This is a genomic window from Simkaniaceae bacterium (genome assembly GCA_021734805.1).
Taxonomy (GTDB): domain Bacteria; phylum Chlamydiota; class Chlamydiia; order Chlamydiales; family JACRBE01; genus Amphritriteisimkania.
The window spans coordinates 1-57,671 of record JAIPIG010000002.1 but is presented as its reverse complement, the minus strand read 5'-3'; the positions used below and the strand labels follow the sequence as shown (position 1 = coordinate 57,671).

The window sequence follows — 57,671 nt, the reverse complement described above, 5'->3', positions numbered from 1 at the left end:
AAAGAGGCTTTAGGCGTTTCATGATAATCTTTAGAAATAATGTGGTATTTGGGAAACAATGTTTTAGAGAAGATTTTAGCTAGAATGATGACAACGGCACATGCCAAAATAAATGATAACATGAGCCAACTCAAGCGATAAAAAAGAACTTCTTTTTCAAAGGGATTAAGACGAAATGTCACGAGATCAATCGCATCGATATAGGGAACAAAAAGTAAAAAAAGAGAAGCTATAACAAGCAAAATTCCCAAAATCCCCATAAACCCAAATGTCGGAATAAAAAAGAGTTCAATCAGGATCAAAACACTTCCGACACCGAGCAAAATCCACTCGAGATAATTGGCCGTATAAAGGGTAAATTGCGTGAGTAAAATGAGCCCTAAAGCAGAAAGTGCAATAATTCCGGGCCACCCAAATCCCGGCGTACTCATCTCGATATAAAAACCAACGATGAGGGCAAACATTAAGATTGAAGCGATCACGGGATGTGTGAGAAAAGCAAAAAACCCAACCTTCCAATGGTCAAATTCAAGCGTTTCAATCCCGTCTATACTTTTAAAAAAGGGCAAATCAAGCACGCTACTTGCTTGATTGCTTGGCAAAAAGTAATTTGCAATATGGTAAGATTCTAATTCGGAAGCACGTAGGGTAAGCAGCTTTTTCTCAGGGAAAACCACCTCATCTTCCGGCTTGACTCCACTTTGATCGCGAAGACCGATAATCTCATCTCCCCTCTTGACTAAGATAAGATCTTTGTCAACCATAGCCTCTGCAATCGCCGGATTTCTTTGATAGAGCTGAGCCGTTGAAGCAAACTCGGCGCGCAAAGCCGACACCGTTTTTTCACCGGCCGGTTTAGATTCGCCGTTTCCCATAAGGACCGGTTCCGCAGCTCCCATAATACTCGATTGGTTGATCACAATAATGGGACATGAATACGCCAGTAGAGCTCCTGCCGAAATGGCCCAATCGTCGATATAGGCAATAACGGGCATATCCTCAATCACGCTATACGTATGAAATAGCGAGGCTATTTTCATTGCCGAGAAGACCTCCCCTCCCGGTGTGTCGAGATTTAAAATAACACAAGCAGCCCCTTTCTCTTTAAAGTGCCTCAGAGCGAGCTGCACATATAACAAAGTTGATTGATCAATCGGATGGTCTTTTGAAATATGAAGAAGACCCACGCGATGAGGAGCGCCTTCTTTAAAATGAACCCAATTCTCCAATGTTTGCGGCGAACTTGTCGCAAACAGAACGATCGAGCTAAAAAAGATATAACAACTAAAAAGCCACTTCGTCATCTATTGAGGTAACAATCCCTGCAAAAATTTTAGAATTTCATCGCGCGTTTTCTCTAAATGGGCCATTTCATGGGCTATTGAAACAAAACTCGCCTCCATTTGCGATGGAGGGAAATAAATTCCCTTCACAAATAAGTATTGGAAAAAGCGCTTAAACGTTTCGGCATCGAGTTGGTTCAAATCCTCTGAGGTCTTGATCGACTTTGCTCCAAAGAAAAGTGTAAACATCGACCCTACTTGTTGTACACATGCATTTATTTTATTTTTCGTAATAAATTCGTGTACGGGTTTTGTAATAACATCTGCTTTTTGTTTGAGTTTTTCATAAAATTTCGGCGCGCTTACACATTGAAGTGTTGCAAGGCCTGCTCTCATGGCAACAGGACATCCCGATAAAGTTCCCGCTTGAAAGACATCCCCCTTGGGAGCTAAAAAATCCATAATTTCTCTTGAACCCCCAATTGCCGCTGCGGGAAGCCCCCCACCGATAATTTTACCAAAACAAGTCAGATCAGGCTCAATACCGTAAAGTCCTTGCGCACCGTCAAGACCTACGCGAAAACCGGTAATTACCTCATCGAAAATAAGAAGCGCCCCTTTTTCAATGGTGAGCTGTCTAAGCGTCCCTAAAAATTCACCCGATGCAGGAACTACCCCCATATTCCCCGCAATGGGCTCGACAATCACTGCGGCAATTTCATCGCCATGCTTTGAAAAATAGTCTTTGAATACCATCGGATCATTGTATGGTAGCGTCACTGTCGATTGAATATATTCGCTTGGAATTCCACTTGAGGAAGCCTCAGGAATGTGATTGCGCAAATAAGATCCCGCTCTAATCAATAATGAATCGACAGAACCGTGATAGTTTCCGTCAAATTTGACGATTTTGCTCCGTTTTGTAAAGGCGCGGGCTAAACGAATCGCCGTTCCGGTTGCCTCCGTTCCGGTTGAAACAAAACGAACTTTTTCAATTGATGCGACATGATCAATAACCCACTGACCCAAAAGGAGCTCTTCCTCTGTCGCAATCCCAAAAGTCGTCCCATTTTCAATCTGTTCTTGAATTGCTTTGATCACTACAGGATGGCTATGACCTAAAATTAAAGGCCCCCAACTCATGCAAAAATCAATATATTTATACCCATCCAAATCGGTAATCATATCGCCTTTTCCCGACTTGATCACAAGAGGCGATATCCCGAGTCCGGGAAAGGATCGAACGGGAGAATTAACCCCACCGGGAAAGACTTGCTGAGATTTTTCAAAAATTTTCTTTGATATGCTTCTTTCCATAGATCACCTCCATCTGAGTTGTGAAGATCTGTATACACTTTTTGTGTATAAAACCATAAGAAAAATTTACACTTCCTTAATCACTCATCTTACACAAAAATGAGGGTTCAGAGAGCGGCTGCGGCTTTCCAAAGCCGAGTTCAAGATAATCGATTCTCTATTTGTATATAATTTGGGGGTCATTTATAATTCCTTCAGCAGAAAGTGCATTTTTAAAAAAATTCAAGGAAAGTATTTATGGCTGAACCCATTGAAGGCATCACTGAAATTTCTAGAAGAAAATCTCTTTACTCAGCGACTGAATATGCCGTTCATAGCATGGATGATTTTACTCTGTCTAAACTCCAAGGACAATCAATAGAGCGCCGTGAAACCCATATTGATAACAGAAAGCTCCTTAATATGATTTCCAGCCTCAATCAAAGCCTAGAGAAAATTAAAGACGGCACCATAGATAAGGACGCGTTTTACACTCAATATCGAGAAGGCATTGAAGAGATCACAGCCATTTGGGAGAAATACCGCGAAGAGTTTGGTTATATTCTTAAGAACTCAGATGACCTTTTTATTCCTCTTTCAAGTGATCATTCAACGATTATCCCCCAAGCTGTTGAGCAAACCATTGCAAACTGCAACGCCCTATCCCGTTCCCTAGAATCTGTTAAACTTCCCGAACTCGATGTTTTATTAACTCAGACACTGGAAATGAACACTCTTTTACTCAAAGCAATGGGTGAGATTGTCAAACAGGCAGGACGCACCTTCGATCGAATGGTTGCAAACCAAATCCCTCGTGGGTAAACGCAGATGACTCAAAATAAACAGGTGATCCTCCAAGCTGCCTTAGAAAAAATTGGCAAATCGGTCAAAGAGACCGGATCTATGGATCCTCAAGATCTCTCAGCTGAAGATGCTTCTTTACTCTATACCATTGGGCACAATTTATACGGAGTGGGAGACTATGAAAGAGCCAAACCTCTTTTCCATAAGCTCGTCATTGCAAGACCTTTAGAAGGGCGCAACTGGTTTGGCCTTGCCGCAACACTTCAACAAATGAGAGAATATGAAAATGCGCTCGTTGCGTGGTATATGACAATCATGTTCCAAGAAAATGATCCACTTCCCCACTTGCATGCTGCAGAGTGTTTGCTTTCCCTGCGCAAAAATCAGGAGGCAGAAGAGGCTCTTATGCTGGCCCTTGAATTGGCAAAAGATCGAACCGATCTTGCCGAGCACATTGCCTCAGTTAAGTCAACCCTTGCATTAACCAAGGACAAGAAATGAATTCTCTCAGGCGATTAGATCTCACCCTCCCCTCGACTAATATTACCCCTCCATCCGGATCAACGCCGATCACAAAGCTCCAAAAAAGACACCCCAAGGACGATGCTCAATTTGCGGCGGCTCCGGGAGCTCCCGCTCATTCTCCTTTTAATCGCCCAATGCTCCCCTCACCTGACCCCATCCATGCCGTTACCCATCCCCAAAAACTTCAACCAACCACACATGCCGATCGCCTCACTCGCATTCTCAATGCCAAAGAAGCGCAAAATCAACCGGCCACTACAGAGACTCAACCAAAGACAATCGAAGGATTGCTTTTTGATATTTTGAACTCCTCCGAAGAGCACAAAAAATTTGCCCTTCAAAATACGGCTCAAATGCGCTCAATCTTTTCTGAACATTTATCTAAAGCTGAAAGCGAACATTTCAAAACAATCAAAGCAATCGACGAAAAAAAGACCCATCTTCAAACGAATGATTTTTGGCAAGATATGACCATCTGCCTCTTGTCTTCAGTCCAAATCGTAGGTGGGGGGTTGATGATTGCAAGCCCTACCGAATCGGCACGCAATCTCGGTTATACACTCCTCTTTACCGGATCGGCAACACTTGCGGCTCAAGCCCTTAAATCCCTTGGATATTCGGAGACCTTAACCGGCGCTATCGCTTTAATCGCCTCTTCCATTGGACTCATTGCAGGCGGGCTTGGCTTCCAATCGACTGACCGCACACACCTTGCCAATAAGATCTTTGATATCGCTTCGCTCACGCAGACCCTTATGAGTAGTGTCATGCAGATGAATACCGCAAGCATTCAATATGATATTGACGAGCTCCGAGCCAAAAGAGAATTACATGAAGGTGACAAAGTCATCCTTTCTCAAAAGATAGAAGACAATTTAAATCGCTTTAAAGCGACAGCTAATCTCGATAAACAAATCAACCAAGCCTCTTCCGATTTTTTACGCAATCGAGCCGATATTCATCGAGGAATTCTTGCTGCCGGTTTAGGAGCTTAAAAACACTATATAAGGAGATCCATTATGTCAGGCATTCAACAAGTCAACCTCTCACTTCCAAGTGGACAAGTCACTGATATCCAACCTTTACCTGAGCAACATAATACGGGTTTAATTACGCTCATCACACAACTGTTTATTGAGGCTCTTAGGGATTCGGGAAAACTCCTTTCTCAAAAACAACGCGAAATTGCAGAAGCCGAACTCACCTCCCTTGCTGCTTATGGCAAACAATCACATACACATCAAGAACATGGTAAGTATGATTTTGCCGGAAAGTTTTGTAAAGCTGTTGCTTTAGGATCAGCTTCAGTTCTTGCCGGTGGAGAAACAAATGAGGGATGGAAAAAAGCCTATGAAACGGCGGGTCATGTCGGTGGATCTATTGCAGAGGCCTTCGGTTCTCTTGGATCCAGTCATGAGCAGGCACAAATTGCCGGAAAAAACCAATATGGCATTGAATCTGCACGCGAGAAGCTCAATGAACATAACAGTTCTAAACAAATGACGGATCGCCGCCTCTCGGAGTTGCATGACACTGCGCTTCAAGCAATTCGACAAGCTATTGCCGGAATGTCTTCTGTCATTGCAGGAGCATAACTATACTGATTCCGGTATAAGATTTTAAACGTCGAAGAGGGTGCCCTTTGATTGAAGTGGCACCCTCTTTCTTTTTTTGATTTAAAAATAAGATGCCATTGGGTAAATACCCAATTTATGGAGCATCTCAGAAAGCGTTTAAAGTTCTTAACGTCAATAGGTGAGTATATTGTCCTCATCATAGAGGTCATTACTGCCACGCTTCGCCGTCCCCCGCCGTGGTCTTCTATTCGAGAACAACTATATGAAATCGGCGTGATGTCACTGCCCGTTGTGGCGATGACCGGATGCTCAACAGGTCTCGTCCTTGCAGCCCAATCCTTTTATCAACTTGCAGATAAAGGACTTGCGGGTGCAACGGGGATTATGGTCGGAAAAGCGATGATCACGGAACTAGGTCCGGTACTCACAGCCTTTATGATTACCGGCCGCGTTGGCGCAGCCATGTGCGCCGAGCTCGGCACAATGAACGTCACGGAACAGATCGATGCGCTCCAGTCGATGTCTGTTAATCCCCACCGCTATCTCATTGCGCCTCGGTTTATTGCGGGAACAATCATGCTTCCCCTACTCACCGTTTTTAGCGTCATCATGGGAATTTTCGGCGGTTACTTACTTGCCGTCTATTTTTTTAAAATGCCGCCCGTTAACTATTTTGATCCAATGCAACATTATATGACACCATTTGACTGCTTTGTTGGACTTGTAAAATCCGTGGTCTTTGGAACTCTCATTGTGACCATCTGTTGTTATAAAGGGATTAAAACTCAAGGTGGCGCTGCAGGTGTAGGCCGGGCGACAACAACCTGCGTGGTGATTTGCTATACATGTATTCTCTTATTTAACTTCTTTATTACTATGGGCCTCAACATTGTTAAAGCTGAAATTAATAGGTGGCTCTCATGATTGAAGTGAAGGATTTATATAAAGAATTTGGTCTCCTTCAAGTGATGAAAGGGCTCAATTTAAAAGTCAAACAGGGGGAAACACTTGTCGTCCTCGGAAAATCAGGCGTCGGTAAAAGTGTTCTTCTCAAGCACATTCTCGGACTCACAAAACCCGACTCGGGCTATGTCTTAGTCGATGGAATAAATATTACAAATATCCGAGGACCCAAACTCTATAAGGCCATTAGTCATATGGGGATGCTCTTTCAAGGGGCTGCCCTTTTCGACTCAATGAATATCGAAGAAAATACGGCCTTTCATCTGAAGTCCCATGGTAATCCTGAAACGGGAAAGCGCTACTCTCGTTATGAAATTAAAGAGAGAGTCGCAGAAGCCCTTGCTATGGTTGGTCTTGGTGGCACCCAAGATAAAATGCCTTCCGATCTTTCAGGCGGTATGAAAAAAAGAGCCGGCCTTGCCCGTTTAATTGTCTATCGCCCTAAATATCTCTTATATGATGAACCAACGACCGGCCTTGATCCCGTAACAGCCATGCAAATCAATGAGTTAATTGTTAAAACACAAAAAGAATTAAAGGCAACGAGCATTGTCGTAACCCACGATATTGTTTCAGCTCTCGTTGTTGGGGATCGCTTAGCACTCGTCGAAGATGGTAAAGTTGTGCATATTGATGTACCGGAAGTCTTTATAGAAATTGATCATCCAACTATTAAGGCATTAAAGCAAATTGTTAGCGGAGACCCTTCCGAATTTAGGAGAAAAAAATATGAATGAGCAGGTAAAAAATATGCTGATTGGCCTTTTTGTGGTAATCGCCTGCTCTCTTATTGTAGGGATTATCCTTTTTATTGAGCCATCTGTTGGTGATGGGAAGCAAACGCTGATTGTCCGGTTTTCCAATATTAATGGAATTTCTGTCGGAACTCGGGTTGTTTTTGCCGGCAAGCCAATTGGTGAAGTGGTTCAGATTGAAACTATTCCCGACGCCCGAGAGCAACCTATTGATCAATGGGGGAATGTTTATTACTACCAACTCATTCTTCACGTGGACTCACACATCCACATCTTCACAACAGATGAATTCACTGTTCAAACATCAGGTCTGCTCGGTGATAAATCGATTGCCATTATTCCAAGGGCTCCCACCAAACATATGCCCCCTAAACTCGTAACGGATAACACTCCTATTTATGCCCAGTCGACCGATCCTCTAGAAGGGGCCTTTAATGAAATGAAAGATCTTGCCGAAAAAATTGGAATCGCCGTTGATAAAATTGTCTCTTGGTTTGATCAAAATGAAGATTCTCTCAGCTCCGCCGTTCAATCATTTGATCATGCTATGAGCGGGATTGCAACAACCGTTAATCGGGTCAATCAACTCGATCTCGTTTCTGATCTCAAACACGCCGTTGATGCCTTTTCCGATACAATGGATCTAACTAAAACCGCCCTCACCACTTTAGAAAATGAGAACTCATTTGAAAATGCGGGCGTTATGATCAGAAACTTCAAAGACGCCAGTGAATCCATTAGTGAAATCTCAAAAGAAGTGGCTTGCGGCCGAGGAACCATTGGCAAACTCTTTATGGATGATCTCGCATATCTTCAAATCAATGCCGTTCTCAGCAAAGCCAATACTTTAATGAATGATGTCAATCAATATGGGCTTCTCTTTAATCTCAACAAACAGTGGCAAAGAACCCGCACGAAATATGCCTCTTTCCTCGATTCAGTTGAAACGCCTGCTCAATTTGAAAACTATTTTGAGAATCAAGTCGACATGATCAATGCGGCAATGGACCGCATTTCAATGCTGATTGAAAAAGCGGAAGGCTCTCTAAATTCCGACCGCATTTTACGCACGCCATCCTTTCAAAAGGATTTTTCAGAACTCATGCGGCGCGTCGATGCCCTCTATAATAATCTTAAATTGTATAATCAAGATCTGATGGATGCCATCAATCAACAAAATGGTGAGTGTAATCAATGATGAATGAGGAGAGTTTTAATCATCTGCAAAAAGGACTGTTTTTAATTGCAAGTCCGGAAATCGATCACCCCTTCTATCGAAGGAGTGTTCTTTTACTCTGTGATCACACTCCGGCAGGATCTTTCGGCCTTGCAGTCAATAAGCCATTTGAGGTTGACACGCTTGACCCCCTATTAATCGAATCGGAACTCCCCTCTCTTGAGAACATCACGACACGCTCCGGAGGGCTCATGCAACCAATGCAAATGATGCTCCTTCACACTTCAAAAGATATCCCCGATCAAACGCTCCAAGTCAGTGAGGATATCTATCTTGGAGGAGATCTTGAGTTTTTAGAAAAGACAATTGCCGAGCAATCGCAGCAACTTCTCCTCTGTTTTGGTTATTCGGGATGGAACCCGGGACAGCTCGAACGAGAATTTATGGAGGGAAGCTGGTATACTTATCCGGCAACGAAAGAATATCTCTTTCAGGTCCCTTTAGAAAACTTATGGCGCACCCTTCTTCAAGACATGGGAGGCAAGTTCAAGTCCCTTTCCATGATCCCGGAAGACCTCAGCCAAAACTAAAGGTGAGTTAATAATTAGCGCCATAGAGCTCTATATTCGTCACCCCCTCATTGTGAAAGAGCGACTTTGTCAAATCGGCAAAGGCTTTTTTATGAACGTCTTTTTCCGAATTGATTAGGGCTAAAATACTAATAATACGACTGAGGCGCCGAATTTCAACATTACGCTCACGGACCAAAAGCGCCGGAGCAAAAATCAACTTAAGCGCTAAGTCCTTTTCTTCTTCGCTCCAAGAGAGCTCAGGAAGTAATAGCTTTAAAAACCCATAGAGGCCAAAACTTGCGCAAGCACCCGTATCAATTGCATCTTTACATGAAAAACTGATGAGAGCCGGCTTTAGAGTAAAAATGAAATATAGCTCTATGAAGTGGTAGAGGATTTCGATGAAATCAAGGCGATTTTTACGGGTAAGAATGTTTTTTTCATCAAAAAAAACCTTATGAATCGCTTCAACGGCTTTTTCAACAAAAGAGTGCATTTTGTTTTGATTCATCGTTTTGGGAAAATAAAAACCACAAGCTTCGCCCTTTTTTAATTGACTCAGCATTTGTTCTTTAAAGGCACCTGCTTCATTGAGGTCTACATACTCATTTGCTTGAAAATAAAAGTCTGTGTCTTTTGGAATTGAGATGACAACTAAGTGCGCTGCCAATTCCGGATCTTCCTGCAGTTTTTCTAACGACTCCGCTCGAGCATGCTCTTGCCAAGATGTTCTATCTTGAAGATTGAAAATGAGCAGCTTCTGATGATCTTTCGTTTCTGAAAAAAACCGAATGAATCCTTTAAACTCATCAACAATTTTTGCCTTGTTAATCACTTTTTGAGAAGTTGGAGAGGGAAGTCTAATACAGATCGCCTGATGTCCGGCCGATTTAAATTTAAAAAGCTCGCAAGGAAAATTATCTTGATCAATCGGTGTATAGCCCTGTTTATACCCTTCTTCTCTGAAAGCATCCAAGGACTTCATCAAAGGGCCATTGGGATAATGACTGAGAAGATGTTGTACTGAATCATAACAATCAAGAATCCAACTCCACATTGAAAATCGATGCGATGTCGGCTTCTTTAATTGCCCCCTTTTAATCATTTGCTTGATAAACTCAACACTTTCCGTCTGATCCCCGGCATGGAGAAAGAAATGCCCACATAATTGATGAATCAAATGCACTGCCAATTTATCAAAGGGATCTTTAAGAGTATGGCCTTCAGCAAGCCGGATATACTCCTCATTATTTAAAGCCTCTCTCAAATAGTAATGGAAGTCTCTAAAGTAGGCTAAACAGCTCTTTTGGCGTTTACTGCGGATCATGTTTTCTTTATTTGCAGCGGCTAAAAGCGCAATAATCGCTTTATATACGGATTGAGCAAGACTATTTTCGGGATGAATTCTCGCCTCTTTGACAAATTTGTTGAGCTCACTCTTTACAGAATGGACAATTTCATTGGCTGTCACTATAGCATCTCGATCCCTAATAATATTGACATAGATCAAAGGATCATCCCCAACTATATCAATGATCATCTCATCAAACTCAGTAATAAGCTTCATATTCTTAAGAAGTTGGGAGCTTATAAATGGCTTGCCGTTTTCCTTTTTGATATAGAGGAGCTCATATCCGCTATCTTTTTTTACCTCATCGATATCTTTAATTTTACGCGCAAAAATCTCATGAGATGTTCGGTCGGCTTGAGCAAATTCATTAAACCACTCATCAGACTCCAGAACTTGCTCAAATTTCTTGATCACCTGCTTTTGATAGAAATTTTCTAGTGACTGATATTCACTAAAATCGACAATTCTAGATGACTTCTTTTTAGGCTCGATAATTTGATAAAAGGCATCAATTCTCTCTGCCGCTGCACGGGCAAGACCCATAATTCCTTGTATACCCTTTTGAACGTCAATATCTTGCAAAACTTTAGGATCTTTTTGCACAATATGTTTCATATAATCATGGACAACAGAAAAGGTCTTTTTAATCTTCCGCTCCATATTGGTTTTATTCTCGATATCGAGCCATTGAGCCTTTTCCTTAAGCTTTTCAAGGGCAATTTTTCTCTGTGATTTTAATTCATCGAGATCAACATCAGCCATGCTCGTTAAATTATCCACAGCTTCCAATATAGTAAGCGTTTCTTTATGAGAAGCTTGAGCCATATTCTTACCTTCTTATATTAGAGCCTTCTTAATTCAGTTTTAAATCAAAATAAACTGAATAACAAGACAAATTATTATTATTAATTTTTATTACATAAGTATTGAAATAATATTAATTAAAACATAATATCCGGAATAGATGGGAGAATGAAGGGAGGGTATATGCAGTGCTTAATGATATGCAAACTCAAAGATGCCACGCATTTTTGGGAGCATATGAATAAAGCTCTACCTAGAGTTCCCGGTGGATGCTCTTTACTTGTGTCCTGCCAAGAAAAAACCGGGAAACAGTTATGGTGGATTTGGGAGTGCGATTCGATTTCTGAGATCAAACACTATTTTGATCACTTTATCGCCCCTTTTTCGACAATTGAATACCATGAACTTGACGAAAAGCACTCGAAAATGGAAAAGCACCACTATAAAAAAGCGAGTTAATCACTCACCTTGCCGCAAAAAGATTTTGCTTGTTCACCATCAGGTTTGCGGGAGGTGAGTTGCTCACTCATACTCCGCTTCTAACAGTTTTTTAGAGGGTCGGCGATGTATTTCGTCTATACCATTTATGTGGGCCTTGCCAGTTTATATTTAGACTGATCAAGTGCCTGATTCGTAGATGGTATACCCTCTTCTTTTTATTTCATTTTGATATTAATCGTGCGCTCAACTAAATTAAAGTCACCCGGAACTCTTTCATTATTAGGCCCTAAAAGCTCTAGTTTTATTTTATGAGATCCGGCTTTAAGACCATAAATCAGATAGGGGCTCCATTGATAGAGTTTTCCCATCTCCTCATCATCGATATGTAAAAGGACTTTATACCCTTCTCTTGCAAGCGAACAATTGCAAATATAAAAATCGAGCAGAATCGGTTCATTTGAATTTTTCAAAACAAAATCCCCTTGAGGATCATTATAAGTCAAATAGGGTTTTGTCAAGTCTTGTTGAATCGTTGGCGATCTTGTCATTTTATAAAACATTGCCGCGTCAAAATTATTCTTTTTTTTAAGACTTTCACCATAGGAAAGAACCGGAAAGACCCGCATAATATGCTGACCGTTTGCCAATGTTTTTGGAAGAGTAAAGCTCAAAGTCTTTCGATAAACGTCTAAATTGGCATCTGCAGAATCCTCTGCATCCAAATTAACAATAAAATAAGGCTCATTATCGATAATGACTCTCATATTTTGGCCATAACGGCTTTCTCTTAGCTTGGGAGCTGATGAATTATATGTTTTGATTCCGAGAGGAAACCCAATTAGACGAATTTGAGAACGGATCGTTTGAGATTTCTCAAAACTTCCGGGCTGAGGAAAAACGAGTCTCACCTCAACTGAATTAGGCGAGGGCGATTGCTCCATGGGAACGACCTGCAAGGGAAGCATTTCTTGAGACCCAATCAATAAAACGCGGTCTTTCACATCAAAGTTTTGAACTATAGTCGATGTCGATATATCAATCATCGGTTGATATTGATCAAAAGGGGAAAACGTCACTTCAATATCTTGTTCTTCATAAGAAATGGGAACAGCCCTTGCGTGCGCTTGAAGCTCTTGAATATTAAAAGCCCCGTTTAAAGATTGACCTACTCTGAGTAAAAAAGAAGTAAGTATTATGTATTTAAATAAATTCTTCATTGACTTCCCCGGTAAATAGACCACAACTTGGTCTCGATTAAAAACTCACCTATGAATAGAGGAGATTTTTTGATGGTTAAGGAATATTAGCTATTAATGGTTGGGCCGCCTCACCTCCGCTTAGAGCGGGGAGATTGCAGCTTGGCCTCCGTTCAAATCGGTTTAACTATTTTCTCTATAGTCTTTCAAATAAACTAAAGTCAATAAAAGAGCACATATGACGATAAAGCCGTTAAAAATATTAATGGCTGAGAACCCCGCAAAAGATGCCCCATTGACCGCCACCTTTAAGGTGGCAAGCGCTGTAGGATCAATTGTTTCCGGATGGTGTTGAATCAATGTATAAGCATGTTTAAAACTCATTGGCGGCAATTGAGATGCATTCTGCTCAATCGTTCTTAAATAATTGCTAATTCTGCAGTGGTATCCAATATACCCAATCACTGCGACCCCAAAAGAAGAACCTAAAAACCGCATCGTATTATAGATTCCCGAAGCAAGCCCCCTTTTATGAGGGGCAATTTTTGATAAACACAAATTGCTAATAGGAGTCAAAATCAGAGATGTTCCAATTCCAAAACAACAAAACGCCACAACAAGGCATAAAATAGAATAATAGAGAGTGAATAGAATCAAAACAAAGACTGAAATCAAAATACTCATGAACCCCAATAATATAGGAGTTTGCGCGCCCATTTTATCATACATCAACCCTGAAGCCGGTGCAAACAGCATCACAGGAAGGGTGGATATGACCATATATGAAGCCGTTTCTACCGGAGTGTAATGGAGGGACTTTTGTAAAAAAATTGACCAGAAAATGGGATTTGTCATCAATACCCATGTCAAAAATGAGACAAAAAGACCGATGGAGAAATAACGATTTTTAAAGAGAGAAAAGTCGATAAACGGATCATCCTGCTTTCGATTTCTCCGATAAAGAGCAATAGTGAAAAATAAACCAACCCCAATCAGTGCTTTAAAATTAGCCCCCCCCTTCCACACTTTAAACTGCATTAGGGCAATGACAATAGCGGAAATACCTAAAACAATATAGACGAATGAAAGAAAATCGATTTTTTCAAACTTCTTCTTATTTTCAGGAACGACTAATAATGCCAATAGAATCCCGATAGCAGCTAGGGGAGAAAACAATAAAAAAATGACACGCCAACTATGAAATTCAATTAAAATAGCACCTAAAAAAGGTCCCACGGACATAAAGAGCGAGCTGAAACCGGCTCCGATGCCCATTGCCCTGCCCCTCTCTTTAGACGGGAATGCATCAAAAATAATTGAAATACTCGTTGGCCCAAGCATTGCAGCTGCAATTCCCTGCACAATCCTCGCAACCAACATAATCTTAAAATCTGATGAAAATCCAAACCCCAAATTAGCAAGAGCAAATAGCGCTAAACCAATACAAAAAGCTGTCCGCCTCCCAATAATATCGGCAAGTTTTCCAAAAACAATCACGAGAACGGCTGTCGACAAGAAAAAGGAATTGATCAACCATTGAACTTGAAACATTGAGAATCCAAGATCATTTTGCAGCGTCGGAATGATAATGGGAAAGGTCGCTGAGTCAAAAAGCATCATTGAGAGTGCTATTGTTGAAGCAGCTAAAGAAAGTATTTTTTGATAGCTCTTATTAAGAGCTAAAGCAAACCCGTTCATCATTAAGACATCGTTAACCAACAATAGAGCAAACATTGCCAAAATGTTTAGAAAAAATCTACAAAAAAAAGATGCACTAATTAAACTTTTATATTAAGATTTTTTAAAGAACAAAAAAAATCTCGACAGAGTGAAAAGTCAAACCTTTAAAGCGGTTTTTTATATGAAAAATCTATTTCGATTTTCAACGCATCTCATTCTAATCATTTGTTTTTGCCTCTTATCATCTGCATGCCAAAAAAAAGAGAGAAAAATCACAAGGAATGAAGCGCCTAAAACACTCCATTTGAATTTTACCAGAGATATTCCTACAGTGGATCCTCGCCGCTGCTCCGACCCCGTTTCTTCTACAATGCTTTTTATGCTATTTCAAGGATTAACCAAGCACTCCTCACATTCTTCGACCGACTTTGGAGTTTCCGACCATTTTGATATCTCAGATGACCAATGCACCTATACATTCCATATTAGAGAAACATATTGGAGCAATGGGGAAAGAGTCACCGCACACGATTTTGAAAAATCGTGGAAAGATATGCTAACCCCCTCTTTTCCGGCTCCTAACGCCCAACTATTATACCCAATTAAAAATGCTCAAAAGGCAAAACAAGGCTTAGTGGATATACGAGACGTTGGCATCAGTGCAATATCTGATGATTTACTTGTGATCGAACTAGAACAAGCAACCCCCTATTTTTTAGAAGTCACTTCATTTTGCGCCTTATTCCCCTGCTATCATCCCCGCGGTTTTGATGAAAATTATCGAGCGGAATTATTGACAAATGAAATTGTGACAAATGGCCCCTTTAAAATAAAAGAGAGCCGCGTAAGAGATCAGATCACTCTTGTCAAAAACCCCTATTTTTATGATGCATCCCGTATCCACCTCGATGAAATCAAGATTTCCTTTGTGCTTCATGACATGACGGCTTTCAATTTATTTGAACAAAATAATCTCGATATCATCGGCCTATATTTTTCTAATATCCCCAGAGAAGCCTTGCATGACTTGCGTCAAAAGAAATTGATCCATCAAAAACCGATTGCCGCAACCTGTCACTTTTCGTTTAATTTAGAACACCACCTGTTTAATAATTTGAATTTCAGAAGAGCTTTTCATCATGCTATTGATAGGGCCTCCATCATTGAAAATATTACCGGACTCGATGAACAAATCGCACATGGACTCATCCCACCTATCCAAAAGCGAATGCAAGAAATGGCGCCCTCTCAAGACGTCTTCGACCCCCAACTCGCAAATCGATATTTAACCCAAGCCCTTGAAGAGCTGAACTTGGATAAAAACCATTTGCCAACCATTGTTTTAACGCATATTAACTCAGAAATTGACCGCAAAATAGCCCAGGCTGTCCAAGAACAAATCCGGTCTACACTAAATATTGATGTCAAACTTGAGGAATTAGATTTTGGCTACTTTTTAGAAACGACAAGCAAAAAGAAACACCAAATTGCATTGTGCTATGCGATTGCCCAATACAATGACCCCATCGATTTTTTATCAAGATACACTTCTAAAACGCATTTTAAGAACTACTCTAATTGGTCTAGCCAATCTTTCGCGGATTTGATCGAACAATCTAAATCAATCTATGACTTTAATGAGCGAATGAAACTTTATCAACAGGCTGAAGACATCTTTATGGAAGATCTGCCCATCTCGCCCCTTTACCATTTTAATGTTGTCTTCTTGATCAATCCTCAAATTAAAAATTTTTATATTTCACCTATTGGATCGGTTCATATTGATTTTATCGATTTTATCCCATCACCTGTGCTTTAAACGATGATGAAAAAACAGCTTATGACTCATTGGGTCGCATTATTTATCCTTTCTATCTGCTGCTTGATGACACCGGGTTGCTCGAAAAAACCTAAAGCGGAAGAAAAAGAGCGCCCCTTTCGCATTAACTTAACCTCATCCCCTTCTACCTTTGATCCGCGCCGCGCAGGTGATATGACCTCTGCAACGCTTCAATTCTTTCTATCGGAAGGATTAACTCGCATGCTCCCCGGAAAAACGGCAGCATTAGGACTTGCCGATCATATTGAGATCTCTAAAGACAAATGCATTTATACATTCCATTTAAGAGATGCTTATTGGCCTGATCGACAACCCATTACCGCACGCGATTTCGAATTGAGCTGGAAGTCTATTTTATCTCCTAGTTTCCCTTCATCCAACGCTTTTTTACTCTACCCTATTTTAAATGCAAAAGAAGCCAAAGAAGGATTAATTCCCCTAGATCAAGTAGGAGTACGCTCAATTGATGAAAAAACGCTCCGGGTAACACTCAAACATCCGGCCCCCTTTTTTTTAGAAATCACTTCATTTTGCACTCTTTTTCCTATTCCTTCGCATCTCGAAAATCAATTGGATGAAGTGTTTTATCTACCAACCGGCTGTCCGTGTATAGGTCCCTATACCATTCAATCATATCAGCCCGGTTCATGTCTTGAACTCGTCAAAAATCCCATTTATTGGGAAAAAGAGAAAGTTCTCCTCAATCGAATTTCAATTTCACTGATTGAAGACCCCCTCACTGCCTATGAAATGTATCAACTCAAACAACTCGACCTCATTGGAACTCCTTTTACAACTCTTCCTATCGATGTGATTGAACACATTAAAGGGGAACATCATTTGCACTTCCAACCCCTAGCCGGAACTCATTATTTAAGCATCAATACACAATCCCCTCTTCTGAATCATTGGCACTTTCGCAAAGCAATTTTTTATGCTATTGATCGAGACCAACTCGTTACCGGGATAGGGCTTGATCCTCAAACAATTGCACTTGGAATCATCCCTCCCATTCTTGGAGGAAAATGTAACACTGAAAGTGAGCTTATAAATCACCATGATACCTATGAACATCGCTGTTTGCTTGCCCAAAAACATCTTGCTTTGGCTCTTGATGAGCTGAAAATCCAAATGAGTGATCTAAAGGTGCTAAATTTGTCCTACTCAACCGATCAGCTATCTTACAAAGTCGCTTGTATTTTACAGGAGCAGCTTAAAAACGCCTTAAAGATCAATATCCAGCTTGCTCCCAATGAGCCCAAATTACTGATCAATAACTTAGCTCATCGACAATACGATCTCGCTTTAACATTTTGTTTTGCTCAGTATTTTGATGCGGTCAACTTACTTGAACGCTTTGCCTATCGCGATAATCCTAAAAATTATCCGGGATGGGAATCGGAAGAATTTATTGCTCTTTTAAATCGATCAATGTTTGAATATCACTTTGCCCAAAGGCAACAACTACTTAATGATGCTGAGGCTATTTTACTCAAGGAAACGGCAATTATCCCTTTATTTCATCCGACTGCTCAATTTATTGTTCAACCTTATATTCAAAACCTTAAAACCAATCCTACGGGAGGTTTTTATTTTAACGAGATTATCTCGACTTTGTAACTCAATTAGTGGACCCGAAGGCCCCGAGATATTTGTTCTCTAGGGAGTTAATAATCTCCCAGTTCGACCATAGGTCGAGCGCATGATGCGCAAAGACCGAGGCAGGCGGCCCCACTAATTGAGTTGCAAAGTCTAGATAATGCCGAAATGAAGAGATGCGAAGCACATAAAACCCTTCAAGTAATCTTTATTATTTACAAATACTGGCATAATAAATATCTTTAAAAATTAATTCATTAAATTGACATATGAGACAGAGAGACAAAGATCTTTTACGCATTCGACTTCCTTTTGATTGTCCGGATACAATCAAAAGGGAATACGATCTTTATACCCAATCCATTGAAGCTGCTCTTAGCAACATGATTCCCCCTTCCGTCTTAGAAAAAGCCCCCGATCCTCAAGATAAGCAGGCTGTCACAATCTTCTTCAATAAGGTTAAAGATCAACTGCCATTGATCTCATCCTCATTTAGCCTGACCTCCCCTTATGTCATCTCTTTAAAGTTTCTCGCTTATTCGGAATATACCCATGGAATGGGGCGTTTTATTAGCGAAGCGGTTAGCCGATGGCTTGTATTAGGAAAACAGCTGCCTTTGATCAGCGTCAGTTCTATGGCCTTTGAGTTTGTTCGATATCCAAAAATCAGTTTTTTCTTTCACGAAGTTCTTGTTAGGATTGATTCCGAAAAAGACTTTGAAATGGCTAAAACTAACTGTGACCCCCTTTTACGCCAAATTAAACTCAACATCCTATCCGTTCAGTACGCAAGAAAAATTGTCGATCAAAAGAACCTAACACTCGATCAAAAGAAAATCATTATTCAAGAAAATATCGCTTCTCTTTTAGGAAGGCCAAAGCAAAACATTGATGAGACGATTTTTGATCAGACACACCAATTTTTAATTAAAATTCTGGCAGAGGAAAAAGTAGAAGAAATTAAGGAGCAAATCGCCCCTCTTCTCGAACACCGTCCTCAAATTTTTGAAAGAGGTGTTTTTAATGAGCTCAACGAGAGTTTAACACTGTTCAATGACCACTTTCTCGCCCTTCGAACAAGCAAGCATCTGACCCGTATTATCGCTTATCTCTACTTATTTAAAAAAATGATAAGTAATTTAACTATTTTACATCCTAACTTACGCCACCTCTCATTCAAGGTTTTAAAAACACATCTTCTAAACGATCAAAAAAATTGCCCTATTATCGGCCTTGTTATAAGCCTCAATCTTTTAAGAGAGAATGAACTTTTTGAAGAGCGCCATCTCATCAAATCAGTAGAAGCGATTGTCTCCAATATTAAAAAAGTTAGCGGTTCATATGCTGAGATGAGAAAAAGCGGCTCCGTTCGCAATTTGTATATCGAATTTGAAAAGGAAGGCTGCCTCCCCTTTTCCCCTCATGAAATCGGATTAATTAAACAACGCCTTCCGTCTGAAATTAAACTGCGCATTGAAACGATCATTAATCCTATTTTTATGCAAAAAAACGAAGAAGAGGTCATGCGCAATATTCTCACTTTGTGCAACCAACTCAAATATGTCCATGATATCCCTCAAGCCAATATCTCATTTCACAAACAAACTGATCAGACCCTTTCGTTTATTGTTGTATTGGCTCGCATTTTACGCCCGGGCGATCAACCGATCAAAAACCTTCTTTCAAAATACCTTCATCATATGCGCATTGAAAATTATGAATTAAAATCAATGGGACTCCTTCGGAAACGCTATATGAAAGAGGCCAATGTTTTTGAAGTTTATCTCGATAAAAAGCATTTTTTACGTGAAGATTTTTCTTTAGACTTGTATGAAGCTAGGCGAGTCGTTTATGATGGAATTACAAAGGTTATCGGAGAAATAAGGGATTATAACGGTGGTATGATTTCAAAACAAAATGAAGCTCTTCAAGAGCTAACTAAGCTATTAGCACAAGACAATATACAAAATGACTTTCTGATCGAAAATTATTTTTATTCCCTCATGCCTGTTTACATGCAGTCTGTCTTGCCTCCTCGCATTTTGAAGAAGCAATTCATCATGCTTTTACAGGCGACTGAACACGATTACACACATCAGCCCTATTTTATGCAGATGCAGATCGTCGATAACTACTTTATTTTAATGTTAGGCTCGATGAACCCCTCTTTTAAAGAAGTCATTAAAGATAGCATTGAAAGAGCCCAGTTTGATTCAAGCAGCCTCACTTCATCAGCCATTAGTCCACATGACATCTTTTGTTTTGGTTATCTGTATCAATACGATACGCCTAAAGACTATGAAAACCTTCTTATTTCAATGACAGAAGGCATTAAAAGCTGGCAAAAAACTCAGATCATCAATCAAACGTTTGACCCTGTCGCAGCTCACTTATAACCTTTTACTCGATTTCTCAAAAAATTACGAACCGTTGTTTTGGGAAAGAAAAAAGCGAGTAAAAACCTCTATATTGCATTAAATTATATCCCCCTCTAAGATTTAATCGATGGCCAACTATAGAACACATTCTTTTTTTAACTTACTTCTCATCCTCCCTCTTGCAGCCTTTGCAATCATTTACTTTTTACAACCTACTCGTTTTGATCTATATATATTCATTGCAGCCTTTGGCTATGCCACCCTCTTTATGTCTCCCGATAGCGATATTGCAAATAAAATCAAACTCTTCTCTTTAAGAGGCTTGATGACACTTCCTTTTCGCCCTTATAGCAAAATATTCGCCCATCGGGGCATTTCCCATTGGCTCATTATCGGAACTCTAACACGCATTGCATGGCTTGCCTTTCTTTTCATCATTATTTATACTTTCATCTACAAAAAAACAATGTCTCTAAACCCCATTTTACACTTTTACAATGTGCATAAAACATCCGTATTGTACTGTTTTTCAGGGCTATGTATTTCAGATATGGGCCACTTACTTTTAGATAGAAAAAAAGCTTAAATAAAGATTTACCGAGACAAAATGCATGATCCATCCCCCACTAAAAGTTGACCATTTAATTAAAAAATATGGCCCAAATACTGCTGTCCAAGATATTTCTTTTGAGCTGAGAGAGGGCGAAATTTTCGGTCTGCTTGGCCCAAATGGTGCAGGCAAGACCACAACGATTTCATGTATTACAACTTTAGAAGAACCCTCTTCAGGTCATATTGAAATTTTTGGGAAAGACAATATCAAAGAAGCGCGTGCCGCTAAATTTCTTCTTGGATGTGTTCCTCAAGAGCTGATCCATCATGGGTATTTCACAGTGAAAGAAATCATGCATTTTCACGCCTCATATTATGGACTGGTTCATGTCGATGCGCGCATTGACGATCTCCTCAAAAAAATCGATCTCTACCATCATCGAGGCAAACTGATTAGTCAACTCAGCGGAGGCATGAAACGACGTCTGCTGATTGCAAAAGCACTGATTCACAACCCAAAACTCCTCCTACTCGATGAACCGACTGCAGGTGTTGATGTCGAACTGAGACACAATTTATGGGATCTCATTTTTCAACTCAAAGAGGAAGGGGTTTCGATTCTCCTCACAACCCATTACCTCGAAGAGGCAGAAAAATTATGTGATCGGCTTGGAATTATCCGGAATGGTAAACTCATTAAAGTCACCCCTAAACTCGAATTGATTCATACCATGGGGATTCGCACCATTACTTTATTTTTAACTAAACCCATCCATTCCATTCATCACCCCCATCTCTATCGACAAACTGAAAAGGAATTGGTTTTTAAAGCCCCCCAAGCATTTAGCGTATCCAATTTATTAGAAGATATTCAATTAAGCCATCACGCTTTTTCCGATATTTCTGTCGAAGAAGGAAAACTCGAAGATATCTTTACCCAAATTCTGAATCATGAATAGGAGGAAATAACCGCATGCAATGGTTAACACAGGTTTTTGGCCTCTTTAAACGCGAAATAGCTCGTTTTCTCAAAGTTCCATTTCAAACAGTGGGATCTCCCATCATTACATCGACACTGTATCTTGCAATTTTCGGTATCAGCATAGGGGCCTTTGTTAAATCACCCCTACATGTCTCCTACCTTGAGTTTCTCATTCCGGGACTTGTCATGATGAATATTGTCAGAGGCTCTTATGAAAATACGACAAGCTCCATTATCGGATCTAAATACGTCAATGAACTCCAAGATCTGCGGACAGCGCCTCTCTCGAGACTGCAAATCGTTAAAGGCATCATGGGCGCAGCAATTATTAGAGGACTTATCACAGCGTTTCTCACATTCCTAGTCGGCACCATATTCTGTTTAATTTATAACGGTTATTTCATGAAGATTCATCATCCGTTTTACATGCTTTTTTTTCTCTTATTCGGTGCAGCCTCTTTTTCTTCTCTTGGCATGGTTATTGCCATGTTTTCACGCAGCTTTGAGCAAGTGAGCATTTTTGGATCCTTCATTCTCACCCCTTTAATTTATCTCGGCGGGGTCTTTTTCTCTCTCGATATGTTGTCCCCTATCTGGCAAAATATCGCCCGCATCAATCCAATTTTTTATCTCATTCAGGGATTACGGCTTTCCGTATTAACTCCGGCATCAATTCACGTATTTTATGAAGCACTTTTTCTCTTTTTATTTTTTGTCATTTGCGTTTTAATCTCCCTTATTGCTCTTAAAAAAGGACGGCGTTATGTTAGATAAACTCAAAACAGATTTAAAACAGTTTGTTGAAGAGCGGGAATGGGAACAGTTCCATACGGCTAAAAACTTGGCCATTGATTTATCAATAGAGGCATCGGAAGTTCTCGAACATTTTGTTTGGCACAACGATGATAAACACCTCGATGACTCCAATAAAATGGAAGCTTTTAAGGAAGAGATCGGCGATGTGCTTAACTCTTTATTATTGCTCGCTATGAAATTTGATATCGATGTGATTGATTGCGCGTTTGATAAACTGGAAAAAACGAAAAAGAAGTATCCTATTCATCTTTGTAGAGGGAATGCAAAAAAACATACGGAACTCACCCCTAAATGAAACACCCTGCTGTGATTTCTTCTGATGAAGCTGCATCTAATCTCAGCTCCATATCAGGACTGCAATCAACCTCTTCGCACCTTTATTTTACCGAAACGAGGCCTAATGAGGGGGGGCGCACAACTCTTTTATCTTATGATGGACAATCGATCGTTGAATGCCTATCCTCTACATTCTCTATTCGCTCGCGCGTCCATGAATATGGAGGTCGAGCTTTTTGTGTTCATGATGATCATATTTTCTTTGTCAATCAAAGTGATCAAGGAATTTATGAACTTTCAAAAGAGGGACCCGAATTAATCTATCATCGAAAGGATTGCCGTTTTGGGGATCCGGTTTATGATCCTTTAAGAGAGAATCTCTACGCCCTTTTAGAAGAGCACACTCCTAATCAAGATGTGCGCAACTCTATTGCTAAAATTGATCTCAAAACAAAGACGCTGACTAAGGTTGCAGAATCGGCTGATTTTTATAGCTCTATTACTCTACGCCCTGATGGCGAAGAACTCACTTGGGTTGAATGGAACCATCCACATATGCCTTGGGATACATCAAGCGTATCGCGAGCCACTCTTGATCCGCAAGGGGCTTTTCTATCGATCTCTTTGGTCTGCTCTCTTTCCCACACATCAGCTCAAGATCCGATCTATTTAGACAATAGATCGCTCATCTTTATGTGGGATAAAACCGGTTTTTGGAATCCCTATCATACCGATTATCTCGAAGCACCCATCATTCGGACTGAAGCAGATTTTGCTCAAACACCTTGGAACTTCGGGGTGACTCGCACGTGTATTCTTGAAAATCAACTTTTTGCTGTCGGAACTGAAAAAGGCTGTGATTTTCTAGCAAAAATCGATATCAAAACAAACACACTTTATCGCTATGATCTTCCATTTAATTTAATCACACACATTACGGCTTACCAAAATCAAATTGCGCTGATTGCCTCAACCGAGACTGAGGCTTCTTCCCTTATTCTTCTCAATCCAACTGCACCATCTGAACACCAAATCATTCATTCCACTCTAAAAACCTCTATTGATCCCTCTTATTTTTCACTTCCCGAATCGATCGAGTTGACTAATCGGCATCGAGAACAAATCTATGGGTTTTTATATTTACCTCATCAAGTGACCAAAGAACTCCCTTTTCTCATTGTCAAATGTCATAGCGGACCGACATCGCATGTTTCACCTTCACTGAATTTACAAACGCAATTTTATACAACGCATGGCTATGCCGTATTTGAAATCAACTATGGAGGATCAACCGGATATGGCAAAGCTTATCGCGACCGCCTTGAGAATCGATGGGGTGAACTTGACGTTGAGGATGTCATTGATGGCGTAACCTATTTAATTGAAAATAAAAGAGTTGACCCAAAGCGCATCGCTATTATGGGATCGAGTTCCGGGGGATTAACGGCACTCCTGAGCGCGGCCCGCTCCCCCCTTTTCTCCCACTGCATCGTTCTCTATCCCGTTGCAGATCCCATCAAACTCATACAGGATACGCATAAATTTGAAAAACACTATACCGACCATCTAATTGGCACTTATCCGGAAGCTAAAGAGAGGTTTGAGAAAAGAAGCCCCCTTCTTCTCGCTTCAAAAATCAAATGTCCAACACTGATCTTTCATGGAAAGAAAGATCGCGTTGTTCCTGTTGAACAATCGATTCATTTGCAAAAAGCGCTTCCTTTAGGAGAATTAGTTTTATTTGAAAATGAGGGACATAGCTTTAAAACGGCCGAAGCAAAAAAAACCGTTTTAGAAAAAACACTCGCCTTTATTCATATACCGAAATGAGTTGAGGAATTGGAGTTTTAGCTTTGATGGCGCTTCGAATTTTTATCAGGCTTTAGCCGGCTTAATTTTTTGATTCTATTGAAGATAGGTCAAAAAATTACGGGTAAAAAGTCGAAGATGCCGGCGAAGATAAAAACTAATTCTTCAATTTATTTCGGTATAAATGATTTACAAAAATTCTTTTTCCCGCCATTTGAAGAAATGACCGGGAGGTAGACATTATGGGTATAGGCAAAGGGATCCTTCAATTTTTTCAGTGGATCTGCAAATTTAACTTTGGTGACTTTGAGCGCGAAGAGTTTAAAAAATTTTTGCGCATGGGGCTTATCTTTGCTCTCATTATCGGTGTTTACTGGACGCTTCGCCCTCTTAAAGATGCAATTTTTATTCAGCTTGTCGATCGCCTCTATTTGCCCTATGCAAAAACCGTCTCCGTTTTAGCTCTTCTTCCTCTTGTCATGTTTTATACGAGGCTTTTAGAAAAGACATCGCGCGAAAAAATGCTCATTATCCTCCCTACCTTTTACGGCATATCCGTTCTATGCTTCAGTATTATTATGTTCCTCGCACAAGGAACTCCCGAACAACTCGCAGCTCGCCCCCTCTTTTTATTCATCCTCACGCGAGGTTTAGGCTTTTTATGGTATCTTTTTGTCGAGAGTTTTGGCTCTTTAATCGTCGCCCTCTTTTGGGCTTTTGCAGCTGACACAACAAATCCAACCCATGCAAGAAGGGGCTTTCCTCTCGTCGTTGCTTTGGGTCAAATTGGCGGGATTATTTTCCCTTATTCAATTGGAGGATTACCCCATCGACTCGCATTTAAAACCGATACGCTTTCTCTTCTGATTTTAGGGTTTTTAATCTTACTCATTATCCCCGTTGTGCGCTATTTTCTGCGAGCTACACCTAAAGCACTACTACAATCATTCCATGGAAAAAATGAGGCTATCGAAGAGAAAAAGCAAGAGCCCGGTTTTTTAGAAGGGCTTAAACTCATGCTCAAACACCGCTATCTTTTATGTATCTTTGGAGCAAATTTCATCTATGAACTCGTTGTCACTATATTTGACTTTAACTTTAAACTCGCTGCAGGAGCTCAATACTCGGGTGTTGCATTGAGCAATTACCTCAGTCTTTATGGTTCAGTTGTCAATATCGTGTCGCTATCCTGCTTGCTACTAGGAATTAGTAACGTAACCCGCTACCTTGGAATCGGCGTTGCCCTCGCCGCTATGCCCGTCATTGTCGGTTGCGCTCTATTTGGATTTTTAACAATTGACAGCCTCTCCTTTCTATTCTCACTCATGGTTGGAGCGAAAGCAATTAACTATGCCCTCAATGGCCCTGCTCTGAAACAACTTTATATCCCAACGACTCCCGATGTACGCTTTAAAGCACAGGCTTGGATTGAAACCTTTGGCTCGCGCGCCTCAAAAGAAGCGGGATCAGTTTTTAATATGCTTCTCGCACCCCTTCAATCGGCATTTGGTGCGGTTGTCGGACGCGCGCACTATCTTGTTCTAAGCGGTGGCGTGGGATTCCCCATGCTCACACTATGGCTCGTCATTGCAATTTTTCTTGGGCGCACCTTTAAAAAGGCTATCAATAACAAGAATGTGATTTGTTAAGTTAATATTAAGGATTTGTTTTTAATTTGTTTTGATTAAGAAAATTAAATAAATTTTCCATGTTTTTTTAAATAACTTAACTGTATACTCGCATGCATTGTTATCTCTTTTTTGATAAACGATGCAAAAACTAATCGCTGCCATTCTTTTTCTTTTTTCTTTCATGCAGCTTCCTGCTGAACAACTCGCTCCACCCTCTAGTCATCGGATTAATTTTTCAAATGTAAAAGCATCAGAGCTCATTCGTTTTATTAGTAAAATCACAAAGACCAATTTCATCTTTAAAGATAGCGATCTCAACTTTGAGGTCTCGTTTATCTCAGGCAAAGACTCAACGGAAAAAGAAATCCTACAAACCATGATTGCCCTACTTGAAAATCACCACTGTGATGTCAAGTCTAAGGGAGGATGTTTTGTTATCGAAAAAAAAGAACCTGTGAAAAACATCTTCGATGCCCATCCGGGCTCTGATAAACGCGAATCAATATCCACTACTCCCCTCTATTACGAAAAAGCAAGTCTCCCCCCCTTAAAAAAAGAGCAAGAGGAGTTTTCCGTTTATAAACTCCAGTTCCATCAAGGTGACGAAATTCTAGCTGCAATTAAACAATTGTCCGCTTCATCCCCGAAAAGCGACCCTCTATTCACTTCCTCCGTTCAATCAATGCAATGGATTAAAACGACAAATTCTTTAGTCATTTCAGGCCCCAAACAAACGATTTCTAAACTCGTTTCACTGATTAAAACACTCGATACCCCTCAAAAACAAGTCTTTATTGAGGTCTTGGTCATTGAAACCGATATCAGTAAAAGCCATGAATTTGGGCTGAATTGGTCTGTTAGCTCCAAATACAAAAACCGCCTTGGATTTGGAACAGGTGACTTTAATGGAGCTAATGGTTCGCAATTTGCAAAAACAATGCAGACAATCGGTGATGCTATTCACCCATCAGGCCTATCTCAATTCCCTATAGGACGCGGTTTTGATCTCGGTGTCATTGGAGATATTATTACGCATAACGGGATGACATTTTTATCCCTTGGCTCGCTCGTTTCAGCCCTTCAAAGTGATCACGAAACCGCAGTGATTCTCAATCAAAAACTGATCGCTCAAGACAATAAATGTACTAAAGTTTTTGTTGGGCATAACATCCCCTTTGCCGGTTCGGTCGTTGAAACGGTTGGCCCCTCCCAACAGACAACTTCGAATATCGAATACCGCAATATCGGGACATCACTCAATATCACTCCCTATATCGGCGAAAATGGAATGATCACGCTTGAAATCGATGAGGAAATTACGGAAGCAAGTGATCGCCATATGCACATGACAAAACAAATGAGCGGCATTGAAACCTCAAAAACGAATATGGTTTCACGCGTTCATGTCCCTGATGCCCACTTTGTTGTCTTAACCGGAATGGTGCGCAACAAAAAGAAACAAGAAACCTCGGGTCTTCCCTGTCTTGGGGGTATTCCCTTCATTAGCACCCTGTTTAGCAAAGATCATAAAGTTGAAGAAAAACGCAATATTATTATCTTTGTCCGTCCCTATATCATCGATACTTTCTCAGATTATGAAGCACTATCCGATAAGGAAATCAATCAAGCGAAAGAATCTAAATTTGTGGAAGAAATGATAGAAGATATTATCCTTGAGGGCGACGGGCAAGACGAACATGCTTTAAATCGCGATCCTTCTGACGAGCTTCTTTTACCAAATCAAGAAGAATTAGAACCTCTTCTCGAGCCATCTGAGGTAGATCCCTTTCTTCTAGATCGTGAATAAGCTCTTCACATCGATCCCAATCGATTCCCTTTGCAAGCATGGTCGTAAAGGGATAGCGCCGCTCATCCACCTCAACAAATTCAGCAATGGTTTGAGGAAAGCGAACATCGAAGAGCCATTCGATCCATCCTCTTCCATCTTCCGTATTTTCAACCGGAAAATTTTCATCCCAACTAATACTATTAAGCTTCATATCATCGGGAATTTTACCGAGTCGCGCTTCAGCAAATCTCTGATGCGCCTGAATGGGAACATTGTCACGAGTAATCGATTTTGCTTCTGCCATAAATAATTCTCAGAATAAAGGCACAAGCCTAACATAGTTTACGAATTTTTCTCTGTTAAAAAAAAGAATTGTTGCTATTGTGAATTACCCCATGCCTAAAGGCAGGAGCTTCCGGCTTCAACGGCACGAGCAAGTACAGAGGGTTTTCTACCCTTGACTTGGCTAACAGTGCCTCGACCGGCAGTACCGGTGATTCCCACCGCTATCATACGTTGCGCTTCGCCACATATGTTTTTTGATGCGTTTACATCTCTATCATGCGTTTCTTTACATTTCGGGCATTGCCACACCCTTATATGCAAAGAAATCGAATTATTTACATTCAAGCAATTCGAACATGCTTTAGTACTTGGAAAAAACCGATTTACTTTTAGAAAGCCTTTTCCTAATTGTTCGGCTTTGTATTTCAGCATTCCAAGGAACATTCCCCAACCGGCATCACCGATTGATTGTGCTAAACAGTGGTTTTTCATCATATTTTTTACACTCAAATCCTCAACGGCAATGACTTGGTTTTCGTCTACTAACCGTTTAGAAATTTTGTGCAAATAGTCTTTGCGTGCATTGCGTACACGCTCATGAGATTTTGCCACTAGCAAGCGTGCCTTATTTCGGGTGGCGCTTCCCTTAGTATGTCTTGAAAGTTTTTTTTGTTTACGCCGTAAATTTTTTTCTGCTTTTACAACATGTCTAGGATTATCAAACTTTGATCCGTCGCTAGTTATTGCAAGATGTGTCAATCCTACATCCACTCCAAGAATTTTTCCTTCAAAAGAAGCTTTAGGTGGCTCTATCCCATTTTCAGTCAAAATAGAGGCAAAATATTTTCCTGTCGTTGTTCTGTCTACAGTTACCGTTTTGATCTTTCCGACTATTTCACGGTGAATCACCGCTTTTACCCAGCCAATCTTGGGTAAAAACACCTTGTTGTCAGCGAATATTTTGATTCCTTGAGGATACTGAATAGATTGTCTATCGTGCTTAGATTTGAATTTAGGATATTTTGCTCTTTTCTCAAAAAAATTGATGAACGCACGAGATAGATTCAAGCTTACAGATTGCAATACTTGGCTATGAGTTTCACTTAGCCATTCGTTGGTTTTCTTTAGCTCAGGCAAACGAGCATTCAAGGCAAATTGCCCAAGACCTTTACCTGTTTCTTGGTAAACTTTTTGTATTTCGTTTAGACTGTTATTCCAAAACCACCGTGCGCATCCGAACGCTTTGGAAAGGATTTCCTCTTGTATAGCGTTAGGATAGATTCTTATTTTGGTGGCTGATAACATATTTTTAGTGTAAAAAAATATTCGCATTAAAGTAAATAGCGCCTTATATCCCCATAGCTAAAGCAAGGGGATTTACGGCGTCATTGTTTAAGCACAAAACACACTGTTGACAATATGGACTCTTATCGCATTCGGGAAATTATCCCCATTCTCATCGTACTTTTCCTTAGCTACCTCGGCTTTGCTCTTGCCCTTCCAATCTTTCCACCTATGTTTTTAAGCACGTCTAAAGAAGCGATTATATCAGCGACACTATCGCCTGAAATGCGTACGGTATTTTTGGGGCTGCTTATTTCGATGTACCCTTTGGGACAGCTTTTTGGTGGGCCTATTTTAGGAAAACTTTCTGATTGTTATGGCAGAAAGCCTATTCTCATTATCACTCTCATCGCCATTATTCCCGGTTATCTCCTATCCGCTTTTGCTATTCTTTGGAAAAATTTACCTCTACTCTACATCAGCCGATTAATTTGTGGGCTGTGCGAAGGAAACTCGGTGATTGCAGCCGCAGCAATGGCAGATATTAGCCAAACAAAACAAGAAAAAGCCCAAAAATTTGGACTCATTCTCACTGTAAGCAGTCTTGGATTTATCTTTGGACCCTTTATCGGCGGTAAATTATCTGACTCCCAAGCCATCCATTGGTTTAATTACTCCACACCCTTTCTGATGGCTGCAGGACTTGTTCTTATTGGGCTTTGCTTTGTCTTTTTTATGTTTAAAGAAACACTCCAAAAAGGAAAACGCGAAATATTCCATTTTAGAGGCACGATTCAATCGATCTTCACATCGATTCTATCCCCCCGCCTTCGCCATATTTTTCTATCCAATTTCTTCCTCTTTTTATCGATTTTTTCTTTTTTCGGCTTTTTTCCGGTGCTTCTCGTCTGGTGGTATCAATACAATGCAGCTCATATTGGTGAAGTAATTTCCTATCTATCCATTCCGATTTGTCTCTCGCCTCTTTTATTTTCATTTCTCTCAAAACATATGATGCCGCGCAATATCACTATTCTCTTTGCTACTATTTTAATGGCGAGTATCTTAAGCCTTTTCGGAGCGCAAAAACCTATTTATCTCTACTTTTTCCTCATTCCAATAGGACTTTGCATCGCCGTGAGCTGGACCTATTCATCGCTGATTATTTCAGATCACGTTAGTCCACAAAAGCAAGGTGAAGCGCTTGGAACTAATCAATCGATTACTATTTTTGCTGAAATTATTGCAGGAATGGTTGGAGGAATGATGGCAGGGGTCGAAATGTTTCTCCCTCTCATCTTAGCCGCAGCTGCAGCTCTCACCGCTGCGCTTTGGCTCTTTTTCTTTGTTCCAAACGACACACATTACGAAGCACCCTCATCGAAATAGCTTACTTATTTGCAAAAAGATAAATATATATTCTATTTATAATCAGTGATTTACAAAATTATCCAATGGTTGATTTGATTTTTCTTGGCTCAGTTTGCAAGAGAGAGTAAACTTTTCTAAAATCAAAATACGTAGAGTCGTTTTTATGGCTTATTCTTCAAATATTAAATCATTAATAGACAATACCTTATGTGGGATTGAAATTGAAAACCTCCGCACCACGAATAAAGGTTGTTTATCAGAGCAACCTCACCCTAAAGGCTTTGGATCACCTCTATTCAACCCCCATTTTACCAAAGATTTTGCGGAAGCCCAAGTCGAAACGATCACTTCACCTTTTGCTTCTCCTAAAAAGGCGCTTCAAGAGCTAGAAAATCTCATGGCCTATGCCCATCAACAGCTCAACCAAGAGCTTTTTTGGCCTATTGCTATGCCTTGTCGACTCCCCACTTATAATGACTCCTTCATCGCCGATTTTGGAGCGACAAATGAAGGTGAAAGAAAATGGCTCTACCGAAAGGGCCTCCAACAACGTTATGGCCATCAAGTACAACTGATCTGCGGGTTACACTACAATTTTTCGATTCAAGATGAGTGGCTTAAAAAAGAATATCACCAACTGAATCCGGCCATTTCTTATCGCGATTTTGTATCGAGCCGATACCTCAATTTAATGCGCAACTTTATCGAAAGAAGTTACTTGCTCGTTTATCTTTTTGGGGCATCCCCTAATATAGATGAGTCTTATAAACCCATCAAAAAAAATCATCCTTATGCCACATCATTGCGCATGAGTCCTTTTGGGTATCATAGTCCCTATCAATGCCATCTTGATATTTCCTATCAGGATATAGAACATTTCATCCATTCTTTTGAGCGTGAATTAAATACCCCTTGTCGCGCTTTTTCCCATATTGAGCAGCAAATAAATACTAATGTGCTTCAAACGGAAAATGAGCTTTATGTCCCTATCCGCGCTAAAAACCATATTGAATCTCGCCTAGGAGCTTTAAAAGCTATTAAAAACAAAGGAATTACATACGTCGAAGTGAGAACGCTCGACTTAAATCCCTTTGAGCCGGCAGGCGTTGCTTTAGATGACTTGGAATTCCTCCACCTCTTCTTAATTGACTGCTTTCTAAGAGAGAAAAAAACACTCTCCAAGCAAGCGATTAAAAATGCCCGCCGCAATCAACACCATATTGCTCTTGAAGGGAGAAAGCCGGGTGTTAAACTATCGAATCAAAAAGCCTTTAAAACTCAAGCCCTCGCTATTTTAGAGCAAGTGAAAGAAACAGCCCTACTGTTTGGTCTTGAACACCTCGTCCAAAAACAAATCGAAAAGATCAATAATCCTCACCTCACGACTTCAGCTCAAGTTCTTGCCAAAACAAATACATCCAAATCATTTCTCAATTTTGGCTTAAAATATGCACGTCAACATCACCGTTATTTTCAAAACTATCCGCAGGATGAACAGCGCAACAACCAACTTCAAAAAGAAGCCCATGACAGCCTCATTGAACAAGACATTGCCGATGCTAAAGCGCGCTATACTCTACCCGGATATGAGGGGCTTGAAAAATCGACACAAGCCGTCATTCGAGAGGCCCTTAAACAAAATATTCATGTTGAAGTTCTCGATGCTGTCGAGAATTTCATTCGCCTGACAAAGGGATCCCATCAAGAAGTGATCAAAGAAGCGACAAAAACGCGTCTTGACCATTATATTTCACCCCTCATCATGGAAAATAAAATCATTTCAAAACAGCTGCTTAATGAGGCAAATCTTTTCACTCCAAAAGGGGCCTCTTTTACATCCTTTGAAGAAGCGCTTCGTGCCTATCCTTCGTTTGAGAAGATCAAGATCGTTGTCAAGCCCAATACAACTAACTTTGGAATTGCCGTCTATTTTATCGAACCCCATTCTAGAGGAGAGTATGAAATGGCTCTTCAATCAGCCTTTCAGCATGGATCTAGAGTCATAGTTGAAGAATACTTTTCAGGTGAAGAATACCGCTTTTTAGTGATCGGAGAAGAAGTGGTTGGCATTATCAAACGCGTACCGGCAAATGTGGTGGGCAATGGCATCGACACCATTAAAAACTTAGTTGAGAAAAAAAATAAAGATCCCCGATCTTACAAAGATGCAAAAACGGCTATTTATTTATCTGAAATCGAGCTCTATTATCTCTCTCTCCAACAATTGAGTCCAAAAAGCGTGCCTAAAGAGGGGGAACAAATTTTTTTGCGGCATAACTCCAATGTCTCAACCGGAGGAGATTCAATCGATATGACAGATGAGATGCACCCCCAGTTTCGCACAATAGCCCTTCAAGCCGCTCGCGCAGGTCAAGCACAAATCTGCGGTGTCGATATCATGATTGTCAATAATCAAAAACCCCCTTCGCCTACAAACTACCGCATTATTGAGATCAACCATAACCCTGCACTTCTCGTGCATGAATTTCCAATACGAGGTCAGCCGCGCAATACGGCCAAGCCCCTGCTAAAACTGCTCGGTTTTTAATAGACTTAACCCAAGCCCTGCCCGTTGTTTATGGGCATCGATGGCCAAACATAAAAGCTCTTCAATTAGCCTTTCATAGCTCAGACCGCTTACCTCCCACATTTGAGGATAGAGACTGATCGAGGTAAATCCGGGAAGCGTGTTGAGCTCATTAATATAAATCTGTTGATCTAACGATACAAACATATCAACTCGAGCCATTCCACGGCATTCGAGCGTGCGATACGCTCTCATCGCCAATTGCTGAATTTCTTTTATCAATTGAGGAGAATAAGGAACGGGAACTTCAAAAATAGCCCCATTAGGATCTAAATACTTGGCTTCATAGTCATAAAAGGTATGGGTTGGAGTAAGCCTTGCGGGAAGCGAAGCAATAACATTATCATTGCCCAGAACCGCGCACTCAATTTCATCGCCCTCAATATATTTCTCAACTAAAATTTTCACATCGTATTGAAAAGCATCTAAAACGGCACCGGGAAGCTCTTCTTCTCGATCAACACGGGTGATGCCAATTGATGAGCCCATATTAGCCGGTTTGATAAAACAGGGGAAACCGATCTTTTTGGCTATCTCCTCTTGATCAAGGCAATCATTTTTGTAGTAGACAAGATAGGGAACGCAAGCGATTTTTGCATGTTCAAGCAGTCTTTTCATCATATCTTTATCCATACACAATGCCGTGGATAACACATCCGATCCGACAAACGGAATATCTGCTATTCTCAATAAGCCCTGCACTGTACCATCTTCCCCAAAAGGTCCATGCAAAATAGGAAAAGCGATATCTAATTTTTTGAGTTGCGAGAGCAGGATCTCAGTGATTGGTCTCTTTTGCTCTAAATATTCTATGTCATCAATAAGAAACCACTCCCCGCTGCGATCTATATAAAAAAGGAAAATATCATAGTGACTGCGGTTGATGACTTGAGTGACAGAGCGTGCCGATCGAATTGAAATCTCGTGTTCAGGGCTCTTACCGCCAAAAAGAAGACCGATTTTAAGCTTAGATGACATGCGTATATCTCATTTGTGAACAGAAGGGATTTTTTAATAATTATTGAGACTCCGGCCACATTGTGGTACTATTAAGTGAAGCAGTCAATAAAAAAAAGGAATGACTATGAGTGAAACGGTGCGTGTGGAATACGAAGCAAGATTACTTGATGGACAATTAATCGATCAAAATAATTCTTTTGAATTTACTTTGGGAGAAGAAGCAGTCATTCCGGGTTTTGAGCGGGTTGTGAGTGAAATGAAGGTGGGTGAAACGCGCACGGTACAAGTCAATTGTGAAGAAGCTTATGGCAACCGAGATAATGATTTGGTACAAATCATTGCTCGCGATCGAATCCCCGTCCACTTAAATCTTCAAAAAGGCATGCACTTGCAAATCGGTGAGGAAAATGATCCGGTGATCGTCACGATTGTCGATGTCAATGATAGTGAAGTTGTAATCGATGCCAATCATCCTCTTGCCGGCCAAAGTCTTCAATTTAAAATTACTAAACTATCCAGCATATAATATGTTAGTCCTAGGAATTGAAACAACATGTGATGAAACGGCTGTTTCTATTGTAGAAGATGGTCAAAAGATTCTTTCTAATGTCATCTCCTCTCAAGCCGATTTTCACCGCACCTATAGAGGGGTTTTTCCCGAATACGCCAGCCGCAACCATGTCGATTTGATGATTCCAACGATCGAGCAAGCCTTAAAAGAAGCAAACGTCTTGCCCTCATCCATCGATTTGATCGCCGTCGCTAACCGTCCGGGGCTGATGGGGCCCCTCCTTATCGGGCTCAATACGGCAAAGGCACTCTCTTTTGCCTGGTCTATTCCCTATGTCACGGTCAATCACCTCGAAGCTCATCTATATGCCTCAATGATGCTATTAAAGGAGACGATCCTTTTCCCTGCCTTAGGCGTTGTGATTTCAGGAGGGCATACTTTCATGCTTCGCATTGATTCATTCCGCAACTATCAGCTCATTAGCTCAACTGTAGATGATGCGATTGGAGAGAGTTTTGATAAGGTAGCTTCTCTTCTCGATCTCCCCTATCCCGGAGGCCCTGAAATTGAAAAGCTCGCTAAAGAAGGAGATCCGACAAAATATCCCTTTAAAGCGGGAATTGTCAAAAAAGACCCCCTCAGCTTTTCATTTAGCGGCCTCAAAACACAAGTTCTTTACGCGATCAAAGGGATGAATGGCAATAAGAAAGGCGAGAGTCAAATCGATCCCAATGAAAAAAAACATATCGCAGCGAGTTTCCAAATAACTGCCCTTTCTGATATTGTGAAGAAAGCGCTCAAAGCAGCGACTTTGAGTGGCGCCTCCCAAATTTTTTTAGGAGGGGGTGTCAGTAACAGCTCGAAATTAAAAGAATTGTTTACTCTTCATGCCCCTCCTACCCTTTCTATCCACTTCCCCCCTAAAAATTTATCCATTGATAATGGGGCGATGATCGCCGGGCTCGGATATCATATTTTCACTAAAAACTTCCAATCTGATAGCTATGCAGCAGTCGCATCCCCTAGCGGAAGCGTTTTATTTGATTAACGGTTGATTTATATCGTTTTTTTTGAGATGATTTCGTCTATTATTTCTAATCTAGAAAAAGATAATTATTTTTTTTGAGTGGAGCTCATATGGCTAAAAAAGGCGCTAGAGAAATTATTAAGTTAAAAAGTACAGAAAGTGCTGAGTGCTACTGGACAACAAAAAACAAAAAAACAACAACTGAAAGACTTGAGCTTAAGAAGTTTGACAAGTCATTAAGAAAACGCGTTGTTTTTAAAGAAGCTAAGTAGCGATAAGTCATTCCTACTTTAGGAATGACTTCGCTCTTTTATCAGTTCATTGCAAGGGACTTTTGAAATGTTTGAATTTCATTTTGCGCGAAAATATCTCGTCCCAAAAAAAAATCGCCTTTCGGCATCTTTAATCGCTTGTTTATCATGCCTTGTCATTTCCCTTGTCATCTGGCTTTTACTTCTCTTCCTCTCCGTGACGGAAGGACTTGAGAAAAATTGGCTTAAAAAACTCACAACGATCAATGCCCCCGTTCGCATTGTGCCAACCAATGAGTATTACAATTCGTACTACTATTTGAGCGATAGCATCAGTAGTGAGTCAAATTATTCCTTGAAGACGATTTATGAAAAGCTCCAAGCAAGCCAAACCGACCCTTACAATCCGGAATTCGATGAAGAAATCCCTTCCTATTGGCCTGAATCTTTAAAAAACTCCCATCATCAAATGGTTGATCTGATTAAAACGACGTATCAATCAATTAATGAACTTCCCTTTAAAGGGATCCGCGCTTCAGATTATCAAGTCACGGCTGCAATGCTTAAACTCAATCTCATTCGCCCTTCCTTTCAAGGGTATGATGAGAGTTATATCTCTCAAGCAACTTACCTGAGCACATTGGATCAAGACCAACCTCAGCTCAGTTCTTTATTACTACCTCCAACTGAATCTGATATTAACCACCTACTCTTTCTAGTGAAGTGGAAAGGGAGCCAAGATAACTCTATCTTCCAAAGAATTTTCTCTCATCTCGATCTCCAAGAAACGCGACCCGCAAGCCGACGCTTTAGCCTCCCCCATCACGCCCTGCCCCCTTCTCATGTTTTTGACGTATGGGTTCATACAAAGCAAACGGATGCAATCCGCCATGTCATCCTCCCCGAGGAAATGTCTGAAGAAAGGCCCGGATATTTCGCCGCCAGCCTCTATCGAAATGATGACCATTTAGTTCTCGAAATCGATGGCAAAAAACACCCCCTTCCCTCCCGCACTCCTCTCGTTATGGATGTATCGACCCGTTTTCAATCTACTCTTTTAAAGACCACTTTCTTATCCGCCCATGATTTATCTGAAATCTTTGTTGAAGCAACGGCTTTCCTTCAAAATACATCGATCAATGCAACCTTATCTCTAGCTGACCTTGAAATCACCAAAGCTGATATCAAACATGCCTTTGATACCCCTCCTTTTATCGAACCGATTTGGCCCTATCAAGTTCAAGATAAAGTCCACATTCCAAAAAAAGCTTGGATGGATGCAACAGGCGTGCTTGTCCCCAAAAACTTCAAAAATTCAGGGGTTAGCATCGGCGATAAAGGATCGCTATCCTATGCTGCTTTCACCGGAACGACTTCACAAGAAATGAATGCCCCCATTTTTGTCGCCGGTTTCTATGACCCGGGCGTGATGGGAATTGGAGCGCGTTATATTTTAGCACAAAGATCTACCGTAGAAGCCATTGCCGCATCTAACACCTCTCATTCTCTTGACCCCATGATGTCAAATGGCATTAACATTTGGTTCCCGGATCTTAAAAAGACACCCCAAATTGTGACGGCTCTTCAGAACATGCTCGATAGCTACAAAATCGCCCCCTATTTTAATATTATCCCCTATTATGAATTTGAATTTGCAAAAGATCTCATTCAGCAACTTCAAAGCGATCGCTACATCTTTACCTTAGTCGGTATCATTATTTTAGCCGTTGCCGGTTGCAATATCATTTCAGCCCTACTTCTCCTCGTTAATGATAAGAAAAAGGAAATTGGAATTTTGAAAGCCATGGGGACTTCAAATCGCAGTATTATTTTTATTTTTTCACTCTGCGGGCTAACCCTCGGTATTTTAAGCTTTATCATTGGAGCCGGCGCTGCTGCTTTGACGCTTCAAAATATCGACTCCCTTGTCCACTTCCTTAGCTTCTTGCAAGGACAAAACGCTTTTAATCCCGAAATTTATGGACAGAACCTCCCTAATACATTGAGCATGCGCGCCTTTATCATTATGGCAGTTGCCACTCCAATCGTCTCTCTCCTTGCCGGCTTTTTACCGGCCTTAAAGGCCTCTCGAATCAGCCCGACCCATATTTTGAGGAGCGAGTCATGAACTCTTTGGTTATTGAGCTCAAAAAAGTTTCTAAATGTTTCTACCGCCCGGAAAAACAACTCCTCATTGAGAACATTGACCTCAGTGTTTTTGAGGGGGAAACCATCGCCATTATCGGAGAATCCGGAGTGGGTAAAAGTACCCTAATGCATATCATGGGACTTCTTGAACCCCCTTCAAGTGGTGATATCTACTTTAAAGAAAAATCGATAAGTGAGTTAAATCCAAATCAGCTCAGACAACACTTTATTGGCTTTGTTTTTCAGGGGTTTTATCTTCTCGAAGAAGAGAGCGTCCTCGACAATGTCTTGCTCCCCGCAAAAATTGCACGACAACCTACTCATCGCACGAGCCCTTCTTATGAAAGAGCATTGGACTTAATTGCCGATGTCAATCTCCTCGATCGCATCCATTACCCGACAAAACTCCTATCGGGAGGAGAAAAGCAGCGCGTTGCCATTGCGCGAGCGCTTTGCAACGACCCTTCTCTGATTTTAGCCGATGAACCTACAGGGAACCTCGATTCCCTTCACAAACAAATGATTCAAAATATCCTCATCTCATGCTGTAAAAAATACAATAAATCTCTGATTGTCGTGACACATGACTTGAGTTTTGCTAATCTATGTGACCGACGCTATCATCTAATCAACAAACAAATACGAGTTGTTTGATAGAATACACCGACACAAGGAGCGAGTATGAATCTATTGATTATCGGAACAGGTTATGTTGGCTTGGTCACCGGAACCTGTTTTGCTGAAATGGGCCACCACGTGACTTGTCTTGATATCGATGACGCCAAAATCGAGCTGCTAAAGCAGGGCAAAACGCCTATTTACGAGCCGGGACTTGAAGAGCTTGTCACTAAAAATCAAAATGCCCATCGCCTCTCTTTTACCACTTCATATGAAGAGGGACTCAAAAATATCGACGTTTGCTTTATTGCCGTTCCTACAGGATCTAACCCGGATGGGGGCTGTGATCTATCTCATGTGAAAAGCGCAGCTCAAAGCATTGGAAAGTTGATGTCCGGCCCCTTGGTTATCGCCAATAAATCGACATCCCCTCTTCATACAACAGATCTCATTCGCTCTATTATTCAAGAAGAACTACAACATCGTCAGCTATCCTACCCCTTTGATGTCGTTTCAAATCCCGAGTTTTTAAAGGAAGGGTGCGCCATCCAAGACAGTATGAAACCCGATCGGATCATTATTGGTAGTGACTCTCAATATGCTACCGATATAATGAAAGAGCTTTATTCAGCTTTTTCATTGAATCACAATCGCATTCTTATCATGTCATGCGTCTCAGCTGAACTGACAAAATATGCGGCTAATGTAATGCTCGCTTCACGCATTTCACTCATGAATGAGCTTTCGCGCGTTTGTGACCAAGCCAATGCCAATATCCACGATGTGCGCATTGGAATCGGATCGGATAAACGGATAGGTTACCATTTTTTATATGCAGGCGTTGGCTATGGCGGATCTTGCTTCCCCAAAGACATTAAAGCACTCAAAAAAATTGCAGAAGAAATGGATATTGAAACGCCCATGCTCGATGCCATTGAGCTCGTCAATGACCAGCAAAAAAGGCGCCTCTCACAAAAAATCTCCAATCACTTCGGCGATTTATCCGATTGTCAAATTGCCATCTGGGGCCTTTCATTCAAACCCGATACGGATGATATTCGCCACGCACCGGCGCTTCAATTGATCGATGATCTGCTTCAAAAAAATGCGACGATCAAGGTGTATGATCCTATCTCAATGGATCATGTAAAAAAACATTTCCCTCCTTCAGAAAAAATTATTTATGCCAAATCGGAGTATGATGCGGCAGATAATGCCGATGCGATTGCCCTTGTCACTGAATGGAAACAATTTCGCTTTGTCGATTTGAAAAAAATTGCGAGCAATATGCGCTCTAAAGTCTTTTTTGATGGCCGCAATCAATATAAGCCTCACCAATTAGGTCAGCTCGGATTCACTTATTATGGAATAGGAGTACCCAAATTCTCATGATAGACCAAAATGAGCCGAAAAACCGGGTATTTGATCGCGACACTTCCATTCATTTGACTAAAACGATCCATGCCTATGTTGAAGAGAGACTTCAATCCATTGAAGAGGCCCTAGATCGCCTTCTTCAATCCCACCACCCCCTCCATCAATCGCTGATTGAAGCTGCGCGCTACAGCGTCTTATCAAAAGCAAAACGGTTAAGACCACTTATTGTGCTTGCGATTGCAGAGTGTTATCATATTCCTTTTGAACATGTCATTGACCCTGCCTGCTCTATTGAGATCCTCCACACTTATACACTCATTCACGATGACCTTCCTTGCATGGACAATGAGTTAATGCGTCGAGGTAAACCCGCCCTCCATCATATTTACCCTGAAGGGCATTCCGTTTTGACGGGTGATTTTTTACTCACACTCGCTTTCGATATTTTAGCGCATGCCCCCCATCTTAGCGATTCTGATAAAATCCTACTCATTCAGTCTCTCACGCGCAAAACCGGAGGTGACGGAGTGATTGCGGGACAAGTGATCGATCTCAATCAGCACATTGAGCATACCCATGACTCTCTTATTTATATGTATAAGCGAAAAACAGCGGATTTATTCACGGCTGCATTTGAATTTGGAGCCATCATTGCCCATGTTTCTCAAAGAGATCAAAAATTACTTAAAGAATTTGGAGAACAATTTGGGCTGATTTTTCAGTTTATCGATGACCTAGAAGATTATGAGAGCGATTCAGATAAGATCACAGCGCCCCATCTCTTTGGTATTCAAAAAACAATAGACATCATCTCAACTTCTCTTAAACAACTGGATGAAAAATCCAAAGAGATCTCGATTGAAATCCCCCTCCTCCATTTTCTCATCTCTCAAATTGAGCAAAAACTCAACGCACTGACTTCACCTGAAAGACAGCAATGGGCTGAGAAAAACCCTTCAATGTAATCGCGCTTAGCTCTTCATAGACAATGTTTTCTTTGACGTGAAACGACTCTAAAGTCTCTTTAGAGATGAGAATCTGCATTGAATCGGCTGCCGAACAAAGCCTTGCCGCTAAATTGACATTAGCTCCCAGCACCGTATAATTCATCCGATTTTCCGCACCCATATTTCCGGCAACGACATTTCCCGTATGAATCCCAATTCCAATATCAAAAACGACCGATTCCCCTTGCCTATGCTCATCATTGTATTTTTGCACCCGGGAGAGCATTTCAATAGCACATTCAACCGCTCTATAGGCGCTCTCTTCTGACGATAGAGGCGCACCAAATAATGCCATCACCTCATCACCAACGTATTTATCAATCACACCTTCATATTCATCGACAACTTCAGATAGGATTGTCATATAATGGTTTAATAACTTGATCAAAGTCGATGGGGCAATATTTTGTGTTAATTCCGTAAAATGGCGAATATCGGCAAAAAGAACCGTCACAATCTTTTCTTCACCGCCCAATTCAATGTTACCCCCAAGAATTTTTTCTGCAATTTGAGGAGAAACCACTTTATTTAGTACCCCCATGACGCGCTCTTTTTCTTTTAATCCCTTAATCATCTCAGAAAACGAAGCATATAAATCAGAAATTTCATCCTTGGACTCACCCTCTTGCTGTGGCAAATTAACCTTGTCAAGAGCTCCTTCTTTCACACGACGACTCGATTCTGCAAGAATGACAATTGGTTTTGTCATCCGTTTAGCTAATATATTGATCATCAAAAAAACGATAACAAAGGTCACAAGACCTATCACAGTCATTTGAATTGACAAGCGGCGATTAAAGCTCTGTGCAGAATTTGTTGCAATATTGAGAAGCGAAAAGACCTTTTCCTTATCATTAAAGAGGACAACTTCAACTGCTTCATTTTCCATTGGATGGATCGAAATATAATAGTATTGTCTCCCCTTGGTATCGGTAAAAGTTCCCATGGGGGCAGATTGAATTTGCTCTACGGGATAAGTTCCCTTAACATAAGGAAACTCATCACCCTGAACATCATACGCTTTGACAACATCATTATTCACAATCAATAAGGCATTATCCTCCGTCGCCATGGCAAGCCCTTGTAAAATGGTGCGCACATCAATGCCAAGCGTCAAATAGCTTTTCTCGATACCGCTGATTGTCGATGCTTCAAATTCCTCAGTTTGCCCTAAGAAAATCCGATCCTGCATTCCGGTATAAATTTGTGGGCTCAACTGGGTGACCGGTTCATTATAAAAAACGGACGGGGTAATGACGGCCCTTCCGATATTTTGATCTTTATGGAAATGACATAGACCAATTGGAGCCCCCTTTGCTAAAGGATTATAGTCATAGATTCCCGTTGCATTGTAGGCAAGCATTTGCCAAATCATATTAATTTCATCATAGCGATCTTCGATCTGTTTTTGAATATGATCTAAATCCGGCTCAATCGGAGTGGCATCGGACAGACTTTGAAATTTACGCTCAAACCAATCCTTCTTATCTCTTGTGATTGATTGCAAAATATCGGAATTCTGATTCAAAAAGTATTTAGCTTTTGCCATAGACTCATAAATAATTCCCATCGATTCGGCTAAAGCATTGAGCTGATCAAAGTTCAATTTTCTCTCTGTTAACTGCTTTTGATTGACTACAGCTTGATATTGTTTCATGTTATCTTGCAATGCCTTGAGATCTAAATTGGCTATGACTTCGGGATCGAAGAGCAAATAGAAATCGAGCTGAGGACTTGATAAAATCATCTGCGAGATGATTTTGGGGTTGTGATTGTATGTCAACTCATTGAATGGAAATGGGATCGAGATAAAAGGCCCCTCTAATTTAACCCCCACATTTTGAGAATCGACAACACTGATCTTGATCTCATCAATCAACGGAACCATCAATGTCCGAAAAGGAGGAGGTTCATCTAAAATAATGAGAGATAATAGTTTATCTCGATGCAAATTCTGAATTAAGTCGAGCCATTTATTATTGATCAAAAGAGTTGCTGAAGAGAGCCACGTATTCGTTTCTAAATTCAAATCGGAAGGTTTAAAGGCATCTTTCCAATACCCCAGATCCTTGATCCGATTTAATAAGGCCCCCACTTGAGCCTTGGACTCACTGATCTGAGTCCGCGTATATGATTCGACCGCCCGTCTCTTTTGTTCATTCTGCTCATTGATCTTCGCTTCGATTTGCGCTTCACTCTCATGAACCATCCTGAGCGTTAACAACTCTTCGACGACCTGAGTTGCCAAAAAAGAAAATAGGAAAATTCCTCCCACAAGGAGGAAGATTTTGGTCCGAATCTTCATTAATCACTCGATACAAACAGAATTTTTGCCTCATCTTTTTCCTATAGTGCAACCCAAAACAAATGAAAAGAAATATTTGCAAATTGAATTTTCCTTTGTTAAGGAGAAGTTATACCGTCTTTTACCTGTCAGGAGATGCTAATGAATATTTTAACAGGGCGCTCGATCTCTATTTTAGCCGCGAAGCGCTTTAGCAATTGGCATCTTGACAACGCGCACGGCTGCAAATGCTGAGGCAGCGACTGCTGAGATCATGCTCAACGATCCTGTCAATGCAAGCATCTGCCAAGTGAATGTAAATGTTGCCGTAAACGATCTGGTGCTTCCCGGTCCGGGTGGCATGGTGATTCCATCCCCAAGACAATAGGAGAAAAAGAGATAGACAAGGGATATTCCAATGACCGCCCCTCCTAACCCTAAGAGCCCCCCCTCCAGAATAACGAGCCGGATAACGCTCCACTTGGATTCACCATTGGCTCTTAAATTACCGACCTCTTGTCGGCGCTCTAAAATTGAAGTGGAAATCGAATTAAAAATTCCCAGCAAGACAATGGATAAAATAATTCCCTGAACAATACTGTATTGCGCATTGAGCCAGTCAACCGAATTTTTATAATAAACTTTATCGAGTTCATCAAAATATGTCGCCTCGAGCTGTGGAAACTGATTTTTGAGAGCCTCAACAAGATGCTTCCATTTTGACTCATCGGCAAGACCGACTGATATGCTCTCAATACCATCTGTCCTTAATAACTTTTGTGCTTTGTTGAGCTGAATGCGAAAGATACGCCCATCAAAATCAACAATACCCGTATGGAAAATCCCCGTTACAATAAAAGCGTCTTTTGAATATCCATCTTTAACATTTTGCGTATAAAGAGTGATTTTGTCCCCCGGCTTAGCTCCCAATGCTTCAGCGAGACCTTTGCCAAGTAAAATCCCATTTTCTTGTGTGGTCAGCGATTCTCCCGACTCAATATTTAAGCTATCAAAAAACCGATCCTCACTTTGAGCTACAATTCCCTGCCCCATTCCATTGATCGTCTTTTTTCCATTTTTTAATAGCGCTGAAAAACTGACCCGAGGAAAAATGTGATCAACCGCCTCTTGTTTTTGTAAAAAACTCTCGACTTCTTGAGGGGATTTGATCCAATACAGCCAAGGCTCTGCATAAACTTTATCCCGATAATTTTGAGTATTGATTTGCCCATGCCCATAATGGGAGTGGATTGTCGATTCTTTGTAGTCGCTTAAAACGCCTTCGATAAATCCTTGGAAGGCAAATAATGCACCCGCCCCGAGTGCAATCGTCATCAGGATGGCAAAAGTTCTTCTTAAATTACGAAATAGATTGCGAAACGCTATGATAAGACTCATTTGTCACCTATTAGTTTTCCATCGAGAATTACAAAGTTTTGCGAAGCATACGATTTGACCATTTCATCATGTGTCGCTAAAATGACCGTAATCCCCTTTTCCTTCACCAATTGAGCGAAGATTTCCATAATTTCCCGACCTGTCTTTTGATCTAAATTCGCAGTTGGCTCATCCCCGACAATCACCTCAGGCTCTTTTGCAAGGGCTCTTGCAATGGCTACCCGCTGCCGTTGCCCTCCACTGAGTTGATTGGGACGTTTTTTTCGATGATCCCATAGCCCAACCGCCGTGAGCGTCTCCCTCACCCTCTTTTCAATCACCAACTTATTAAGACCTTGAGTTTTAAGGAAATACGCAACATTTTCCTCTACACTTAATACGGGGATAAGATGGAATTGCTGAAAAATAAATCCGATGTGATAGCGGCGAATCTTATTTCTTTCTTTAGATGAGAGCTTAGAAAATTCTTTTTGATTAAAAGTAACTTCCCCCTTCTGCAGAGGCTCTATTAAACCCATGATACTCAATAGAGTAGACTTTCCGGATCCGGAAGGACCGCACAGCGTAATCAGCTCACCTCTTTTGATCTTTAAAGAGATGTTTTTCAAAGCCGGAACGAGGCATTTACCCAATCGATAAGAAAAGGAAAGCGCATCGACTTCAAATAAATACTTTACATCTTTATTCATAACGATTGCCACTATAATTAAATGACAACATTATAAATAAAACTAAACTATAATTCAATTATTAAAACTTTTGTTATTATATTATTATTTTCAAGAAACAACTCTTGAATCACTAGCGTTATAAACCACCTATGTATAAAAAAGAATGATTTGAAGAAATGGTTATTTTGTTCCATACTCTATTTCTTCAACTCATTTCAGTATAATATGCATATAGAGCGCTTTTTTTATTTCATAGCTAAACGGCTTTTTGACATTTTCTTCAGCCTTATCGTGATCATCGTTGGCTCTCCTCTTTTTTTTCTCATCGCCATAGGCATTAAACTGACCTCGCCGGGCCCTATTTTATATAAAAGCATGCGGGTAAAAAAAGATTTTGAGGTTTTTAGATGTCTGAAATTTAGAACGATGTATACCGATGCCGATGAAAAACTCGCGTTGATTTTAGAACACTCTCCTGAAAAACGGGCTGAATGGGAGAATTTCTATAAACTCAAAGATGATCCGCGCATCACTTTTATAGGAGCATTCTTGAGAAAAACATCTCTGGATGAAATTCCACAGTTTTTGAATGTCTTAAAAGGGGATATGAGCATTGTAGGCCCAAGGCCCATGGCCGTTTCCCTACCGAATATGAGCGTTATTGAAGAGATAAAACGCTATCTTGGGAATGACGCTGACAAAATTCTGTCCATTAAGCCGGGGATTACGGGACTATGGCAAACATCGGGGCGCAATCATTTGACATTGAGTCAACGCGCAAAACTCGATATGGAATATATAGAAAAAAGAAGCTTTTTGCTCGACTTATGGTTGATTATAAAAACAATCCCCCTCATGATCCACCCTAAAGGAGCCTATTAGCGTGACAAAGCAATTTTGGTGGGTTAGCGCTTATTCCGGAATCGCCCAACTTATCCTACCTCTTTTTTTCCCCGCCTATTCCGTTCTCCCGCTTGTTTTTTTTATGTGTTGGTCAATTAAAACCTTTGCATTACCCCGTTGTCTTTGGATTGCTTTTCTCTCCGGACTCATGATCGACCTTTTTTCTTCTCACTTATGGATTGGATCGCATGCTCTTCTTTTTGTGCTTACAACTATTGTAATTAAACAGATTCAATCCTATTTTCACGATGACCATATGGCTTCGTTTGCCTTTTTATCTTTTTTATTTTCCCTCTGCTTTACTTTGATGAGCTACGCCTTTTATTTTATCTTAGGCCAAAAAACCTCTCCTCTTTTTTCCTCTTTATTTTCTGAGCTCTTATTATCGCCTTTTATAGATGCCTCTTTTGCAATGATGAGCATGATCTTCTTTTCTCAATTTCACCGTATTTTTCAACCTTTGACATTACCCTATAAAACCCATTCGAGGAGAAAAAACTATCGATGAAGGATATTTACCCCGACCAACTCAGAGACTTCGCCGTTGAGCTCGCCCTGGATGCCGGAAAAATTCTAAGAGAGGGATTTGGAACAACATTTGCCATCGAAGCCAAAGATGGTAAACACGACATTGTGACGGAATATGACTACAAATCCGAACGGTTTTTACTCGATGCAATTGCAAAAAAACATCCCGAGCACCTCTGTGTTTCAGAAGAGAGTGGAGGCGATATTTTAGGAAAAGATAAGGTGCTATGGGTCATTGATCCTCTTGACGGAACAGTCAATTTTTCTCGAAACATCCCCTTTTTCTCAGTGAGTATCGCCGCGATTTTTAATCAAACCCCGCTCTGTGGCGTTGTCTATAACCCGGAAATTGATGAACTTTTCTACGCTTCCCGAGAAGGTGGTGCCTTTTTTGGGGACCATCAAATAAGCGTTAGCCCTGCCGACAACATAAAAAAAGCCATGTTTGCTACCGGTTTCCCTTATAACGTGGAGGAAAACCCCTTTCATTGCTATGAACACCTAACACACATCTTAAGCCTAGGTGTTCCAATTCGCCGCATGGGATCGGCTGCCCTTGATATTTGCTATGTTGCAAATGGACGCTATGACGGATTTTGGGAAGTGATTTTAAATCCTTGGGATTACGCAGCCGGAGCACTTATTTTAGAAGAAGCCGGAGGAAAAACCACAGAAATTGACGGCACCCCCCTTACCTATACAAAACGCTGCTCGATTGCAGCCAGCAACGGCTCCCTCCACACAAGCCTCCTCGATCACTTAGCCGTCATCCATTAACTCGAATTTGGGTGCCGCTTGTTTTAAATATTTGGCTTTCATAGAATAGTCTCAGCTTCGTGCAAGATCGGACTTGTTGCGTAAAAGCGCTGGAACCCCCTACCTTTAGCCTATTGGTTAATTGGACTGTTAGTTTATGCATATTCTAGATGGAAAGGCTTTTGCAGCTCAGCTTAGGGCCGAAATGAAAAATGAGCTAAATCAAATCGGTGGGAGATCTCCCGGTTTGGCCTTTATATTGATTGGCTCTCATCCCGCATCGCATAGTTATGTCTCTATGAAAGAAAAGGCATGCCACGAAGTAGGTATTACCTCAAAAACGCTTCAGCTTGATCAAAATATTTCAGAAAAAGATCTAATTGAACAGATTAAAGCGCTCAATATGGATCCGTCGATTGACGGCATTTTAATTCAACAACCTTTTCCTCAGCACCTCGAAGCGCTTAAAATCGTCGCTTGTATCGATCCTCAAAAGGATGTCGATGGTTTTCACCCCTTGAATCTTGGTAAGCTGATGATTGGTGATCCTTCAGGATTTGTTCCTTGCACACCGCTTGGCATTTTAAAACTCCTCGAGCATTATCGCATTGATGCCGAATCAAAACACGTTGTTATTGCCGGCAGAAGCAATATTGTAGGGAAGCCTTTAGCCTCACTTTTGATACAAAAGAAAAAGGGGTGTAATGCAACCGTGACTGTTGTTCATAGTCAAACCCAAAATATACAACAAATCTGCTCAAGTGCAGATATTCTCATCGCAGCCATCGGAGCCCCACACCTCATCAAACCCGATTATGTGAAAGAAGGGGCCGTTGTAGTCGATGTTGGGATCAATCGCATCCACATGAATCATCAATCAAAAATTGTTGGCGATGTTGACTTCGATAGCGTTTCTCAAAAAACTTCCTATATCACCCCTGTTCCGGGTGGCATTGGCCCAATGACGATTGCGATGTTACTTCACAACACAATCAAAAGTTTTAAAATGCGCCTTTTATCATGAGATGCTCGATCTTTCTTATAGGCCTCTTAACACTCCTCGCAACAGCCTGCTCAAAAAAAGAGTCCACCTCTCTACACCATTTCCGAGGGGAAGCAATGACGATGCCCTACCACATCCAAATTGCACACTCCCTCTCGCATAAGGATAGCGTAATCATTGAGCAACTCATTGCCGATATTTTTAACCACGTGAACACCACTTTTAATCATTGGAATCCGGATTCAGAACTCTCACGCATCAATCAGCTGAAATCATATGAAGCCCTATTGATCTCTAAAGACATCAAAAATCTATGCTCTCTATCGAATGAACTTCATTTTTTGAGCAAAGGGCTATTTGACCCTACACTGCGCCCTTTGATTCAATCACTTAAGAATCAAACCCCATTCCCTGTGACGACTATAGGATGGAGACATATTGAGTTGCGAGGAAGTATCCTGACAAAATCTCAAGACCACGTTGAGCTCGATTTCGATGCCATTTCAAAAGGCTATGCGATTGATCTCATTGCCGATCGCTTTGTCCAAGCGGGCTACCCCAATATTTATGTTGAATGGGGCGGGGAAATCAAAGCACTTGGCACCAAATGCGACGGCTCTCCTTGGAGGATTTCTATTCGCAACCCCCTCTCTCCCTATCTAGAAGATGCGATAGCAACGATTTGTTTGTCTAATAGCGCCATTGCAACAAGTGGCGATTATCTACAACATTGGAATATCAATGGAGAAGAAGTCACACACATCATTAATGGCAATACGCTGAAACCAAAACAAATCACCCCCTCTTCAATTGCATCTGTTGCAGTTAAAGCCGCCACCTGTGCTTTAGCTGATGGCCTAGCAACGATTGCAATGCTCTATGACGAACCCGAAGAGCTCAATGCTTGGATCAAATACATCAAATCAATTGATCCCGATATTGAATTTTGGGTGATGTGGCACTCAATAGAAAAAAAGCCTCATAGCCTTTGCAAAAAATCTTCAGACAGCACATGATCGCATTTAAATACTAATATAGATATAATAACTACCACATGAAATTCAAAAAAAAATCATTCAAGTCCCTTTATAGGGAAATTTTAAAGATCATCCAAGATAAGAACTACTCTCCTCTTTCCTTTGATCAGCTCTCTAAACGCTTAAAACTCTCAAAAAAAGATCATCCCTTCGCGCATGAAGCCCTTGATCAACTCATTGCCGAGCAGCATATTGTCTTCAAAAAAGGACTATTTCACCTCAGCGAATCTAACTCTCCTGCTCAGCTCGTTGAAGGGAAAGTCTCTGTTCATCCGAGAGGCTTTGCTTTTGTTTCAGTTGAAGGAGAAGAGAGAGACATCTTTATTCCAAAGCCTTTCACACATGGAGCTGTCGACAAAGATATTGTTGAAGTCGCTGTTGATCCTAAAGTGAGTTCTAAAGGGCCTGAAGGAAAAATCACACGTATTCTTGAAAGGGCAAGGGCCAATTTAATGTGCGTGATTGAAGACAAATTTGATGATCATAGTTACTATGCCTTTTCCCCCACCCTCGGAATCGAAAAGGAAATCATTGTTTCCGTTAAAAAACCTCAAACGCTTAAACGAGGCGATCGCATTGTTGTTAAAGTCAAACATTGGGGCGATGAAAAATCCCCAACACGCGGTGAGTTAAAAAAAGTGATGGGATCCATTACAACGCCATCTATAGATGTTGAATGCGCAACAATAGACTTTCAACTCCCCGACACGTTTCCTAAAGCAGTCATAAAAGAGGCAAAAGCAAAGGGAATAACACCTCAATTTACCCCGGATCAACAACGCAAAGATTTAACGGATTGGGTCAGCTTCACTATCGATCCCGCAACGGCAAAGGATTTTGACGATGCCCTTTCAATTGAAAAAGATTCCAAAGGGAATTACCGATTAGCTGTCCATATTGCCGATGTCTCGCATTACGTCACGCCCGGATCAAACCTCGATGATGAAGCCTATCATAGAGGTAATTCGACCTATTTCCCGGGAACGTGCCTTCCTATGCTTCCCGAAGAGATCTCCAATGAGTTATGCAGCCTAAAAGAAAACGTTATCCGATTCACTGTCTCAGTCATTATGGATGTTCAACCGGATGGCTCCTTAAAAAGTTATGAAATCATTCGATCTGCCATCAAAAGCCGTAAACGCTTTACTTATGAAGAAGCGAAAGAAGTTTTGGACGGCAAAATTAAACATCCTCTTCTTCCCGAATTAAATCTCCTTCTTGAACTTTGTCTAAAGTTCAAGGGACTAAGACGTCTTCGCGGAAGTGTCGATTTAAGCATGCCTGAAATCAGGCTCGACATCAATGCTGCCGGAAAGCCGACCGGTTTTCACCGAGTGGAATACGATATTACCCACCAAATGGTTGAAGAGTGCATGCTCAAGGCAAATGAACTCGTTGCCACTCATTTGAAGATGCGCAAAGTCCCTTCAATTTTCCGGATTCATGAAGCCCCTTCTCTAGAGCAATTTAAAGACTTCCATCACCTTGCCCAGATTCTCGGCTTTAAACTCCCCTCTGAACCGACGCCTTTTGATCTGCAAAAACTGTTTGATGAGGCAAAGGACTCTCCTCTAGTTTACCAACTCTCAACAGCCTATATCCGCAGCATGAAACTCGCGATTTATAGCCCGGAAAACGTCGGTCATTATGGACTTGCTCTTGAAAATTACACCCATTTTACAAGCCCGATCCGCCGCTATAGCGATCTAGTGATTCATAGACTGCTTTTTGAGCCTGATTATAAACCCAACCTACAATCCATTGCTAATCATTGCAGTGAAACGGAAAGGGTCTCTTTTAGAGCGGAAATGCAGGTGCTGCAACTAAAAAAACTACGTCTTCTCAAAGAGATGCACAAGAAAAACCCTAAAGCCAAATACAACGCCATTGTCACCAAAGTCAAACCTAACGGGATTGCCTTTGAACTTGAAAACCTGCTTACAGACGGCTTTATCCATATCTCTAATCTCTCTAATGATTATCTCATCTATGACCAATCGCTCCATCGCCTTGTCGGCTCTCACTCAAAACAGCAATTCTACACGAGTAAGAAAATCCAACTGGAAATCGCCTCTATTGACCTCATTCTTCTCGAAATCATTTGGGAAGTCTGCAAAGAAAAATAGATTGCGCAGTAATTGTTTTCATTTCATAATGTGGTAAAAACTCTTTTCGGCTATGAAAAAATATTTTATCACCGGTCTTGTTATTTTGCTTCCTTTGGCAGTCACTGTTGCCATCGTTGCCTTCACTGTTAATTTCCTCACTCAACCTTTTGTTGGCTTTGTCTCTCGCTTTTTAAAAGAGTTTGAAATCATTAATCATGGTTTTTTATTTCTTTCTCCTGACCAACTCATCACCTATGGCGCTCAGGCCCTTATTTTGATTGGGCTATTTATCGTCACTGTTTTCTTGGGAATGATTGCCCGATGGTTCTTCTTTAAATCACTGATCTCCGTTTCTGATCAGATTCTGCATCGCATTCCCCTTGTCAATAAGGTTTATAAAACTTCACAAGAGATTATACGCACTCTATTTGCCACAGATAAAAACTCATTTAAACAAGTCGTTATGGTTCCCTTTCCTCAAAAAGGGACTTATGTCATTGGGTTAATTTCACGAGAATCCCCTAAAGAATGCACTACGGCAGCCGGCGAAAAATTAGTTTCCGTATTAATTCCAACAACTCCAAATCCCACAACCGGCTATCTGCTCATGTATCGAGAATCAGATATTATTCACCTTACAATGAGGCCGGAAGAAGCGATCAAATACATTGTCTCATGCGGTGTCATTATTCCTGATGAGCATTTGCCGGAGACAAAAGCGACAAGTTGAGCTTTTATGAAAAAATATATCCTCACGGGACTCATTATCTTTTTGCCCGCAGTTATCACCCTTTGGATTATCCATTTTTTCTTTAATTTATTAACGATCCCGTTTGTCGGATTAATTCAAGAAATTCTCGATGGCTATGGCATTGTTTCGGTTCTCCATCCTTGGATTGTCTTCGGATGCCGCATCCTCGTATTATTCCTTATTTTCGGTTTGATTTTAGTGCTTGGATTTGTTGCACAACGCCTCTTCTTCCGATGGTTTGTGAATTTAATGCACAAAGTCTTCTTGAAAATCCCGATTGTAAAAACACTTTATAAAATTCTTGTTGAACTCACTAAATCACTTTTTTCTCCGGGAACCAAACCGTTTAAAAAAACGGTTATGATGGATTTTCCGTACAAAGACGCAAGAGCACTTGGTTTCATTACAAATGATGTTCCCCAGTCAATTGACAAGGGGGGCCAAAACATCCAAACAGAGGACCTTAAGGCCGTCTTTTTACCGACAGCTCCACACCCCATATCGGGCTTTTTGCTCATTACGGATAATAAGAACCTAAAAGAAGTTGACATCTCTGTAGAAGACGTGTTTAAAATACTCGTCTCATGCGGTGCCTATCACCCCCATGAGAACAAACCCCCTCAATCAGACACCAATGCAAATCCTTCCTAAAGTTGTTTTTTTTCAAGTCAAAACCCCTCAAGAAAAAGTTGAATGTATCTGTAGAGAGGCGGAATCTCATTTCAATAAACACCATAAACTCTTTTTTTATGTTGATTCCGATGAGGCTCTCAAATATATCGACAAACTACTTTGGACAACACCTCAAATGAGTTTTTTACCCCATATTGCTAGTGATGAGGTTTGCGATGACTTGGTCATCCTTACAAAATCAGAGAAAACTATTCTTCAAGCACGCACTCTTTTCAATCTGACCCAAAATCCTATTCAGACCAAAAATTCATCGACAATTTATGAACTCGAAGATATGACAAGCCCTCAAAAAAAGGAGCTTGCTAAAATAAAATTTGATTTTTACAAATCCAACCACTTCCACATCATTTCTCAATAATTTTTTTAATGATAAATCGAGATCATTGGTTTTTATAGGTTTTGCTTGAAAGTTTAGAATAAAGATCCTATACTGTTGCCAAATTGCAAATGGGAGTACTAAATAAGCTATGGTTAGAATTAGCAAGCAATCTGAAAGAAGAAGCACCAGTCCTAAAAAGACAAAGTACCCTTCTTCTAAAACTGGTTCTAAAAAAGACAATCTTTCTTTAGGTTATAAAGAGCATCACAATGTATCTCCATATAGTGAAACAACTTTTATCCCAAAGATTAAGTAAAAAAAGCTAAGGTAAAAATAATGTCTAGACATAAGAGTTATGGTAAGTCGAGCAAAGCCGGAGTTAAACGCAATGTGCTCAAACGATTTGAAAGAATCGATATTCTCAGAAGCCTTGGGAAGTGGAAAGATGGTGTGAACAAAAAAGTCACAAATCTTCCTAAAACACCTGTCGCTTAAATGCTAAATAGATTGCTTTAATGCATTCTACCATCGACTTTAAACACATTATTGGCCCGGTTTAAACATCGGGCCTTTTTTAATTTATGATTATTGATATAGAAAATTCACAAACTGATCTTACTCTTGATCTCTCTAAAGTAAGAAAACTCATCGCCCATCTCCTCTCTTTTTTAGATTTTAAAGGAGATGAAATCTCTTTCCGTTTTGTTTCTGAAGAAGAAATTTCAAAGATACACGAAGACCATTTTAATGACCCCTCACCTACCGATTGCATTACATTTCCGATCGATACGGATGAAGATGAGGGCTATCGCCATATTGGAGAGTGCATTATATCACCTCGAGCCGCTATCGAGTTTGCTCAAAAAACACAAAGCGATCCCTATCGGGAGCTCACCCTATATATTGTTCACACCCTTCTTCATCTTAAGGGATACGATGATATCGAAGAAGCGGATGAACATGAGATGCGCAATCAAGAAGAAAGAGTTCTCGCCCACCTGGATAGTGAAGGGCTAACACTAAATACTTAATGATTTACGGCAAAAACATGAAAGTTCATCAACCCACTTTGGTATAATTTCGAAAGAAGTCTATTCAGAGAATGTCATTAAATATGCTAACATAAAGAAAAAGCCTAAAACACGGGCGTAAAAAATACAAACAACTCATTATTATGTGGATAGATAACTTTCTTCTTCCCGCAATTTTTCTCGTAGCCTCCTCAACCCTTTATGCGATTCGTTTATCTCTAGAAAACATGGGGCTTTTAGCCTGCCGCAGGGAATTAGCTACCCATCCTAAATATTACTCCCTATATCAGTTCATCTTGAAGCTTGATAAAGAATCCCCCTGGAAATCCCTTTTTGACTTTTTGAGATTAACGACACAAATCACACGCCTTTTCTACACCGTTACGTGCACTATCTTTTTTCTTAAACAAGCCAGCGGGACCTTTGGGTATTATATCACTTCAGAGAAACTGGAAGTGACTCTTTTATGGGTTATTGTCTTCTTCTTTGTCATCTTATTTTTCCTATTGATTCTCGATTTTTTATTCTCCTTAATTAGCCGTTCTAATCCTGTCTTTGGACTCCGCTTTTTCAATTGGTTCGGCAGTATTTTTATTCTTTTTTTCTCCCCTATTACCTATCTCGTGACTAAAATTGGCGTTTTGCTCAAGAAAAGAGGTAGTCTACAGGAAGAAATGAACTCCCTTAAAATCAAAGATAAACTCCTTGAGCTGGTTCAAGAGACTGAAATCAAACACCTCCTATCGCCTATTGATCGAAAACTTTTAATTTCCGTAGCCTCATTTCAAGAGCGAATCGTTAGAGAGGTAATGATTCCGAGAATTGATATGTTTAGCGTTTCAGCAAACCGCACTGTTTATGAATGTATGCAGGAGTTCATCCAACAAGGATACAGCCGCATTCCGGTTTTTGAAGATGACATCGACCATATTATGGGGATTTTGCTCTACAAGGACCTCCTCACTTTTTATGCCAATTCAGGTGGGGATATCAATTTATCTAAAAAAACAACCATCAAAGAATTTGTAAAACCCGCGATTTTCACCCCTGAAACAAAAAAAATCTCTCATCTTTTACAAGAATTTAAAACTAAACAATTTCACTTAGCTATTGTTGTGGATGAATATGGGGGAACTGAGGGAATCATTACGATCGAGGACATTTTAGAAGAACTCGTTGGGGAAATTGAAGATGAATATGATAGCGGTGATGAAAAAGCATATGTCATCCAACCCGACGGAGGTTGGATTGTGGATGGCAAAATGACAATCATTGACATCGAACAAAATCTAAAAATCTCTATTCCCTCAACAGGTGAATATGAAACGATTGGTGGATATATTTTCCACCGTTCCGGATCAATCCCCAAAAAGGGTTGGCGCCTACATCACGATGATTTCTATATTGAAGTCGTTAAATCGGATGAAAAATCTATTGATAAGGTGCGCATTATCCCTACTCTTAATGAAAAAACCGCTTCGAATGAAGAACTTCTATAACTATGAAGCCATTTCGGTATATAGTACTTCCACTTGAAACTTACCCAAAAAGCTAGAATTAAAAAATTTAATAGATTAAATTACTAGACATGAGAACACTACGACTATTAACCGCTCAAGAAAGATCGGAACTTGAAGAACAGCTCAAGAAAGCCTCCAGTGCCGGAGACTGGAAGCGTCTCTTTGTTATCCTCAATTATGATGAGGGCTTATCAATAATGGAGCTCGCTAAATTGACTCGACTAAGCCCATGGACTGTAGAGGAATATTTGAAAAAATATAGTTCCCACAACAAGACAAATAATGATCCACGTGGTGGTAGTTCTTCAAAGCTAAATGAAGATGAAGCCAAAGGGCTCGAAGACCATCTTTCGAGTGTAACTTATCTGAAAGTAAAGGATATAGCTACTTTTGTGAAGAAGACATTTGGGAAAACTTACTCACGAACAGGTATGACAGCATGGTTAAAGGCACATGGATTCACTTTTAAAAAACCTGAAAAGGTTCCGGGTAAGGTTAATCCGGATAAGCAAGCTCAATTCATTGAAGAGTATGAGAAGTTAAAAAGATCGTTAAAACCCGAAGATGAGATCTACTTTCTTGATGCCACTCATCCAGAATATCAGTCTCAAGCAGTCTGTGGTTGGATAAAAAAAGGTGAATGCAAAACCTTGCAAACAACTGGGAAGCAAAAGCGACTGCATTTAGTAGGAGCATTGAGCTTGAATGAAATGAAGGTAGTAACGCGAGAATATGAAACGATCGATACTGAAGCGATGATCGAATTTTTTACAGACCTAGAGAAGAACAAGGATGTTGGAGAAATTCATGTGATTTTGGACAACGCGGCGGTACATAAGAGTCGCAAGGTGATAGAGCATCTGAAAAAGAGCCGAATACGATTGCATTATCTGCCCCCATACTCGCCGAATTTAAATCCTATAGAGCGATTATGGAAATTTTTTAGAGAAAGAACGCTTTATAATCGATATTTTGAGAGTTGTGCAGATTTTTTTGGAGCAGTCAGGGAATTCTTTATGGAGAAAGTGCACAAGCTGCGAACGGAACTTAGAAATAGAATAAATGACAATTTTCAAACAATTGTACTAAATCCAATTAAACTAGCTTAAATTGACGTTGGGTAAGTTTCAAGTGGAAGTACTATATA

The 57,671-nt window shown here is 40.6% G+C and carries 51 protein-coding genes (1 of these 51 running past the window's edge); 41 read left to right on the top strand and 10 right to left on the bottom strand.

The window, feature by feature from the left end; all coding sequences use genetic code 11:
• Window positions 1-1,304, bottom strand: the 5' portion of a protein-coding gene (locus K9M07_00800) for a hypothetical protein (GenBank protein ID MCF7851761.1). Its footprint begins 178 nt before the window's first position; the window shows 1,304 of its 1,482 coding nt (coding positions 1-1,304); it begins with the start codon at window positions 1,302-1,304; its stop codon lies off the left edge, out of view.
• Entirely contained in the window at window positions 1,305-2,600 is a 1,296-nt protein-coding gene (gene hemL, locus K9M07_00795; protein ID MCF7851760.1) for a glutamate-1-semialdehyde 2,1-aminomutase, read from the bottom strand. It abuts the gene before it with no gap.
• 237 nt (window positions 2,601-2,837) lie between these two features.
• Here hemL and K9M07_00790 point away from each other — a divergent pair, with 237 nt between their 5' ends.
• From K9M07_00790 to K9M07_00755, 8 genes are all read left to right on the top strand, one after another.
• Window positions 2,838-3,401 carry a hypothetical protein gene (locus K9M07_00790; protein MCF7851759.1) on the top strand — a complete coding sequence of 188 codons (564 nt, stop codon included), beginning with the start codon at window positions 2,838-2,840 and terminating at the stop codon, window positions 3,399-3,401.
• Between the two features lie 6 nt (window positions 3,402-3,407).
• Window positions 3,408-3,884 (top strand): hypothetical protein, encoded by a 477-nt coding sequence (locus K9M07_00785; GenBank protein ID MCF7851758.1) that lies wholly within the window; start codon window positions 3,408-3,410, stop codon window positions 3,882-3,884.
• Window positions 3,881-4,903: a hypothetical protein gene (locus K9M07_00780; GenBank protein ID MCF7851757.1), complete on the top strand. Its 1,023-nt coding sequence runs from the start codon at window positions 3,881-3,883 to the stop codon at window positions 4,901-4,903. The genes K9M07_00785 and K9M07_00780 overlap by 4 nt, the downstream gene beginning before the upstream one ends.
• 24 nt (window positions 4,904-4,927) lie before the next feature.
• Window positions 4,928-5,503 (top strand): hypothetical protein, encoded by a 576-nt coding sequence (locus K9M07_00775; GenBank protein ID MCF7851756.1) that lies wholly within the window; start codon window positions 4,928-4,930, stop codon window positions 5,501-5,503.
• Between the two features lie 117 nt (window positions 5,504-5,620).
• Window positions 5,621-6,409, top strand: coding sequence for an ABC transporter permease (locus K9M07_00770; protein ID MCF7851755.1), 789 nt, complete (start codon window positions 5,621-5,623; stop codon window positions 6,407-6,409).
• Complete coding sequence (locus tag K9M07_00765; GenBank protein ID MCF7851754.1) at window positions 6,406-7,185, top strand: ATP-binding cassette domain-containing protein; 780 nt, start codon at window positions 6,406-6,408, stop codon at window positions 7,183-7,185. Before K9M07_00770 ends, K9M07_00765 begins: the two co-directional genes overlap by 4 nt.
• Entirely contained in the window at window positions 7,178-8,401 is a 1,224-nt protein-coding gene (locus K9M07_00760) for an MlaD family protein (protein ID MCF7851753.1), read from the top strand. Before K9M07_00765 ends, K9M07_00760 begins: the two co-directional genes overlap by 8 nt.
• The gene (locus K9M07_00755) at window positions 8,401-8,970 is read left to right on the top strand and encodes a YqgE/AlgH family protein (protein ID MCF7851752.1); all 570 of its coding nucleotides are present in this window, start codon (window positions 8,401-8,403) and stop codon (window positions 8,968-8,970) included. Before K9M07_00760 ends, K9M07_00755 begins: the two co-directional genes overlap by 1 nt.
• A gap of 7 nt (window positions 8,971-8,977) precedes the next feature.
• On the opposite strand, the gene K9M07_00750 is transcribed toward K9M07_00755, so the two are convergent.
• Complete coding sequence (locus tag K9M07_00750; GenBank protein ID MCF7851751.1) at window positions 8,978-11,128, bottom strand: hypothetical protein; 2,151 nt, start codon at window positions 11,126-11,128, stop codon at window positions 8,978-8,980.
• Window positions 11,129-11,344: 216 nt separating this feature from the next.
• Here K9M07_00750 and K9M07_00745 point away from each other — a divergent pair, with 216 nt between their 5' ends.
• Window positions 11,345-11,566: a hypothetical protein gene (locus K9M07_00745; protein MCF7851750.1), complete on the top strand. Its 222-nt coding sequence runs from the start codon at window positions 11,345-11,347 to the stop codon at window positions 11,564-11,566.
• A 197-nt stretch (window positions 11,567-11,763) separates the two neighbouring features.
• Here the strand turns inward: K9M07_00745 and K9M07_00740 are convergent, their stop codons facing one another.
• Entirely contained in the window at window positions 11,764-12,765 is a 1,002-nt protein-coding gene (locus K9M07_00740) for a hypothetical protein (GenBank protein MCF7851749.1), read from the bottom strand.
• Window positions 12,766-12,927: 162 nt separating this feature from the next.
• Window positions 12,928-14,478, bottom strand: coding sequence for an MFS transporter (locus K9M07_00735; GenBank protein MCF7851748.1), 1,551 nt, complete (start codon window positions 14,476-14,478; stop codon window positions 12,928-12,930).
• A 127-nt stretch (window positions 14,479-14,605) separates the two neighbouring features.
• On the opposite strand from K9M07_00735, the gene K9M07_00730 reads away from it, so the two are divergent.
• The 10 genes from K9M07_00730 (at window position 14,606) to K9M07_00685 (ending at window position 28,114) form a co-directional block, all read left to right on the top strand.
• On the top strand, window positions 14,606-16,243 hold the full coding sequence (locus K9M07_00730) for a peptide ABC transporter substrate-binding protein (GenBank protein ID MCF7851747.1): 1,638 nt from the start codon (window positions 14,606-14,608) through the stop codon (window positions 16,241-16,243).
• 3 nt (window positions 16,244-16,246) lie between these two features.
• Window positions 16,247-17,884, top strand: coding sequence for a peptide ABC transporter substrate-binding protein (locus K9M07_00725; GenBank protein MCF7851746.1), 1,638 nt, complete (start codon window positions 16,247-16,249; stop codon window positions 17,882-17,884).
• Window positions 17,885-18,132: 248 nt separating this feature from the next.
• Window positions 18,133-20,259: a hypothetical protein gene (locus K9M07_00720; GenBank protein MCF7851745.1), complete on the top strand. Its 2,127-nt coding sequence runs from the start codon at window positions 18,133-18,135 to the stop codon at window positions 20,257-20,259.
• Between the two features lie 109 nt (window positions 20,260-20,368).
• Complete coding sequence (locus K9M07_00715) at window positions 20,369-20,827, top strand: metal-binding protein (protein MCF7851744.1); 459 nt, start codon at window positions 20,369-20,371, stop codon at window positions 20,825-20,827.
• A 25-nt stretch (window positions 20,828-20,852) separates the two neighbouring features.
• Entirely contained in the window at window positions 20,853-21,752 is a 900-nt protein-coding gene (locus K9M07_00710; GenBank protein MCF7851743.1) for an ABC transporter ATP-binding protein, read from the top strand.
• Window positions 21,753-21,766: 14 nt separating this feature from the next.
• Complete coding sequence (locus K9M07_00705) at window positions 21,767-22,549, top strand: ABC transporter permease (protein MCF7851742.1); 783 nt, start codon at window positions 21,767-21,769, stop codon at window positions 22,547-22,549.
• Entirely contained in the window at window positions 22,539-22,886 is a 348-nt protein-coding gene (locus K9M07_00700) for a nucleotide pyrophosphohydrolase (protein MCF7851741.1), read from the top strand. The genes K9M07_00705 and K9M07_00700 overlap by 11 nt, the downstream gene beginning before the upstream one ends.
• Window positions 22,883-24,697, top strand: a complete 1,815-nt coding sequence (locus K9M07_00695) for a prolyl oligopeptidase family serine peptidase (GenBank protein MCF7851740.1) — start codon at window positions 22,883-22,885, stop codon at window positions 24,695-24,697. The genes K9M07_00700 and K9M07_00695 overlap by 4 nt, the downstream gene beginning before the upstream one ends.
• A 221-nt stretch (window positions 24,698-24,918) precedes the next feature.
• Entirely contained in the window at window positions 24,919-26,325 is a 1,407-nt protein-coding gene (locus K9M07_00690; GenBank protein ID MCF7851739.1) for a hypothetical protein, read from the top strand.
• A gap of 121 nt (window positions 26,326-26,446) precedes the next feature.
• A complete protein-coding gene (locus tag K9M07_00685) occupies window positions 26,447-28,114 on the top strand; it encodes a hypothetical protein (GenBank protein MCF7851738.1) in 1,668 nt (555 codons plus the stop codon).
• Window positions 28,115-28,495: 381 nt separating this feature from the next.
• Here K9M07_00685 and K9M07_00680 read toward each other — a convergent pair whose 3' ends face one another.
• On the bottom strand, window positions 28,496-29,713 hold the full coding sequence (locus tag K9M07_00680; protein ID MCF7851737.1) for a transposase: 1,218 nt from the start codon (window positions 29,711-29,713) through the stop codon (window positions 28,496-28,498).
• A gap of 87 nt (window positions 29,714-29,800) precedes the next feature.
• Between K9M07_00680 and K9M07_00675 the strand changes: the two genes are divergently transcribed.
• Both K9M07_00675 and K9M07_00670 read left to right on the top strand, forming a co-directional pair.
• A complete protein-coding gene (locus tag K9M07_00675) occupies window positions 29,801-31,054 on the top strand; it encodes an MFS transporter (protein ID MCF7851736.1) in 1,254 nt (417 codons plus the stop codon).
• Window positions 31,055-31,199: 145 nt separating this feature from the next.
• Complete coding sequence (locus K9M07_00670) at window positions 31,200-33,584, top strand: hypothetical protein (protein ID MCF7851735.1); 2,385 nt, start codon at window positions 31,200-31,202, stop codon at window positions 33,582-33,584.
• On the opposite strand, the gene K9M07_00665 is transcribed toward K9M07_00670, so the two are convergent.
• Window positions 33,564-34,601: a D-alanine--D-alanine ligase gene (locus tag K9M07_00665; protein MCF7851734.1), complete on the bottom strand. Its 1,038-nt coding sequence runs from the start codon at window positions 34,599-34,601 to the stop codon at window positions 33,564-33,566. The two genes, K9M07_00670 and K9M07_00665, sit on opposite strands and share 21 nt — an antisense overlap.
• Before the next feature lie 106 nt (window positions 34,602-34,707).
• Between K9M07_00665 and K9M07_00660 the strand changes: the two genes are divergently transcribed.
• From K9M07_00660 to K9M07_00630, 7 genes are all read left to right on the top strand, one after another.
• The gene (locus K9M07_00660; protein MCF7851733.1) at window positions 34,708-35,109 is read left to right on the top strand and encodes an FKBP-type peptidyl-prolyl cis-trans isomerase; all 402 of its coding nucleotides are present in this window, start codon (window positions 34,708-34,710) and stop codon (window positions 35,107-35,109) included.
• Window position 35,110: 1 nt separating this feature from the next.
• Window positions 35,111-36,142: a tRNA (adenosine(37)-N6)-threonylcarbamoyltransferase complex transferase subunit TsaD gene (gene tsaD, locus K9M07_00655; GenBank protein MCF7851732.1), complete on the top strand. Its 1,032-nt coding sequence runs from the start codon at window positions 35,111-35,113 to the stop codon at window positions 36,140-36,142.
• 89 nt (window positions 36,143-36,231) lie between these two features.
• The gene (gene rpmG / locus K9M07_00650) at window positions 36,232-36,393 is read left to right on the top strand and encodes a 50S ribosomal protein L33 (GenBank protein MCF7851731.1); all 162 of its coding nucleotides are present in this window, start codon (window positions 36,232-36,234) and stop codon (window positions 36,391-36,393) included.
• A 67-nt stretch (window positions 36,394-36,460) separates the two neighbouring features.
• On the top strand, window positions 36,461-38,500 hold the full coding sequence (locus tag K9M07_00645) for an FtsX-like permease family protein (protein MCF7851730.1): 2,040 nt from the start codon (window positions 36,461-36,463) through the stop codon (window positions 38,498-38,500).
• 5 nt (window positions 38,501-38,505) lie between these two features.
• Entirely contained in the window at window positions 38,506-39,174 is a 669-nt protein-coding gene (locus K9M07_00640; protein MCF7851729.1) for an ABC transporter ATP-binding protein, read from the top strand.
• A gap of 27 nt (window positions 39,175-39,201) precedes the next feature.
• On the top strand, window positions 39,202-40,530 hold the full coding sequence (locus K9M07_00635; protein ID MCF7851728.1) for a UDP-glucose/GDP-mannose dehydrogenase family protein: 1,329 nt from the start codon (window positions 39,202-39,204) through the stop codon (window positions 40,528-40,530).
• The gene (locus K9M07_00630) at window positions 40,527-41,480 is read left to right on the top strand and encodes a polyprenyl synthetase family protein (protein ID MCF7851727.1); all 954 of its coding nucleotides are present in this window, start codon (window positions 40,527-40,529) and stop codon (window positions 41,478-41,480) included. The genes K9M07_00635 and K9M07_00630 overlap by 4 nt, the downstream gene beginning before the upstream one ends.
• Here K9M07_00630 and K9M07_00625 read toward each other — a convergent pair.
• From K9M07_00625 to K9M07_00615, 3 genes are all read right to left on the bottom strand, one after another.
• Window positions 41,422-43,827, bottom strand: a complete 2,406-nt coding sequence (locus K9M07_00625; GenBank protein ID MCF7851726.1) for an adenylate/guanylate cyclase domain-containing protein — start codon at window positions 43,825-43,827, stop codon at window positions 41,422-41,424. The genes K9M07_00630 and K9M07_00625 overlap by 59 nt on opposite strands.
• 174 nt (window positions 43,828-44,001) lie before the next feature.
• Window positions 44,002-45,204, bottom strand: a complete 1,203-nt coding sequence (locus K9M07_00620; GenBank protein MCF7851725.1) for an ABC transporter permease — start codon at window positions 45,202-45,204, stop codon at window positions 44,002-44,004.
• Window positions 45,201-45,893, bottom strand: coding sequence for an ABC transporter ATP-binding protein (locus K9M07_00615; protein ID MCF7851724.1), 693 nt, complete (start codon window positions 45,891-45,893; stop codon window positions 45,201-45,203). The genes K9M07_00620 and K9M07_00615 overlap by 4 nt, the downstream gene beginning before the upstream one ends.
• Window positions 45,894-46,100: 207 nt before the next feature.
• Here K9M07_00615 and K9M07_00610 point away from each other — a divergent pair, with 207 nt between their 5' ends.
• From K9M07_00610 to K9M07_00550, 13 genes are all read left to right on the top strand, one after another.
• Window positions 46,101-46,757 (top strand): sugar transferase, encoded by a 657-nt coding sequence (locus tag K9M07_00610; protein MCF7851723.1) that lies wholly within the window; start codon window positions 46,101-46,103, stop codon window positions 46,755-46,757.
• Window position 46,758: 1 nt separating this feature from the next.
• Window positions 46,759-47,286 (top strand): rod shape-determining protein MreD, encoded by a 528-nt coding sequence (mreD, locus tag K9M07_00605; GenBank protein ID MCF7851722.1) that lies wholly within the window; start codon window positions 46,759-46,761, stop codon window positions 47,284-47,286.
• Window positions 47,283-48,083, top strand: coding sequence for an inositol monophosphatase (locus K9M07_00600; protein ID MCF7851721.1), 801 nt, complete (start codon window positions 47,283-47,285; stop codon window positions 48,081-48,083). The genes mreD and K9M07_00600 overlap by 4 nt, the downstream gene beginning before the upstream one ends.
• 136 nt (window positions 48,084-48,219) lie before the next feature.
• Window positions 48,220-49,086: a bifunctional methylenetetrahydrofolate dehydrogenase/methenyltetrahydrofolate cyclohydrolase FolD gene (gene folD, locus K9M07_00595; GenBank protein ID MCF7851720.1), complete on the top strand. Its 867-nt coding sequence runs from the start codon at window positions 48,220-48,222 to the stop codon at window positions 49,084-49,086.
• On the top strand, window positions 49,083-50,081 hold the full coding sequence (locus K9M07_00590; GenBank protein MCF7851719.1) for an FAD:protein FMN transferase: 999 nt from the start codon (window positions 49,083-49,085) through the stop codon (window positions 50,079-50,081). Before folD ends, K9M07_00590 begins: the two co-directional genes overlap by 4 nt.
• A 38-nt stretch (window positions 50,082-50,119) precedes the next feature.
• Window positions 50,120-52,228, top strand: a complete 2,109-nt coding sequence (locus K9M07_00585; GenBank protein ID MCF7851718.1) for a VacB/RNase II family 3'-5' exoribonuclease — start codon at window positions 50,120-50,122, stop codon at window positions 52,226-52,228.
• Window positions 52,229-52,280: 52 nt separating this feature from the next.
• The gene (locus K9M07_00580) at window positions 52,281-52,940 is read left to right on the top strand and encodes a DUF502 domain-containing protein (GenBank protein ID MCF7851717.1); all 660 of its coding nucleotides are present in this window, start codon (window positions 52,281-52,283) and stop codon (window positions 52,938-52,940) included.
• A 6-nt stretch (window positions 52,941-52,946) separates the two neighbouring features.
• The gene (locus tag K9M07_00575; protein MCF7851716.1) at window positions 52,947-53,612 is read left to right on the top strand and encodes a DUF502 domain-containing protein; all 666 of its coding nucleotides are present in this window, start codon (window positions 52,947-52,949) and stop codon (window positions 53,610-53,612) included.
• The gene (locus tag K9M07_00570) at window positions 53,566-54,012 is read left to right on the top strand and encodes a DNA polymerase III subunit chi (GenBank protein MCF7851715.1); all 447 of its coding nucleotides are present in this window, start codon (window positions 53,566-53,568) and stop codon (window positions 54,010-54,012) included. Before K9M07_00575 ends, K9M07_00570 begins: the two co-directional genes overlap by 47 nt.
• Window positions 54,013-54,309: 297 nt before the next feature.
• Window positions 54,310-54,468, top strand: coding sequence for a small basic protein (locus tag K9M07_00565; protein ID MCF7851714.1), 159 nt, complete (start codon window positions 54,310-54,312; stop codon window positions 54,466-54,468).
• A gap of 86 nt (window positions 54,469-54,554) precedes the next feature.
• On the top strand, window positions 54,555-55,004 hold the full coding sequence (ybeY, locus tag K9M07_00560) for an rRNA maturation RNase YbeY (GenBank protein MCF7851713.1): 450 nt from the start codon (window positions 54,555-54,557) through the stop codon (window positions 55,002-55,004).
• A 143-nt stretch (window positions 55,005-55,147) separates the two neighbouring features.
• Entirely contained in the window at window positions 55,148-56,503 is a 1,356-nt protein-coding gene (locus K9M07_00555) for a hemolysin family protein (GenBank protein MCF7851712.1), read from the top strand.
• A gap of 89 nt (window positions 56,504-56,592) precedes the next feature.
• A complete protein-coding gene (locus tag K9M07_00550) occupies window positions 56,593-57,633 on the top strand; it encodes an IS630 family transposase (GenBank protein ID MCF7851711.1) in 1,041 nt (346 codons plus the stop codon).
• Window positions 57,634-57,671: the final 38 nt, after the last annotated feature.

What these genes read in the sequence shown, in the direction of transcription:
- K9M07_00720 (MCF7851745.1), top strand. Translation starts at nt 18,133, where the DNA reads ATGAGACAGAGAGACAAAGATCTTTTACGCATTCGACTTCCTTTTGAT.
- K9M07_00680 (MCF7851737.1), bottom strand. Translation starts at nt 29,713, where the DNA reads ATGCGAATATTTTTTTACACTAAAAATATGTTATCAGCCACCAAAATA.
- tsaD (MCF7851732.1), top strand. Translation starts at nt 35,111, where the DNA reads ATGTTAGTCCTAGGAATTGAAACAACATGTGATGAAACGGCTGTTTCT.
- K9M07_00705 (MCF7851742.1), top strand. Translation starts at nt 21,767, where the DNA reads ATGCAATGGTTAACACAGGTTTTTGGCCTCTTTAAACGCGAAATAGCT.
- K9M07_00775 (MCF7851756.1), top strand. Translation starts at nt 4,928, where the DNA reads ATGTCAGGCATTCAACAAGTCAACCTCTCACTTCCAAGTGGACAAGTC.
- K9M07_00730 (MCF7851747.1), top strand. Translation starts at nt 14,606, where the DNA reads ATGAAAAATCTATTTCGATTTTCAACGCATCTCATTCTAATCATTTGT.
- K9M07_00785 (MCF7851758.1), top strand. Translation starts at nt 3,408, where the DNA reads ATGACTCAAAATAAACAGGTGATCCTCCAAGCTGCCTTAGAAAAAATT.
- K9M07_00755 (MCF7851752.1), top strand. Translation starts at nt 8,401, where the DNA reads ATGAATGAGGAGAGTTTTAATCATCTGCAAAAAGGACTGTTTTTAATT.
- folD (MCF7851720.1), top strand. Translation starts at nt 48,220, where the DNA reads ATGCATATTCTAGATGGAAAGGCTTTTGCAGCTCAGCTTAGGGCCGAA.
- K9M07_00780 (MCF7851757.1), top strand. Translation starts at nt 3,881, where the DNA reads ATGAATTCTCTCAGGCGATTAGATCTCACCCTCCCCTCGACTAATATT.
- K9M07_00700 (MCF7851741.1), top strand. Translation starts at nt 22,539, where the DNA reads ATGTTAGATAAACTCAAAACAGATTTAAAACAGTTTGTTGAAGAGCGG.
- K9M07_00690 (MCF7851739.1), top strand. Translation starts at nt 24,919, where the DNA reads ATGGGTATAGGCAAAGGGATCCTTCAATTTTTTCAGTGGATCTGCAAA.
- K9M07_00750 (MCF7851751.1), bottom strand. Translation starts at nt 11,128, where the DNA reads ATGGCTCAAGCTTCTCATAAAGAAACGCTTACTATATTGGAAGCTGTG.
- K9M07_00675 (MCF7851736.1), top strand. Translation starts at nt 29,801, where the DNA reads ATGGACTCTTATCGCATTCGGGAAATTATCCCCATTCTCATCGTACTT.
- K9M07_00575 (MCF7851716.1), top strand. Translation starts at nt 52,947, where the DNA reads ATGAAAAAATATATCCTCACGGGACTCATTATCTTTTTGCCCGCAGTT.
- K9M07_00770 (MCF7851755.1), top strand. Translation starts at nt 5,621, where the DNA reads ATGGAGCATCTCAGAAAGCGTTTAAAGTTCTTAACGTCAATAGGTGAG.
- hemL (MCF7851760.1), bottom strand. Translation starts at nt 2,600, where the DNA reads ATGGAAAGAAGCATATCAAAGAAAATTTTTGAAAAATCTCAGCAAGTC.
- rpmG (MCF7851731.1), top strand. Translation starts at nt 36,232, where the DNA reads ATGGCTAAAAAAGGCGCTAGAGAAATTATTAAGTTAAAAAGTACAGAA.
- K9M07_00725 (MCF7851746.1), top strand. Translation starts at nt 16,247, where the DNA reads ATGATGAAAAAACAGCTTATGACTCATTGGGTCGCATTATTTATCCTT.
- K9M07_00685 (MCF7851738.1), top strand. Translation starts at nt 26,447, where the DNA reads ATGCAAAAACTAATCGCTGCCATTCTTTTTCTTTTTTCTTTCATGCAG.
- K9M07_00745 (MCF7851750.1), top strand. Translation starts at nt 11,345, where the DNA reads ATGAATAAAGCTCTACCTAGAGTTCCCGGTGGATGCTCTTTACTTGTG.
- K9M07_00550 (MCF7851711.1), top strand. Translation starts at nt 56,593, where the DNA reads ATGAGAACACTACGACTATTAACCGCTCAAGAAAGATCGGAACTTGAA.
- K9M07_00715 (MCF7851744.1), top strand. Translation starts at nt 20,369, where the DNA reads ATGGCCAACTATAGAACACATTCTTTTTTTAACTTACTTCTCATCCTC.
- K9M07_00590 (MCF7851719.1), top strand. Translation starts at nt 49,083, where the DNA reads ATGAGATGCTCGATCTTTCTTATAGGCCTCTTAACACTCCTCGCAACA.
- K9M07_00570 (MCF7851715.1), top strand. Translation starts at nt 53,566, where the DNA reads ATGAGAACAAACCCCCTCAATCAGACACCAATGCAAATCCTTCCTAAA.
- K9M07_00670 (MCF7851735.1), top strand. Translation starts at nt 31,200, where the DNA reads ATGGCTTATTCTTCAAATATTAAATCATTAATAGACAATACCTTATGT.
- K9M07_00580 (MCF7851717.1), top strand. Translation starts at nt 52,281, where the DNA reads ATGAAAAAATATTTTATCACCGGTCTTGTTATTTTGCTTCCTTTGGCA.
- K9M07_00665 (MCF7851734.1), bottom strand. Translation starts at nt 34,601, where the DNA reads ATGTCATCTAAGCTTAAAATCGGTCTTCTTTTTGGCGGTAAGAGCCCT.
- K9M07_00620 (MCF7851725.1), bottom strand. Translation starts at nt 45,204, where the DNA reads ATGAGTCTTATCATAGCGTTTCGCAATCTATTTCGTAATTTAAGAAGA.
- K9M07_00765 (MCF7851754.1), top strand. Translation starts at nt 6,406, where the DNA reads ATGATTGAAGTGAAGGATTTATATAAAGAATTTGGTCTCCTTCAAGTG.
- K9M07_00740 (MCF7851749.1), bottom strand. Translation starts at nt 12,765, where the DNA reads ATGAAGAATTTATTTAAATACATAATACTTACTTCTTTTTTACTCAGA.
- K9M07_00645 (MCF7851730.1), top strand. Translation starts at nt 36,461, where the DNA reads ATGTTTGAATTTCATTTTGCGCGAAAATATCTCGTCCCAAAAAAAAAT.
- K9M07_00790 (MCF7851759.1), top strand. Translation starts at nt 2,838, where the DNA reads ATGGCTGAACCCATTGAAGGCATCACTGAAATTTCTAGAAGAAAATCT.
- K9M07_00735 (MCF7851748.1), bottom strand. Translation starts at nt 14,478, where the DNA reads ATGTTTGCTCTATTGTTGGTTAACGATGTCTTAATGATGAACGGGTTT.
- ybeY (MCF7851713.1), top strand. Translation starts at nt 54,555, where the DNA reads ATGATTATTGATATAGAAAATTCACAAACTGATCTTACTCTTGATCTC.
- K9M07_00585 (MCF7851718.1), top strand. Translation starts at nt 50,120, where the DNA reads ATGAAATTCAAAAAAAAATCATTCAAGTCCCTTTATAGGGAAATTTTA.
- K9M07_00615 (MCF7851724.1), bottom strand. Translation starts at nt 45,893, where the DNA reads ATGAATAAAGATGTAAAGTATTTATTTGAAGTCGATGCGCTTTCCTTT.
- K9M07_00555 (MCF7851712.1), top strand. Translation starts at nt 55,148, where the DNA reads ATGTGGATAGATAACTTTCTTCTTCCCGCAATTTTTCTCGTAGCCTCC.
- K9M07_00760 (MCF7851753.1), top strand. Translation starts at nt 7,178, where the DNA reads ATGAATGAGCAGGTAAAAAATATGCTGATTGGCCTTTTTGTGGTAATC.
- K9M07_00625 (MCF7851726.1), bottom strand. Translation starts at nt 43,827, where the DNA reads ATGAAGATTCGGACCAAAATCTTCCTCCTTGTGGGAGGAATTTTCCTA.
- K9M07_00695 (MCF7851740.1), top strand. Translation starts at nt 22,883, where the DNA reads ATGAAACACCCTGCTGTGATTTCTTCTGATGAAGCTGCATCTAATCTC.
- K9M07_00660 (MCF7851733.1), top strand. Translation starts at nt 34,708, where the DNA reads ATGAGTGAAACGGTGCGTGTGGAATACGAAGCAAGATTACTTGATGGA.
- K9M07_00600 (MCF7851721.1), top strand. Translation starts at nt 47,283, where the DNA reads ATGAAGGATATTTACCCCGACCAACTCAGAGACTTCGCCGTTGAGCTC.
- K9M07_00610 (MCF7851723.1), top strand. Translation starts at nt 46,101, where the DNA reads ATGCATATAGAGCGCTTTTTTTATTTCATAGCTAAACGGCTTTTTGAC.
- K9M07_00710 (MCF7851743.1), top strand. Translation starts at nt 20,853, where the DNA reads ATGATCCATCCCCCACTAAAAGTTGACCATTTAATTAAAAAATATGGC.
- K9M07_00630 (MCF7851727.1), top strand. Translation starts at nt 40,527, where the DNA reads ATGATAGACCAAAATGAGCCGAAAAACCGGGTATTTGATCGCGACACT.
- K9M07_00635 (MCF7851728.1), top strand. Translation starts at nt 39,202, where the DNA reads ATGAATCTATTGATTATCGGAACAGGTTATGTTGGCTTGGTCACCGGA.
- K9M07_00565 (MCF7851714.1), top strand. Translation starts at nt 54,310, where the DNA reads ATGTCTAGACATAAGAGTTATGGTAAGTCGAGCAAAGCCGGAGTTAAA.